The sequence below is a fragment of the Streptomyces sp. 1114.5 genome (genome assembly GCF_003635085.1).
Classification (GTDB): domain Bacteria; phylum Actinomycetota; class Actinomycetes; order Streptomycetales; family Streptomycetaceae; genus Kitasatospora.
In genome coordinates this window covers 171,357-226,999 of record NZ_RBXE01000004.1, presented here as the reverse complement: position 1 = coordinate 226,999, position 55,643 = coordinate 171,357, and the positions used below count along the sequence as shown (strand labels likewise).

At 74.2% G+C, this 55,643-nt stretch carries 54 protein-coding genes and 1 pseudogene (1 of these 55 only partly in view); 25 read left to right on the top strand and 30 right to left on the bottom strand.

The features are described from left to right. Positions 1 to 193: 193 nt before the first annotated feature. From BX285_RS36110 to BX285_RS36100, 3 genes are all read left to right on the top strand, one after another. On the top strand, positions 194 to 655 hold the full coding sequence (locus tag BX285_RS36110) for a hypothetical protein (RefSeq protein ID WP_097234693.1): 462 nt from the start codon (positions 194 to 196) through the stop codon (positions 653 to 655). A gap of 237 nt (positions 656 to 892) precedes the next feature. Continuing rightward, positions 893 to 1,237 (top strand): helix-turn-helix transcriptional regulator, encoded by a 345-nt coding sequence (locus BX285_RS36105; protein ID WP_097234692.1) that lies wholly within the window; start codon positions 893 to 895, stop codon positions 1,235 to 1,237. Between the two features lie 68 nt (positions 1,238 to 1,305). After that, positions 1,306 to 1,485 (top strand): DUF6126 family protein, encoded by a 180-nt coding sequence (locus tag BX285_RS36100; RefSeq protein ID WP_097234691.1) that lies wholly within the window; start codon positions 1,306 to 1,308, stop codon positions 1,483 to 1,485. 70 nt (positions 1,486 to 1,555) lie between these two features. On the opposite strand, the gene BX285_RS36095 is transcribed toward BX285_RS36100, so the two are convergent. Both BX285_RS36095 and BX285_RS39040 read right to left on the bottom strand, forming a co-directional pair. Beyond that, the gene (locus tag BX285_RS36095) at positions 1,556 to 3,091 is read right to left on the bottom strand and encodes a cytochrome P450 (protein WP_183107377.1); all 1,536 of its coding nucleotides are present in this window, start codon (positions 3,089 to 3,091) and stop codon (positions 1,556 to 1,558) included. Beyond that, on the bottom strand, positions 3,058 to 3,927 hold the full coding sequence (locus BX285_RS39040) for a cytochrome P450 (protein WP_183107369.1): 870 nt from the start codon (positions 3,925 to 3,927) through the stop codon (positions 3,058 to 3,060). Before BX285_RS39040 ends, BX285_RS36095 begins: the two co-directional genes overlap by 34 nt. Before the next feature lie 505 nt (positions 3,928 to 4,432). Between BX285_RS39040 and BX285_RS36085 the strand changes: the two genes are divergently transcribed. From BX285_RS36085 to galE, 4 genes are all read left to right on the top strand, one after another. Next, positions 4,433 to 4,645: a hypothetical protein gene (locus BX285_RS36085; protein WP_121179699.1), complete on the top strand. Its 213-nt coding sequence runs from the start codon at positions 4,433 to 4,435 to the stop codon at positions 4,643 to 4,645. Positions 4,646 to 5,064: 419 nt separating this feature from the next. Continuing rightward, a complete protein-coding gene (locus tag BX285_RS36080) occupies positions 5,065 to 7,287 on the top strand; it encodes an RICIN domain-containing protein (protein WP_259471020.1) in 2,223 nt (740 codons plus the stop codon). 170 nt (positions 7,288 to 7,457) lie between these two features. Next, positions 7,458 to 8,087 carry a hypothetical protein gene (locus tag BX285_RS36075; protein WP_121179698.1) on the top strand — a complete coding sequence of 210 codons (630 nt, stop codon included), beginning with the start codon at positions 7,458 to 7,460 and terminating at the stop codon, positions 8,085 to 8,087. A gap of 159 nt (positions 8,088 to 8,246) precedes the next feature. Beyond that, on the top strand, positions 8,247 to 9,260 hold the full coding sequence (gene galE, locus BX285_RS36070; protein WP_121179697.1) for a UDP-glucose 4-epimerase GalE: 1,014 nt from the start codon (positions 8,247 to 8,249) through the stop codon (positions 9,258 to 9,260). An 84-nt stretch (positions 9,261 to 9,344) separates the two neighbouring features. Here the strand turns inward: galE and BX285_RS36065 are convergent, their stop codons facing one another. After that, entirely contained in the window at positions 9,345 to 10,046 is a 702-nt protein-coding gene (locus BX285_RS36065) for a lytic transglycosylase domain-containing protein (RefSeq protein ID WP_259471018.1), read from the bottom strand. A 71-nt stretch (positions 10,047 to 10,117) separates the two neighbouring features. Further along, entirely contained in the window at positions 10,118 to 10,324 is a 207-nt protein-coding gene (locus BX285_RS36060) for an antitoxin (RefSeq protein ID WP_097234686.1), read from the bottom strand. Positions 10,325 to 10,804: 480 nt separating this feature from the next. Between BX285_RS36060 and BX285_RS36055 the strand changes: the two genes are divergently transcribed. Continuing rightward, the gene (locus tag BX285_RS36055; RefSeq protein ID WP_183107368.1) at positions 10,805 to 11,278 is read left to right on the top strand and encodes a DUF6542 domain-containing protein; all 474 of its coding nucleotides are present in this window, start codon (positions 10,805 to 10,807) and stop codon (positions 11,276 to 11,278) included. Then, positions 11,271 to 12,929 carry an LCP family protein gene (locus BX285_RS36050; protein WP_121179695.1) on the top strand — a complete coding sequence of 553 codons (1,659 nt, stop codon included), beginning with the start codon at positions 11,271 to 11,273 and terminating at the stop codon, positions 12,927 to 12,929. Before BX285_RS36055 ends, BX285_RS36050 begins: the two co-directional genes overlap by 8 nt. A 28-nt stretch (positions 12,930 to 12,957) precedes the next feature. On the opposite strand, the pseudogene BX285_RS36045 reads toward BX285_RS36050, so the two are convergent. Further along, positions 12,958 to 13,764: pseudogene (locus tag BX285_RS36045) on the bottom strand (nucleotidyltransferase). A gap of 134 nt (positions 13,765 to 13,898) precedes the next feature. Here BX285_RS36045 and BX285_RS36040 point away from each other — a divergent pair. Continuing rightward, entirely contained in the window at positions 13,899 to 14,384 is a 486-nt protein-coding gene (locus BX285_RS36040; protein ID WP_121179694.1) for a DUF4259 domain-containing protein, read from the top strand. On the opposite strand, the gene BX285_RS36035 is transcribed toward BX285_RS36040, so the two are convergent. Next, complete coding sequence (locus BX285_RS36035; protein WP_121179693.1) at positions 14,344 to 15,573, bottom strand: MFS transporter; 1,230 nt, start codon at positions 15,571 to 15,573, stop codon at positions 14,344 to 14,346. The genes BX285_RS36040 and BX285_RS36035 overlap by 41 nt on opposite strands. 200 nt (positions 15,574 to 15,773) lie before the next feature. Between BX285_RS36035 and BX285_RS36030 the strand changes: the two genes are divergently transcribed. Continuing rightward, positions 15,774 to 16,217 carry a helix-turn-helix domain-containing protein gene (locus BX285_RS36030; protein ID WP_097234683.1) on the top strand — a complete coding sequence of 148 codons (444 nt, stop codon included), beginning with the start codon at positions 15,774 to 15,776 and terminating at the stop codon, positions 16,215 to 16,217. Positions 16,218 to 16,285: 68 nt separating this feature from the next. Here the strand turns inward: BX285_RS36030 and BX285_RS39035 are convergent, their stop codons facing one another. Next, positions 16,286 to 17,566 (bottom strand): DUF6777 domain-containing protein, encoded by a 1,281-nt coding sequence (locus BX285_RS39035; protein WP_097234682.1) that lies wholly within the window; start codon positions 17,564 to 17,566, stop codon positions 16,286 to 16,288. A 405-nt stretch (positions 17,567 to 17,971) separates the two neighbouring features. On the opposite strand from BX285_RS39035, the gene BX285_RS36020 reads away from it, so the two are divergent. Further along, on the top strand, positions 17,972 to 19,321 hold the full coding sequence (locus BX285_RS36020) for a streptophobe family protein (protein WP_121179692.1): 1,350 nt from the start codon (positions 17,972 to 17,974) through the stop codon (positions 19,319 to 19,321). Positions 19,322 to 19,363: 42 nt separating this feature from the next. Here the strand turns inward: BX285_RS36020 and BX285_RS36015 are convergent, their stop codons facing one another. The 5 genes from BX285_RS36015 to BX285_RS36000 form a co-directional block, all read right to left on the bottom strand. Next, complete coding sequence (locus BX285_RS36015; protein ID WP_121179691.1) at positions 19,364 to 19,864, bottom strand: hypothetical protein; 501 nt, start codon at positions 19,862 to 19,864, stop codon at positions 19,364 to 19,366. A gap of 87 nt (positions 19,865 to 19,951) precedes the next feature. Further along, positions 19,952 to 20,326, bottom strand: a complete 375-nt coding sequence (locus tag BX285_RS36010) for a DUF1304 domain-containing protein (RefSeq protein ID WP_121179690.1) — start codon at positions 20,324 to 20,326, stop codon at positions 19,952 to 19,954. Beyond that, positions 20,314 to 21,474 carry a serine/threonine-protein kinase gene (locus BX285_RS36005; protein ID WP_259471015.1) on the bottom strand — a complete coding sequence of 387 codons (1,161 nt, stop codon included), beginning with the start codon at positions 21,472 to 21,474 and terminating at the stop codon, positions 20,314 to 20,316. Before BX285_RS36005 ends, BX285_RS36010 begins: the two co-directional genes overlap by 13 nt. Continuing rightward, complete coding sequence (locus BX285_RS37015; protein ID WP_147465304.1) at positions 21,471 to 22,109, bottom strand: hypothetical protein; 639 nt, start codon at positions 22,107 to 22,109, stop codon at positions 21,471 to 21,473. Before BX285_RS37015 ends, BX285_RS36005 begins: the two co-directional genes overlap by 4 nt. Positions 22,110 to 22,266: 157 nt before the next feature. Beyond that, positions 22,267 to 24,669, bottom strand: coding sequence for an FHA domain-containing protein (locus BX285_RS36000; RefSeq protein WP_121179689.1), 2,403 nt, complete (start codon positions 24,667 to 24,669; stop codon positions 22,267 to 22,269). A gap of 190 nt (positions 24,670 to 24,859) precedes the next feature. On the opposite strand from BX285_RS36000, the gene BX285_RS35995 reads away from it, so the two are divergent. Further along, positions 24,860 to 26,209, top strand: a complete 1,350-nt coding sequence (locus tag BX285_RS35995) for an acyltransferase (protein ID WP_183107367.1) — start codon at positions 24,860 to 24,862, stop codon at positions 26,207 to 26,209. Between the two features lie 25 nt (positions 26,210 to 26,234). On the opposite strand, the gene BX285_RS35990 is transcribed toward BX285_RS35995, so the two are convergent. From BX285_RS35990 to BX285_RS35935, 12 genes are all read right to left on the bottom strand, one after another. Further along, on the bottom strand, positions 26,235 to 27,038 hold the full coding sequence (locus tag BX285_RS35990) for a DUF3050 domain-containing protein (protein ID WP_097234676.1): 804 nt from the start codon (positions 27,036 to 27,038) through the stop codon (positions 26,235 to 26,237). Between the two features lie 90 nt (positions 27,039 to 27,128). Beyond that, positions 27,129 to 28,097: an alpha-ketoacid dehydrogenase subunit beta gene (locus tag BX285_RS35985; protein ID WP_121179687.1), complete on the bottom strand. Its 969-nt coding sequence runs from the start codon at positions 28,095 to 28,097 to the stop codon at positions 27,129 to 27,131. Next, positions 28,094 to 29,224: a thiamine pyrophosphate-dependent dehydrogenase E1 component subunit alpha gene (locus BX285_RS35980; RefSeq protein WP_259471014.1), complete on the bottom strand. Its 1,131-nt coding sequence runs from the start codon at positions 29,222 to 29,224 to the stop codon at positions 28,094 to 28,096. Before BX285_RS35980 ends, BX285_RS35985 begins: the two co-directional genes overlap by 4 nt. Next, entirely contained in the window at positions 29,221 to 30,135 is a 915-nt protein-coding gene (locus BX285_RS35975) for a phytanoyl-CoA dioxygenase family protein (protein WP_097234674.1), read from the bottom strand. Before BX285_RS35975 ends, BX285_RS35980 begins: the two co-directional genes overlap by 4 nt. Positions 30,136 to 30,175: 40 nt before the next feature. After that, positions 30,176 to 31,165: a 4-hydroxyphenylpyruvate dioxygenase gene (hppD, locus tag BX285_RS35970; protein WP_097234673.1), complete on the bottom strand. Its 990-nt coding sequence runs from the start codon at positions 31,163 to 31,165 to the stop codon at positions 30,176 to 30,178. A 55-nt stretch (positions 31,166 to 31,220) separates the two neighbouring features. Further along, complete coding sequence (locus tag BX285_RS35965; RefSeq protein WP_121179686.1) at positions 31,221 to 32,489, bottom strand: beta-ketoacyl synthase; 1,269 nt, start codon at positions 32,487 to 32,489, stop codon at positions 31,221 to 31,223. After that, positions 32,486 to 34,102 carry a class I adenylate-forming enzyme family protein gene (locus BX285_RS35960; protein ID WP_121179685.1) on the bottom strand — a complete coding sequence of 539 codons (1,617 nt, stop codon included), beginning with the start codon at positions 34,100 to 34,102 and terminating at the stop codon, positions 32,486 to 32,488. Before BX285_RS35960 ends, BX285_RS35965 begins: the two co-directional genes overlap by 4 nt. Before the next feature lie 268 nt (positions 34,103 to 34,370). Then, positions 34,371 to 34,922, bottom strand: a complete 552-nt coding sequence (locus BX285_RS35955) for a hypothetical protein (RefSeq protein WP_121179684.1) — start codon at positions 34,920 to 34,922, stop codon at positions 34,371 to 34,373. Positions 34,923 to 34,936: 14 nt separating this feature from the next. After that, complete coding sequence (locus BX285_RS35950) at positions 34,937 to 36,115, bottom strand: beta-ketoacyl synthase N-terminal-like domain-containing protein (protein WP_097234669.1); 1,179 nt, start codon at positions 36,113 to 36,115, stop codon at positions 34,937 to 34,939. After that, positions 36,112 to 36,399 carry a hypothetical protein gene (locus BX285_RS35945; RefSeq protein WP_097234668.1) on the bottom strand — a complete coding sequence of 96 codons (288 nt, stop codon included), beginning with the start codon at positions 36,397 to 36,399 and terminating at the stop codon, positions 36,112 to 36,114. The genes BX285_RS35950 and BX285_RS35945 overlap by 4 nt, the downstream gene beginning before the upstream one ends. Further along, positions 36,396 to 36,671 (bottom strand): phosphopantetheine-binding protein, encoded by a 276-nt coding sequence (locus BX285_RS35940; protein WP_097234667.1) that lies wholly within the window; start codon positions 36,669 to 36,671, stop codon positions 36,396 to 36,398. The genes BX285_RS35945 and BX285_RS35940 overlap by 4 nt, the downstream gene beginning before the upstream one ends. Positions 36,672 to 36,785: 114 nt before the next feature. Continuing rightward, positions 36,786 to 38,237, bottom strand: a complete 1,452-nt coding sequence (locus BX285_RS35935; RefSeq protein ID WP_220784030.1) for a class I adenylate-forming enzyme family protein — start codon at positions 38,235 to 38,237, stop codon at positions 36,786 to 36,788. A 180-nt stretch (positions 38,238 to 38,417) separates the two neighbouring features. Between BX285_RS35935 and BX285_RS35930 the strand changes: the two genes are divergently transcribed. The 4 genes from BX285_RS35930 to BX285_RS35915 all read left to right on the top strand — a co-directional run bounded on the left by BX285_RS35930 (position 38,418) and on the right by BX285_RS35915 (position 42,776). After that, positions 38,418 to 39,521 (top strand): alpha-hydroxy acid oxidase, encoded by a 1,104-nt coding sequence (locus BX285_RS35930; RefSeq protein WP_121179683.1) that lies wholly within the window; start codon positions 38,418 to 38,420, stop codon positions 39,519 to 39,521. Positions 39,522 to 39,564: 43 nt separating this feature from the next. Beyond that, on the top strand, positions 39,565 to 40,443 hold the full coding sequence (locus tag BX285_RS35925; protein WP_121179682.1) for a methyltransferase domain-containing protein: 879 nt from the start codon (positions 39,565 to 39,567) through the stop codon (positions 40,441 to 40,443). 72 nt (positions 40,444 to 40,515) lie between these two features. Continuing rightward, positions 40,516 to 41,490: an alpha/beta hydrolase gene (locus tag BX285_RS35920; protein WP_121179681.1), complete on the top strand. Its 975-nt coding sequence runs from the start codon at positions 40,516 to 40,518 to the stop codon at positions 41,488 to 41,490. Beyond that, a complete protein-coding gene (locus tag BX285_RS35915; RefSeq protein ID WP_259471012.1) occupies positions 41,487 to 42,776 on the top strand; it encodes a PLP-dependent aminotransferase family protein in 1,290 nt (429 codons plus the stop codon). Before BX285_RS35920 ends, BX285_RS35915 begins: the two co-directional genes overlap by 4 nt. A gap of 77 nt (positions 42,777 to 42,853) precedes the next feature. Here BX285_RS35915 and BX285_RS35910 read toward each other — a convergent pair whose 3' ends face one another. From BX285_RS35910 to BX285_RS35895, 4 genes are all read right to left on the bottom strand, one after another. Beyond that, positions 42,854 to 43,618, bottom strand: coding sequence for an ABC transporter permease (locus BX285_RS35910; RefSeq protein WP_121179680.1), 765 nt, complete (start codon positions 43,616 to 43,618; stop codon positions 42,854 to 42,856). 57 nt (positions 43,619 to 43,675) lie between these two features. Continuing rightward, the gene (locus tag BX285_RS35905) at positions 43,676 to 44,674 is read right to left on the bottom strand and encodes an ATP-binding cassette domain-containing protein (RefSeq protein WP_097234662.1); all 999 of its coding nucleotides are present in this window, start codon (positions 44,672 to 44,674) and stop codon (positions 43,676 to 43,678) included. A gap of 195 nt (positions 44,675 to 44,869) precedes the next feature. Continuing rightward, a complete protein-coding gene (locus tag BX285_RS35900) occupies positions 44,870 to 46,033 on the bottom strand; it encodes a glycosyltransferase (RefSeq protein ID WP_121179679.1) in 1,164 nt (387 codons plus the stop codon). Beyond that, entirely contained in the window at positions 46,030 to 46,329 is a 300-nt protein-coding gene (locus BX285_RS35895) for a hypothetical protein (RefSeq protein WP_143685604.1), read from the bottom strand. The genes BX285_RS35900 and BX285_RS35895 overlap by 4 nt, the downstream gene beginning before the upstream one ends. A 143-nt stretch (positions 46,330 to 46,472) precedes the next feature. On the opposite strand from BX285_RS35895, the gene BX285_RS35890 reads away from it, so the two are divergent. The 5 genes from BX285_RS35890 (at position 46,473) to BX285_RS35870 (ending at position 51,235) form a co-directional block, all read left to right on the top strand. Then, positions 46,473 to 47,405, top strand: coding sequence for a 3-oxoacyl-[acyl-carrier-protein] synthase III C-terminal domain-containing protein (locus BX285_RS35890; RefSeq protein ID WP_097234659.1), 933 nt, complete (start codon positions 46,473 to 46,475; stop codon positions 47,403 to 47,405). A gap of 66 nt (positions 47,406 to 47,471) precedes the next feature. Then, positions 47,472 to 47,762, top strand: a complete 291-nt coding sequence (locus BX285_RS35885; protein WP_097234658.1) for a phosphopantetheine-binding protein — start codon at positions 47,472 to 47,474, stop codon at positions 47,760 to 47,762. A gap of 4 nt (positions 47,763 to 47,766) precedes the next feature. Then, positions 47,767 to 48,567, top strand: coding sequence for a hypothetical protein (locus BX285_RS35880; protein ID WP_121179678.1), 801 nt, complete (start codon positions 47,767 to 47,769; stop codon positions 48,565 to 48,567). Then, complete coding sequence (locus BX285_RS35875; RefSeq protein ID WP_121179677.1) at positions 48,564 to 49,241, top strand: 4'-phosphopantetheinyl transferase superfamily protein; 678 nt, start codon at positions 48,564 to 48,566, stop codon at positions 49,239 to 49,241. The genes BX285_RS35880 and BX285_RS35875 overlap by 4 nt, the downstream gene beginning before the upstream one ends. A 125-nt stretch (positions 49,242 to 49,366) precedes the next feature. Next, positions 49,367 to 51,235, top strand: a complete 1,869-nt coding sequence (locus tag BX285_RS35870; protein WP_121179676.1) for a condensation domain-containing protein — start codon at positions 49,367 to 49,369, stop codon at positions 51,233 to 51,235. Between the two features lie 30 nt (positions 51,236 to 51,265). Here BX285_RS35870 and BX285_RS35865 read toward each other — a convergent pair whose 3' ends face one another. Together BX285_RS35865 and BX285_RS35860 are read right to left on the bottom strand one after the other, a co-directional pair. After that, a complete protein-coding gene (locus BX285_RS35865) occupies positions 51,266 to 51,976 on the bottom strand; it encodes a hypothetical protein (RefSeq protein ID WP_183107366.1) in 711 nt (236 codons plus the stop codon). A gap of 35 nt (positions 51,977 to 52,011) precedes the next feature. Further along, positions 52,012 to 52,644, bottom strand: coding sequence for an RNA polymerase sigma factor (locus BX285_RS35860; RefSeq protein WP_097234654.1), 633 nt, complete (start codon positions 52,642 to 52,644; stop codon positions 52,012 to 52,014). Between the two features lie 266 nt (positions 52,645 to 52,910). Between BX285_RS35860 and BX285_RS35855 the strand changes: the two genes are divergently transcribed. The 3 genes from BX285_RS35855 to BX285_RS35845 all read left to right on the top strand — a co-directional run. After that, positions 52,911 to 53,714 (top strand): SAM-dependent methyltransferase, encoded by an 804-nt coding sequence (locus BX285_RS35855; protein ID WP_121179675.1) that lies wholly within the window; start codon positions 52,911 to 52,913, stop codon positions 53,712 to 53,714. A 114-nt stretch (positions 53,715 to 53,828) separates the two neighbouring features. Beyond that, a complete protein-coding gene (bla, locus tag BX285_RS35850) occupies positions 53,829 to 54,746 on the top strand; it encodes a class A beta-lactamase (RefSeq protein WP_121179674.1) in 918 nt (305 codons plus the stop codon). 267 nt (positions 54,747 to 55,013) lie between these two features. Continuing rightward, on the top strand, positions 55,014 to 55,643 hold the 5' portion of the coding sequence (locus BX285_RS35845) for a hypothetical protein (protein WP_121179673.1). 258 nt of this gene lie beyond the right edge of the window; 630 of the gene's 888 nt are visible here — the first part of the coding sequence; its start codon is at positions 55,014 to 55,016; its stop codon lies off the right edge, out of view.

Below are 55,643 nucleotides of genomic sequence, written 5' to 3'. Positions count from 1 at the left end.
CGGGCGTTCGGCCGTCCTGGAGTGATTACGCCATCGAAGGTCTGCTTTCGGTCGCGGCACTATTTCGAAGGGCAAATCGGGAGCCTGGCATGGGAATCGCATGGCAAAGTTCCTGTCGTGGGCCTATGAAATGTCATATGTGCCACGCCACCTGTCCTTGATCGTTCCCCTCGCACCCTCCAAGGAGGAGCCCATGAACCGCATCGCCAGGATCGCGGCCGGTGCCGCCGGTGCCACCGCCCTGCTCGCTGCGCCCGTACCGGCCTTCGCCGCGACCCAGACGGCCGCCACCACCACCGTCACCACCTGCGGGTGGTCCGGACTGCAGGCCGGACTGTCCACCAAGGTCTGCGCCGACGTCACCGGTGACAGCGTCGTGCTCTACGGGCAGATCGGGCTGGCCGGCCCGCCGTCCCCGGGCACCCCGTGGCCGCCGGCGCCGCAGGAGCTGTTCACCCGGCTGTCGGCCGACGTGGCCGGCGGCGGTTCGCTCGGTGCGGTGAGCGGCCGCGCCGTGTTCACGGTCAGCACCGTGCGGGTCGACGGCGTCACCGCGACCGTGCCGTGCGGGTCGACCGTGCACGCATCCTTCTCGGTCGAGAGCTACTGGCGGGGACCGGCCCCGGTGACGGTCGATGTGCCGGTGGTCTGCTGACGTTTCATCACTGTCGCTGCCGAGCCCGGGAGTTGGCAGCTCCCCGGGCTCGGCTTCGGCCTGCCCCGACACGACCGCCGCAGGTGACGTCGGTCACTCCCGCGCGCTCGCCGGCCATCGCCACACCCCGGCGACTTGAAGAAGTCTTCATCTGTCCGCGATGATGCCTACCGGCCGCGGCACGGACCCCGCCCGGCCCGACGACCACCGAGCCGGACCAGAGGAGGGGCGCCGACCATGCCGGTCCCGCTGTACCAGGCCAAGGCGGAGTTCTTCCGCACCCTCGGCCACCCCGTGCGCATCCGCGTCCTGGAACTGCTCCAGGACGGACCCCGGCCGGTGCGCGAGCTGCTGGCGGAGATCGAGGTCGAGCCGTCCAACCTCTCCCAGCAGCTCGCGGTGCTGCGCCGCACCCAGCTGGTCACGGCCACCCGGGAGGGCAACACGGTGGTGTACGCGCTCAGCACCCCGGACGTCGCCGAGCTGCTGCGCGCGGCACGGCGGATCCTGACCGAACTGATCACCGACCAGGGCGCGCTGCTCACCGAGCTGCGCGCGTCCGGCGTCCGGCAGCCGCGCTGAGTCCCGCCGAGCCGGCCGTGCCGAGCGGCGTCCGGCCCGACCGCCCGATCCGAGGAGAACCACCCACCATGAGCAGCAGCGCGGGCGACAGCACCAGCACCAGCAACAGCACCAGTACGAGCGACAGCACGAGCGACGAGAAGAAGCGCCGCAAGGCGATGCTGATCCGTGCGGGCATCTACATCTTCGCCACGCACCTGTTCGCCGGCTTCGTGCTGCTGCTGTTCGCGCTCGGCGGCCGGAAGTAGCGGAACCGGGGCGGGCGGCTCCTCCGGTCGTCCGCTTGACGGGGTCGCGCCGCTCGACGGAGTCGTCCGGTCAGCGGCGCCGGCCGGCGTCCGGCACCAGGTAGCGGTCGCTGGTGCTGGACCAGGCCTGTACGCCCGCGACCAGTTCCCGGGTGCCGTCCAGGTACCAGCGCCCCTCCGGGTGGCGGCGCCGCAGGTCGCGGCGCAGCTCCTCGTTCTCCCGCCGCAGCCGTGCCACCCGGTCGCGCACCGCACGGAGGGCCCGGCTGCGGGTACAGCCGCGGGCCCGTTGGAGGGTGAGCACGGTGTTGAAGGCGGCCGCGGTCTGCCGCTCCTCCCGCTCCAGCGAGTAGAGGTCGTTGATCAGCGTGGCGGCGTCGGCGGTGTTGGCGCGCAGGCGGTGCAGTGCGGGCTCCGCGTGCAGGGCGGCGGGGGCGTCGGAGCCGTGGACCCGTTCCAGTATGTTCATGAACGGGTAGAGGCAGCTGCCGTGGCGGCGCAGCCGCATGGTGTCTGCGAGGCCGAGCCCGCGGGCGGGCACGGTGCCGCGGGCGCGGTGGTCGGCCTCGGCGGGGAAGGTGGCCAGGCAGGCCCGCCACTCGCGGGCCGCGCGGGCACGCCAGACGGGGGACATCGAGGCGGTCTGGCGCTCCCAGAGCTCCTGCCAGGAGCTCAGGAGCCGGTCGTCCGAGGGGAGTTGATCGCCGTCGAGGACCGCGATCAGCGGGTCGACCACGGCGCGAGCCTCGGCCGGGCGGCGGCCGGGCGGGCCGTCGAAGCGGTCGTCGAGGATGGTGAACCAGCCCAACATGTCCACCAGCAGGTCGAGTTCGGCGCCCCGGGCGCGGGGGAAGGCGTGGCCGATCAACTCGTGCAGGGCGTAGGCCCGGTAGCCGGGCAGTTCGGCGGGGGCGAGCAGGCCTTGGCGGACCGTCCAGTCGGCGTGCCGGTCCGCGGCGGCGCGCAGTTCGGTGGCCCGCAGTTCGGCGGCGCGCAGCGGGGCGGGGGTGGTGGCGGGGGCCGGGGTGTGCGGCACCGTGGGGGCCGCGGCGGTGAACGGGCACCGGGCCGGGGCCGCCGGCCCACCGGGCTTCGCCGGCGTGCCGCTCCCGCGGAGCGTCGGCTCGGCGCGGACCGTCCGGTCGCCACCGGGCGTCCGCTCCCCGCCCGAGGCCACGTCCTCGCCCGAGGCCACGTCCTCGCGCGGTGCCCGGTCCTCGCGCGGTGCCAGCCGGACGCGCAGCCCCTGCGCCTGGACGGTCGTCCAGACCACCTCCCGGGCCCGCGCCCCCGGCACGGCCACCGGTCGCCAGCGGCGCAGGATCGCAGCCGCCGCGACGGTCAGCTCCGCCCAGGCGAAGGCCTCCCCGATGCACTTGTGCTTGCCGGCTCCGAAGGGGAGGAACGAGGGTCGTCCGGCGCCGCCGCCGTCCTGCCAGCGCTCGGGCCGGAAGCCGAGCGGTTCGGGGTAGCGCACCGGGTCGCGGTGCAGCGCGGTGAGGCTGTACAGCAGCTCGGTGCCGGCCGGGATCCGGTACGGGCCGAGCTCGACCGGCACCTTGGCGGTGCGCATCAGGAAGGCGTTGGGCGCGTGCAGCCGCACCACCTCCTGGGTGACGTCGCGGGTGTACGTGAGCCGGGCGAGCGCTTCGGGGTGGGCGCGGTACCGGCGGGCAGGTGCTCGTCCAGTTCGGCGAGGACCCGGGCCTCCACCTCGGGGTGGCGCAGCAGTTCGTCGAGCAGCCAGGTCAGCGTGGTGGAGACGGTCTCGGTGCCCGCGCCGAACATGGTGATGGCCTCGGAGCGGACGTCGGCCTCGGTGAGCGGCCGGCCGGTGGCCGGGTCGGTCGCGGCACGCAGCAGGGCCGGCAGGGAGCCCCGGCCGGTGTTCCAACGCGCGCTCGCGGCAGGGGCGTTGACGGCCTGGTCGACCACCCGGTTGAGCACCCGTACGGCGGCGTCGAAGCGCCGGTTGACGGGCAGCGGCAGGCGGCCGAGCGCCGGGTGCGGGTAGAGGGACTGGACGATCTGGCCCTTCACCAGGTCCGGCAGCGCCCGGTGGAAGGCGACGGTGGCGTCCTCGCTGAGCCGGGCATCGAAGAGCGAGCGGGTGACGATCTCCAGCGCGAGGTGGTTCATCTCCTTGGCCACGTCGAGGACCTGACCCGGGCGCCAGCGGCCGGCCCGCTCCTCGGCGACCTGGTGCATCACGGCCAGGTACTCGGCCATCCGGTCCGGGGCGAAGGCGGGTTGGATGATCCGGCGGCGGTCGCGGTGGGCCTGCCCCTCGGACATCAGCAGGCCGTCGCCGAAGGCCGTCTTGAGCGTGTCCTGGACGGCGCCGCGCGGGCAGTCGTAGGCGAGCGCGACGAGCAGGGTGTGGACCAGCCGGGCGTCGGTGACCACGCAGACGGTGCGGGGTCCGAGCCGGATCCGGACCACGCCGCCGTGGCGGGCCAGGGAGCCGAGGAAGCCGAGCGGGTCGCGCAGCAGGGCGGCGGTGTGCCCGAGGCCGGGCAGGGCGCCGGGGGCGAGCGGGGGACGGCGGCGCGGGCCACGGGGGAGGGGCCCGGGGCGGTTCTCGGAGCGGTTCTCGGGGAGACGATCCGTTTCTGCGTCTCGGTCAGGGTCATGACATTTCCTCTCATCAGCGGGACCGGTGCGGGTGGTACCGGGAGGCACCGGCGGGCCGGCCGGGAGGCGGGAACCGGTCGGCGCGGACCCGCGCGCACCCCTGCTGGAGGGCGCACGCCATGGGAAACGCGCCGGGTCCAGGAGCGTTGCGCCGAACGCGGGTGGATCACTCCAACGGCCGATCGGTCCGTTCCCGCCGCTCCCGGCCGGCGAAACCGGGCTGACCTGCGCCGATGCCCTGGGCCGGAAGACCCGCGCAGGGCCCGGGCGCAGGGTCTTCGGACCCTCGCCGCACGGCTGCGCGAGGGCCGGCATGGCCAGTGCGGCGCACTCCGCCGCCCTGCGGCTCCGGCGCGCCGGGGACCGCGTCGCCTTCGCGGGCACCCTGGCACGGCAGCACGGCAGCACGGCAGCACGGCAGCACGGCAGCACGGCAGCACGGCAGCGCGGCAGCGCGGCGGCTGCGGTGCCGCGGCTGCTGGTCGGTGGCGGGGCTGCCGCGGTCGGTGCCGCGGTTGCCGCCTGACCGTCGGTCCGAGCTGACTGCTCGTCACCTGCAGGATGGCGATGGCATGTCCGGGGCGGAAAATCTCCTGGTCAGGGCTCTGGCCAGTGGCCCCGTGGCAGGTCTAGCATTCCGTCACGGCCGCCGGGGTCGCAGCCCTCGGGGCTCCGGACGGGTGGCCGCCACCACCCCTGCCGGGGAGCGCACACCCCCCGAGTGCGCTCCCCGGCTTTCTCGTGCCCGCCCCGTGCCGTGAAACCGCTTGCTCGCCCTGCCGCGAGGCGGTTGCTCGCCGTGCCGCGACCGCCCCGATCGAACGGGTCGAAGAATTTCGCAAGATGTTTCTGTTATTCCCGGCCGTCCCGTCCGCTCTCCGGAGTGTCGGAAGGTCCGAGCCCCTCACCTCAGGGCGCGGGCCGTCGCACGAGGAAAGGAACGCGATGGGACACCGGAGCAGCGAGCTTCGCCGCCGCAGGCGCCGCAGGCTCACCCGCAGGAGCGCCCTGGTCGCCGCCGTGGTTGCGGCAGGGCTGGTGGCGGGGACGCTCGGCATCCGCACCGCGCTGGAGTCGACGGCCGTGAACAGCGCCGTCACGGCCGCGGAGGGCGCGGCCGACCACTCCGGGTCGCAGGCCGGGCTGGTGAGCGACGACGGGTCGGGGGAGACCGGCACCGCCGAGGGAGGAACCCAGGCGCCCGCCCCGAAGCGGGACGAGAAGGCCACCCCGCTCAAGTCCATACCCAAGGACCAGCCCGAACGCGGCCTGGTGTACGCGGGGTTGAGCCTGCCGAGCAGCGACCGCTGCGGCGGCACCCTGGAGGTCACCGGCAGCGCCCAGTGCAGCCACGGGCCGGACGTGCCGCCGAAGGGCGTGGACATCCACCAGGACGTCCCGCCGGTCGCGGCCCCGGCCGGCCAGGCCCCCACGCTCACCCCGCCCGCGGGTGCTCAGCCGCCCGCCGCCGCCGATCTGCTGAAGGGTGCTGCGCCCGTCCTGGACGCCACCCAGAAGGCTCTGCTCGGCGGGTCGGGCAGCGCCGCCGCGGACGCCGCTCCGGCGGCTCCGGCCGCGCCCGCCGCCTCGAAGCTGGTCTGCGAGGGCGACGGCACCAGCGGCAACCGCGTCCAGGCGGTGTACGTGCACACCCCGGGCAACGACCGCTTCGCCCAGTACCTGGCCTCGTTCAAGAAGTGGGCCGCCGACGTCGACGTCATCTACAACGCCAGCGCCGCGGAGACCGGCGGCGAGCGGCACGTCCGCTTCGTCACCGAATCCGACTGCACCGCCTCGGTGTTGAACGTGCAGATCTCCGACGCCGAGATCCAGGACTTCAACGCGAGCAACCGCGCCCTCGCCGCGCAGGGGTTCAACCGCAAGGACCGCAAGTACATGATGTTCACCGATGCCAAGGTGTACTGCGGCATCGGCACCTTCGCCGGCGACGAGCGTCCCGGCCAGGACAACCTCAGCAACTTCGGCCCCTCGTACGGCCGGACCGACTCCGGCTGCTGGAGCGGCAGCACCGCCGCGCACGAACTCGGCCACAACCTCGGCGCGGTGAACAACAGCGCGCCCAACTCCAGCAAGGCCGGGCACTGCACCGACGAGTGGGACATCATGTGCTACTCGGACGCCCCCAACTACCCGCAGATGCGGACCGTCTGCCCGGATCGCGCCCATGACGACCGGCTCGACTGCAACCACGACGACTACTACAACACCTCTCCCGCGCCCGGGAGTTACCTGGCCACGCACTGGAACGTCGCCAACAACCGCTTCCTGGTCTCCGGCGGCGGCACCGGCCCGAACCCGACGCCCACGCCGACCCCGACGCCCACGCCGACCCGTACTCCCTCGCCCTCCCCGACGCCCACCGGCGGCCCCACCACCACCCCGACGCCCACGGCTACGCCTTCGCCGACCGGAACCACGACTCCGACTCCGACTCCGACTCCGACCCCGACGCAGGGGAACACCGGACCGGACATGACGGTCAGTCAGGTCACCCAGAACTCGGCCATGTTGAGCTGGCCGGCAGTGCCGGCGGCCGCCGGGTACGACGTCCTGCTGAACGGTCAGACGATCGGCACCGTCCGCTCGACCGTGGTCGGCGTGGTCCGCCTCGCTCCGGGCACCTCGTACACCGTGGCCGTCGCCGTCCGCGACGCCGCGGGGGCGGTCGGCAAGCCCGGTCGCGCCGTGACCTTCCGCACCGTCGCCGACGCCGGGCGCCCGCAGCCGGGTACGCGGTACACCATGGTCAACGGCCTCACCGGCCAGGCCGCCGACCTGTGGGGCAGCTCGATGAACGACGGCACCGTGGCCATCGCCTACCAGCGCACCGGCTACGCCAACCAGAAGTGGCAGTTCGAGGACGCCGGGAACGGCGCGGTGCGGATCAAGTCCGTGCGCTCCGGCAAGTGCCTGCAGCTCGGCGGCACTCCGGTCGCCGGCCAGTACGTCGCGCAGCAGCCCTGCTCCGATGCGGCCGCGCAGAAGTGGCAACTCACCGCCGGTGACGGCGGGTTCACCGTCACGGCGGACGGCAGTTCGCTGGTGCTCGGGCTCAGCGAGCGGTGGTACTACGGTGGTTGGCTGCTGGAGCTGCAGCAGCCGAACGGCCGGCCGTACCAGAGCTGGTCGCTGCTGAAGACCTCGTAACACCCGCAGGCCCGTAAGCCCGCAGGCCCGCAGGCCCGCCGGCAGCGTAAGCCTGCAAGCCGTTCCGTCCGTGTGCCGGGCGCGGCCGCCATCCACCCGAGGCGGCCGCGCCCGGCCTCACCGCTTCCGAGCCCCGCCCGCACACCACACCGCCACGAGGAATGCCCGTCATGCGAACCCGCCCGCTCCTCGCCGTCCTCGCCCTCGCCACCGCCGCCGTCCTGCCCGCTGCCGTGCCCGCCGCCGCTCACGGCGACAGCGTCCACCTCGATGTCACCGGCCAGCAGAACGGCCACGTCAGCACCGTCGCCACCTGGGAGAACGACCACGACCCGGTCACCGAGGACTTCGCCGGCACGCTCTCCGCCACCGCTGCGGACGGCCGTGCGGTCGGACCCTGGCGCCTGGTCACCGTCCCGGGCCACGCGGGGACCTACACCACCCGGGAGATCCTGCCCGCCGGGCACTGGCGGGTGACGGTGGACTGCGCCTTCCCCTCGCTGGGCCACACCGAGCGCGAACTCGACGTCGACGCGGCCGTGATCAACGACCCGGTGCCCGCGGGCACGGCGGCCTCACCGCTGCCGGGCGAGGCCACCGCCGGTCCGGCCAGGGACACGAGCACCGGGGCGGGGCCGGCCACCGGGCAGGCGGCCACCGCCGGGCCGGTCCGCGGGACCGCGGCCGCCCCGGCCTCCGAGACCACATCCGACTCCGCCACCTGGGCCGCCATCGGTACCGCCGCCGCGGCCGTGCTGCTGGTCGGCGCCGGCCTCTGGCTCCGCCGCCGCCGGGCCTGAGACGCCGGGCCTGGGATGCCGGGCCTGGGACGCCGGGCCTGGGACGCCGGGCCGGGGCGCCTTGCCCGGGCCCAGGGAACCAGCCGGGTGCGAACCGACGTCCTTCCCGGTCATCGGGCGCCACCGGGTGTCCGGCCGACCGCGAGGGAGCGTCCGCGTATGAAGAAGGTCCTGATCACCGGCGGAGCGGGGTTCATCGGTAGCACGGTGGCGTCCGCCCTGCTCGACCGGGGGATCACCCCGGTCGTGCTGGACGACCTCTCCAAGGGCCGGGCCGAGTTCGTCGAGGACCGGATCTTCTACCGGGGCGACATCGCCGACGCCGCACTGCTGGACCGGATCTTCGCCGAGCACCCGGACATCGAGGCCACCGTGCACTGCGCCGCGAAGATCGTCGTACCGGAGTCAGTGGCCAAGCCGCTGTACTACTACCGGGAGAACGTCGCCAAGACCGTCGACCTGCTGGACTCCCTCCAGCGCCTCGGCTGCACCCGCGTCGTCTTCAGCAGCTCCGCCTCCATCTACGCGCCCACCCCCGACGCCCGGGTCGACGAGAGCTGCCCGGTCGACGCCAACAGCCCCTACGCGCGCACCAAGCAGATGATGGAGCAGGTCCTCCAGGACTGGACGCGCGGCGAGGGCGCCGAGCAGCAACGCGTCATCGCCCTGCGGTACTTCAACCCGATCGGCGCCGACCCGCAGCTGCGCACCGGCCTGCAGGACCTCAACCCCACCCACGCCCTCGGCAAGCTGATCGAGGCGCACACCACGGGTGCCCCCTTCACCGTGACCGGCGTGGACTGGGCGACCCGCGACGGTTCCGGCATCCGCGACTACGTCCACGTCCAGGACCTCGCCGAGGCGCACGTCGCGGCGCTGCTCCGGTTCGACGCAGTGATCGCCCCGGGTGCGGCGGAACGCTACCGGGTGATCAACGTCGGGACCGGTGACGGCACCACGGTCCGCGAGCTGATCGCCGCCTTCGAACGGGCCGTCGGCGCCCGGCTCGACGTCCGGGAGGCGGGCCCGCGCCCCGGCGACGTGATCGGCTGCTACGCCGCCGTCGACACGGCCCGCGAGCTCCTCGACTGGCAGCCCCGGCGCGGCATCGCCGAGGGCGTCGCCGACGCACTGGCCTGGCGCGCCAAGTGGGCTGCACAGCTGGGCGTCTGACGACAAGCCGGGAGTTTGCCTTCGGGCCGCCGGCGCGCCAGGCGTCCGGCGGTCCGAGGGCGGGCGCGACGTCCACTCCTGCTACTACTTCACGGCCTCGCCGGACTTCGCCCAGTTGTCGCGCAGGCGGTCGAGGTAGGACTGCGCCTGGGAGCCGATCTTGACGCCCCGGGCGAAGGCCAGCATGTTGCCCGCGCCCGCGTTGTAGCCGAGGGCCATCAGCTCGTTGCGGGTCAGCGGCGCGCTCGGGTGGGCGGGCAGCTGCGCGGCGAGGTCGTGCAGGTGCCAGGCGGCCGCCTGGACGGCGAGGTTGCGGTCGTCCGGCAGTTCCTCCCACTGGCGGGAGGCGAAGGGGCGGCCGGGTTTGGTGTCGTCGAAGGCGGCCCGGTGCATGTTGGCGATTCCGAAGGCGGCGTCGGGCTTGCTGCGCTGCCACGCCCGTTCGAGCTCGGGGTCGTGCGGCTTGTACGACTCGTTGTAGAGGATGGCCATCAGCAGCTGCGGGTCGACCCCCGCCTCGGCGGCGTACTGGCAGACCGGCGCCGCGTAGTCGGCCGGGTCGTACCGCCCCGAGGGCTTCGACGGCGCGCCGCCCCCCGACGGGTCGGATGGGTCGGACGGGGCCGACGGGATGGACGCGGCCGACGGTGCGGCGGCGGAGGGGGAGGGGTCGGCGGAGGTCGCGCCGTCGTGGCCGTTGCCGCGGACGAGGCCGAGCCCGATCACGACCGCGACGATGATCGCCAGCCAGCCCCCTCGGCCCGGCCCCTTCTTGCCCTCGCTCACCGCTGTCGGCCCTCCCCGTTCGCCCGTACGCTCGTTCGGCCGCCGTACGGGCGGTCGCGTCCTGCGGCAGGTTACTCGGCGGGCTTCCGGTCGCCGTCGAGGTTGCGCAGGAAGTCCTTCGCCTTCTCGACACCGGTGTCGATCTGCCCGCTGTACTTGCCGTCCGTGCGGTCGTCGATCGCGTCGCCGACCTTCTCCAGACCCTGCCCGATCACGTCGCCGTGCTCGCGGGCGAGGTCGGTGGCCTTGTCCGCGAGGTTCTTCAGACTCTCAAACATGGTGACGCTCTGCTCCTCTGAGGCGTTCCTGATGGTGTGTCGACGTGGCGGGGATCATGACCATCCTAACGACGGCGCGTCGGATGGTTCGCCTGCTGCCGGAGGGAGGCGGATGACTTTGCCGACACGGGTTTGTATGCTCCAGCCCGTCTTCTACAGGCGTGTAGAGGGCGGGATCGCCACCAGGACCGAGGACGTCCGGGCATCCACGGCGGTGCGAACGCGCCGTCGCAGCCGCAACGATCGAGGGAAGTGCGCATGGCCGGCCAGCGGGCGAGAACGCCGTACCAGGACGCGGGACCGCGCACCGAGGACCGCCCCCTTCCCGCCCAGCGCAGCCGCGTGGCCGACGGCGGGTCAGGCGGAGGGGCAGGCAGTGGAGCAGGCGCGGGAGGGGGCGCAGGCGCGGGAGCCGGGGCGGAGGCCGTGGGAGTGCGCGCGGGCGCGTCGCGGCAAGGCAGGGCGCAGCGGGCGGGGGCGGTGCGCCGTAGGCAGCAGGTGCGCCGGCGCGGCGGGCTGCTGGCGGCGCTCGCGGCGGTCGGCCTGCCCGTCCTGGGCGGCGTCGCGGACGAGTTGGGCGGGCCCGGCGTCGGCCTCCTGTTCGCGGCGGGCTCGGTGCTCGGCACGGCGGTCGCGGCGGCGCTGTGCAGCCGGCCGGGCCGCTGGTGGGTGGTGACGGCGGCTCCGGTGGTGGTGCTGCTCGCCGCGTCCGGCGTCGAGTACGCGGCGCGCCCGGCGGAGTACCAGGGCAGGAACCTCGGCACCGGGGCGCTGCGCTGGGTGGTCGGTGCGTTCCCGGTGATGGCCGCCGCGGTGGGAGTGGCGCTGGCGGTGGTCGTGGGCCGGGCGGTGGCCGACCGTCGACGGGCCGGGGCCGAGCGACGGCGGGCCGGCTGCGGGCGGCGACGGTCCGGCGGTGCGGACGCCCCGAGCGGAAGGGGGCGCCGTGGCTGAGCGCAGCCGGAGCCACGGCGGGGCTCGCGGTGGCGTTCGTGGTGGCGGTGCGCGCGGCCGTGCCCCGCGGCGTGGCACCGCGCCGCTGACGGTCGCCGGCCGGACCCTGGCCTGCACCGTCTCCGTCGCCGTGCTCGGCGCCAGCGGCTTCACCTGGTACGAGTACCGCAGCCTGGACGACGGCATGATCAAGTCCACTGCGCTGAGCGAGGCCAAGAAGAACGCCCCGCCGCACCTGGACAAGTCCGTCAACCTGCTGCTGATCGGCCTGGACAGCCGGAAGGACATGGACGGCAACGACCTGCCCAAGCAGTTCGTGGAGGACGAACTGCACGCCGGCTCCAGCGAGATCGGCGGCTACAACACCAACGCCCTGATCGTGCTGCACATCCCGGCCAACGGCGGCAAGGTCACCGCGCTGTCCGTACCGCGCGACGACTACGTGCAGACCGTCGGAGCCGACGGCAAGATGCACAAGATCAAGGAGGCGTACGGCATCGCCAAGGGGGCCGCCGAACAGAAACTCGCCGGCAAGGGGCTCTCCAAGTCGGAGCTGGAGCGGCAGAGCCGGGAGGCCGGCCGCTCAGCCACCATCCAGACCGTGCAGAGCTTCCTGGACGTCCCGATCGACCACTTCGCGGAGGTGAACCTGATCGGCTTCTACGACATCGCCAAGGCTGTCGAGCCGATCCAGGTCTGCCTCAACCACCCGGTGGACGATCCGATCATCGCCCGGACCGCCACCCACGAGGGCGGCGGCACCGGGCTCAAGCTCCCGGCCGGGATCAGCTCCCTCGACGCCGCCCAGGCGCTCTCCTTCGTCCGCCAGCGCCACCACCTCACCAACGGCGACCTCGACCGCACCCACCGGCAGCAGGCGTTCATCTCCTCCGTCGAGTACCGGCTCAAGCAGCAGGGGATCCTGAACGACTTCGGGCAGATGCAGAAGCTGTTCGCGGTGGTGAAGAAGGACGTGGTGATCGACAACGAGTGGAACATCCTCGACTTCGCCCGGCAGGCACCCAACCTGACGGGCGGCAACGTCGAGTTCAACACCCTGCCGATCACCGGCTTCAAGTCGGTCGGCGGGCAGGAGGTCAACACCGTCAACCCGGACCTGATCAAGAAGATCGTCCAGCAGCTGTTCAACCACGAGCCGGCTCCGCCCGCTCCGCCCGCTCCGGCCGCGACCCCCGGCGACGCTCCGGACGACCCGGCCGCCGCGCCCGCCGCCTCAGCCGCGGCCTCCACCGCCGCGGGTGGGCCGGCGAAGGCGGTGGTCGACGTCAATGCGGCGGCCGGCGCCGGAGCGGCGTCCAACGAGTCCAAGGCGCTGGCCGAACTCGGCTACCAGGCGGGCCGGATCGGCGACGCCCCGGCCAGGACCCGGGCCACCACCGTGGCCTACGGCGCCGGGGCCAAGAGCGACGCCCAGCAGCTCGCCACCCGCTACGGCGTCACGGCCACGCCCTCCGGCACCGTCCCGGCGGGCCACATCCTGCTGACCCTTGCCGTCACCCGCACCCCGAGCCCCACCCCGGCGGCTCCGTCGGGCACGGCGGCGCCGGGCGACCCGTCCGCCGACCCGGTGGCGGGGCTGCCGATGCAGGGGCCCGCGGTGAAGGCGGGTGGGATCCCCTGCGTGGACTGAGCCGCGCGGCCCGGTGACTCCCGGGCGTTCAGGGGCGCGGAGCCTTCTCGCCGTGGACGGTGGTGTACTCCGCGGCGAGCCAGGGCCCGAGGTCGTCGATCAGCAGGGCGAGGCCGGCCCGATCCGCGGTGGGGGTACGGGCGGTGGCGGCGGCGCGGCGCATCTGCGCGGCGCGCTCGGGGTAGTGGGCGGCGAAGGCCTCGGTGGAGGTGGTGAGGTCGCTGGTCCAGCCGCCCCAGCGGGGCATCACCAGGGTGAATCAGGTGCGGACGATCCGACGGGCCACCACGCGGGCGAGGGCGCGCAGTTCGGCGTCCGAGCCGGCGGCCGCTTGCTCGCGCCAGCCGGGGAGCGCGAGCGCCAGGTCGCCATTGGTCTCCCGGGCGAGCAGGGTGGTCGGGCGGTAGCGGGGGAGCTGCTCGGCGAGGTCGGGCCCCAGCAGCGGGGTGCAGAGGCAGGCCACGAACCAGCCCAGGTCGTGCCGTTCGAGCTCGCTGAGCAGGGTGCCGGTGTCGAAGAGCAGCACACCGACCTCGTTCACCTGCGCGAACTCGGCGTCGAGCGCGGCCTCCAGGGCGTCGGCCTCCTCCCGGTCGGCCGCGGTGGGCGGGTGGTGCAGGGCGAGGAGCAGGTCGAGGTCGGAGACGGCCGGGACCGCGGTGCCGCGCGGGACGCTGCCGTAGAGGTAGGCGCTGTGCAGCCGGGCGGGGCCGAAGGCCGCGGCGATCCGGGCGCGGGCGGCGTCGACCACGGGGGCGAACGGCGCCGGCACGCGGTCCAGGGCGCCCTCGCGTGCGATGCATCCGTCGTCGTCCAGCCCTCGCGTGGTGGTCATGGGGGAACTGTGCACAGTCGTCCGCCCTTTGACCAGCGAATATCCGTCCGTCCGGCCGATTGTCAGTGGTGTGTGCAAGCATCCGTCGCATACGAACACGAGGGTCGTGTGAGGGATCGGCAGAAGGAGTCGGCATGGGCGCCTGGGGCATTGGGCACTTCGGCAACGACACCGCGGCGGACTTCTCGGGAGGGCTCGACGAGGCCGCTCCAAGCGAGCGCGAGGCGATCCTCCGGGCGGCGCTGGAGGGCGCCGCACGGGCGAGTGACTACCTGGACCGCGACGAGGGCGCCGAGGCCGTCGCCGCTGCTGCGCTGCTGGCGGCGCAGTGCCCGGGTGGTGCGGCGGTGGTGAGCAGTTACGCCCCCGAGGAGGAGATACCGGCCCTGGCCGCCGAGTTGCGGGCGCTCGCGGTGGAGGCGCTGGACCGCGTGGTGGCCGAGGAGTCGGAGCTCGCGGAGCTGTGGGAGGAGACGGGGCAGGGCCCGGTGTGGCGGCAGGGCATACGGGCGCTGCGGGGCGTCCTGGAGCCGGTGCCGTCGGCGGTCGACGGGCCGATGTTCCAGCTCTGGACGGCCGTCAACGACGCGCCGCCGCCCACCAGTAGCCGAGCGCGGTGAGGCTGGTGGCGGCGCCCAGGAGGCAGACGGCCGTCCAGCCGCCGTGGCCGTAGACGACGGTGGACAGGATCGCGCCTGCAGCGCAACCGGCGGAGTAGAGCAGCATGTAGCCGGCGGTGAGCCGGCTCTGGGCCTCGGGGCGGACTTGGTAGAGGAGGTGCTGGTTGGCGACGTGGACGGACTGCAGGCCGTAGTCGATCACCACCATGGCGAGCACCAGCCACCACACCGAGTACGACAGCAGGGCCGCCGGGAGCCAGCCGACGGACATGGCCAGCAGGCCGAGGCCGGCGGTGCGTTCGGCCCGGCCGCGGTCGGCCTGGCGGCCCGCAAATCCGGCGCCGAGGGCACCGGCGGCGCCGGCCAGGCCGAAGAGACCGATCTCGGTGTGGCTGAGGCTGAACGGAGGAGCGGCGAGCGGGAGGACCATCGGGGTGAGCAGGACGGTGACGGAGGTGAAGGTGAGCAGGGCGAGGACGGCGCGCACCCGGAGCACCCGCTCCCGGGCGAAGAGCGTGAACACCGAGCCGACCAGCCGCGGATAGCCGATCCGGCCGGCCGTGTGGCGCCGCTCGGGCGGGACGGCGGCGGCGACCGCGAGGGCCATGGCGGCGGTCGCGACGGCGGAGGTGACGTAGACGGCGCGCCAGCCGGCAAGGTCGCCGATCGTTCCGGCGACGGTGCGTGCGAGCAGGATGCCGACCACGATGCCGCTGGTCACGGTGCCGACCACGCGGCCCTGGTCGCCCGGGGCGGCGAGCGAGGCGGCGTAGGCGACGACGACCTGGGCGAGGACCGCGAGGACGCCGACGGCGGCCATCGCGACGAACATCAGCGGCGCGGAAGGGGCGAGGGCGACGGCGGTGAGGGCCAGTACGGAGAGGCCGAGTTGGGAGGTGATCAGAGTGCGACGGTTGACGTGGTCGCCGAGCGGGACGAGCAGCAGCAGTCCGAGCGCGTAGCCGACTTGGGTGAGGGTGCCGACCAGGCCGATGGTCGCCGGGGCGATGCCGAAGTCCTGGGCGATCAGGTCGAGCAGCGGCTGCGAGTAGTAGACGTTGGCCACGGCGAGGCCGCAGGCGACGGAGAACAGCCAGGCGACGGCCGGTGGCAGGCCGGGCGGCGGCGCCTCGGTGGCGGTGGCGGCTGTGGCTTCGGCGGCTGGGGGCGTGCCGGTGGGCGCGGTCATGGACGGGACTCCCTCGGGCGGTGGTCGACGGCCTGGAGCAGACTGGTTTCAAAGTGCTACCAGTCCACCCTGGCATATCCTGGTTTTAATAAGCAACCACCGCTGCTCGGTAGGCTGGGCGCCGACCGGCGAGGGTTGAGAACCGAGCACCGAGCACCGAGCACCGACAACCCGGAGCCGACGTCCGAGAGGTGGGAGAAGTGCCGAAACGCACCACGCACGAGGAGTCGAGCTGCCCGGTCGCCCGGCCGCTCGACGTCGTCGGCGACGGCTGGACGCTGCTGATCGTCCGTGACGCCTTCGACGGCCTGCGCCGCTTCGGGCAGTTCCAGAAGAGCCTCGGGCTGGCCAAGAACATCCTCTCGGCCCGCCTGGCCAACCTGGTCGCCAACGGCGTGTTCGAACTCGCCCCGGCCACCGACGGCAGTCCGTACCAGGAGTACGTGCTGACCGAGAAGGGCCGCGCGCTGTTCCCCGTGATCACGGCGTTGCGCCAGTGGGGTGACCGGTGGTTCTTCGAGGAGGGTGAGCTCCGGGCCCGGCTGGTGGACCGTCGGTCCGGTGCGGCGATCGCGCCGATGGAGGTGCGGGCGGCGGATGGCCGGGTGCTCGGCCCCGAGGACGCGACCGTGCTGCTGCCCTGAGACGGTGACGTGCCGCTGCCACCGGCCGGGGAGCGGACGGTGGCAGCGGGGTGCGGGCGTACGCCGGATCAGGTCGGCGTGGCGACTGCCGTGGTCGGGCAGGGCGGCAGGGTCGAGGGTGCCGTGCTCGCGCAGGTCGCGGTCGGCGTCTTCGGGGCAGTGGTGGTGGCCGGTGCCGAGACGGTGGTCGTCGGCTTGCTGGTGGTCGTGGTGCTGCCGGCGCTCGTGGTCGTCCCCGTGGTGGTCGAGGTCGCCGATGTCGAGGACGGCCCGCCCGAGGTGGTGGTCGAGCCCGACGTGGTCGACCCCGAGGTCGTGGAACCGGAGGTGGTTGACCCGGAGGTGGTGGAACCGGAGGTGGTTGACCCGGAGGTGGTCGAACCGGACGTCGTGGACCCGGAGGTGGTCGAACCGGACGTCGTGGAACCGGAGGTGGTCGACCCCGAAGTCGTGGAGCCCGACGTGGTCGAACCCGACGTCGTCGCCGACGTGGACCCCTTGGTCGTGGTGGTCGCCGGCCCCGAGGGCGTGGACGGCTTCCACGGCGACGGCGGCGGGATGCCGGGTACCAGCGGACCCTTCGGCGGTTCGACGTGCTTGTCCACGATCTCGGCCCGACCGGTCAGCCGGGCGAAGAAGTCACCGGTCTCGACGTTCACCAGGATGATCTGGGTCACCGGCTGCGGCGCCGGCACCACCACGATCAGCGTGCTCGGCTGGAAGCCCGTCCACGCCTTACCGGTGTACTTGGCGTTGCTCACCAGCACCGGCGGCTTCAGCGGGTTGCCGCAGGAGCAGCGCACCCGGGGCACGCCCTGGGCGTCCACCAGCACGGCGGTGCCCGCCTGCAGCGCCGACTGGTACTCGACCACGGCACCGCTCTTGTAGTTGTGGTTGGTCACCCGGGTGTCCACCCGCAGGTACGCCGGGGTCAGCGAGCGCAGGTACCCGGGGATGTCGGCCTGTGCCACGCCGGCGCCCGAGGCCCAGGCGCGCCCCTTGTCCCCGGCGGAGACCATGCCGATCAGCCGCTCGGTGTCGCAGCTGGACTTGCCCATCGCCCCGCCGTACAGCCCGGCGGAGCTGCCCTCGACGCTGTGGAGGACGGCCGGGGAGCTGGGCTTGGAGGTCGCGCCGCCGCCCGGCTGGGCCGGTGAGGTGACGGGGGCGGGAGCGGGGGCGGTCATCCCCTGGGTTTCCACCGAAGGGGTGAACGGGTCCGGTCCGGGGTCCGGCGGGGCCTGCAGGGCGATCTCGTTCGCGGCCGGGACGGCCTCGTTGTGGCTGCCCTGGTTGTTGACGATCAGCACGGTGGCCACGACGGCCGCCGCCACCGCGCCCGCGGCCACGGCCAGCCCCTTCTTGGAGCGCCACCACGGCGTGCGCGGCCTGCCGCCGGAGCCTCTCGATCCGCCGGGGGACCCGGGCGGGCCCGAGGGTGGCGGGGGTACGGACGGCGGCCCCGCTGCACCGCCGCCGGCCAGCGGGCCGGACGGGGGCCCGGACGGGGGGCCGGACGGGGGACCGGAGGGAGGCGGTTGGGAGGTCATCGAGGCTCCGTTTCGCAGGCGGCCGGCGATCGGGGCCGGCACGGGAATCTCCTGCCGTGGGGTTCCATTTCTCCCCCGGTGTCCCGTTCGCCGCAACAGCAGGTCCCGCGGTCGTCGCCGAGCGTGCCCGCCGGCCGTCGGCCACCCTGGAAACCGACCGAGCCGGAGCCCCGGCCGGACCGGAGGCCCAGACCAGGAGGCGGCATGCAGCAGCCCACGACCCGCGCCGCGGGCCCGCCCGGGGCCGTCCGGGGCTGGTTGGACGCGCTCGCCGTCGTACTGGCCGGGCTGGTCGCGATGGCGGCGGTGGCCGCGCTCGGCCTCTGGCTGGCCGGCGCGGACTCCCTTCCGGACGGCGGTTTCCCCGCCGTGCTGGCCGCGACGCTCGCGCTCGCCGTCGGCGGATCCGTCCAACTCGACGGCGGTGCGGGCGGCTTCGCCGCGCTGGACGCCGGGATCAGCGCGATGCCGCTGTCCGTCTCGGTGGCGGGCGCGGTCGCGATGGCCGAGGTGTTCCTGCGTCAGCTGCGCTTCCGGGCGGTGGCCGGCGGCGGTGAACTGCTCGGTCGGATCGCCCGGACGGCCGTGGTCTGGCTGCTCGCCCTCGTCCTGCTGGCGGTGGTCGCCCGGCACACCTTCGTGGTCCGACTCGGCGGCGACCTGGTGCAGTCGCTGGGCGGCGCGCTCGGCCTCACCCCCGAGGTCGGCTTCCACGCGGAGGTCCCGACCACGGTCGGCATCGGCTTCGCCTGGCTCCTGCTGGTACTCGCGGCCGCTTTCGCGGTGTCCCGGCGCGCGCCGTTGCCGTCCGCCCTGGTGCGCTACCAACTGGCGGTCCGCCCGGCCGCGTTCGCGCTCTGGATGGTGCTGCTCGGGTACCTGCTGATCGGTGCGGTGGCGGGGGTGGTGACCGCGATCGCGCACGGCAACGCCCGGCAGACCATGGCCGTCGTGCTGCTGGCGCTGCCCAACCTGGTCTGGCTGGCCTTCGGCGTCGGGCTCGGCGCCGAGTGGCACGGACGGTTGGTCGGCGGTCTCGGCCTGCCCGTCCCCAAGCCGCTCGCCGAGGCGCTGCGCGCACCGCAGGGGCAGCAGGCGACGATCGACCTCGGCACCCTGGCCGAGCACGACGCGCGCAGCTGGTGGCTGCTGCCGCTGGCCGCCGTCCTGCTGCTCGCGGCGGCCTTCCTCGCGGCGCGCCGCTCGCCCCGCAGTGTCCGGCTCTGGCAGCACGCCGTGCGGTTCGCGCTCGCCACCGCCGTCACCGTGCTGCTGGTGGGCCTGTGGACCCGGGTGGACGCCGACTACGGGCTCTCCGTGCTCGGCGTCGGCCTGGGCCAGGGCGGCCTCGGCGACCTGATCGGCGCCGTCCTCGGCAGCTCCAACCCGCTGGCGAGCCTGGGCAGTGGCAGCCTCACGCTGCACCCGTCACTGTGGACGGCCGTGCCGCTCGCGGCGGGCTGGGGCCTGCTCACCGGTGTGCTCGGTGCGCTGCTCGCGACCCGGGTCCAGCACCGGGGAGAGGTCACCGAGGAGGACCCGCGGGGCAGATGAGCGGCCGCGTCCGGCGCAGGACGGGGCTGCCGGAACGGCGGCTCAGAACAGCCGGTGGCCCTGTACCCACACGCTCTTGCGGCCGTCGTCCCCGAGGTGCCGGAGCTTCTTGACCCCGTGGTGCAGGCCCGCCGTGGCCAACAGCGAGGGGCCCACGATGGCGCCGACGGCGGCCAGGGTGAGCAGCAGGCCGATGTCGGCCACGGCCGCCTGGTCGTGGCCCTCCTCGACGGTCTGGCCGCCCTGCTGGATCAGCAGCGGGACGGTGACCAGCAGCGAGAGCAACAGCAGCCAGCCGAGCACCCGTTGGACCCGCTGCTTGACCCGAGCCTTGGTGGCGGTCTCCACCCGAACCGAGAACGCCCGTCTGCAGCGCGGACAGATGATGCCCACGTCCCGGTCCCCGGCGGCGGGCCGGGGAGAGCCGCCCTTCGGCAGGTGCGCGACGCTCCACTCGACCTTGGTCCCGGTGGGGCCGTGCTCGATGCTCACCCGGCAACCGAGGCTGACGACGTACCGGTCGTCGATCGGGAACTTGCCCACTGCCGCCACCCCCTGGCGCCGCCGCGACCCTCGCGGGGCAGGCGGATTGTAGCCCCGTCGGTTGGCGGTGAAACACGTGATGTGCCGTCAGAAGGCCTCGGCCAGGAGGATCACCGCCGCCGGGACGGCCTGGCCGAGCGCGCCGCGCCACAGCTTGGGCTCCGAGACGACCAGGGTGGTCCCGCCCGCGACCATGAACGCGGCGATGTAGAGGATCACCGGTCGGCCCGCGCTGCTGTGCCCGGTGTGCAGCAGGACCAGGCCCGTGACCAGGCCGAGCGCCAGGAACAGGTTGTAGAAGCCCACGTTGAAGCGCCACAGCCGGACCTCCGGGGCGTCCGCCGTGTTGCCGGTGAGCAGGTAGCGCACCCGGGGGTGTCCGTACAGGAAGCTCTCCAGCGGCCACACGATGAGGTGGATCGCGGCGGCGACCATGGCGAAGACCTGGCTCACGGCGTCCATGTGGGGCGGCTCCCTGCTGAGCGGTTCCCGCCCGGTTCGGCGGGCGCGGACGGTGCGCCGGGTGCGGCGGGTCCGTACGGGCCGTAGGGCGGGTACGGGGCGGCCGGTGCGAACGACGCGGACGGTACGGGTGACCAGGACGGCGGGTGGACGACGGGTACGGCCCAGGCCGGCGGCTCCGGCACCGCCCGGGGGCCGCCCGGGGAGGCCACCGGGACGACCTGGGTGGGCGGCCCGCCGCCGCCCCACCGTCCCCCGGCCGGGGCGTCCTCGGCGGCGGTCGCGGCGCGCAGCTCGGCGACGAACTGCAGGCAGCTCGCGTACCGCTCGTCGGGCGTCTTGGCGAGGGCCCGGGCGACCACCGCAGCCAGGGCGTCCGACAGGTCGGGCCGGTGCTCGCGCAGGGCGGGCGGCGGGTCGTTGAGGTGCGCCCAGAGCAGGGCGAGGTCGCTCTCCCGCCGGAACGGCGGGGTGCCCGCGAGCATCTCGAAGACCACGCAGCCGAGGCTGTACTGGTCGCAGCGCCCGTCCAGGGGCTTGCCGGAGATCTGCTCGGGCGCCGCGTAGTCGAGCGTCCCGACGATCTGGCCGACGCTGGTCAGCCCGCTCAGCGAGAGGGACTTCTTGGTCAGCCCGAAGTCCGCCAGGTACAGGTGCTCGGGGTGCTCGCTGTCCGTCCCGGCGGCGACCAGCACGTTGCCCGGTTTGACGTCCCGGTGCACCAGGTCGTGGTCGTGTGCGGCGTCCAGGGCGGAGGCGATCTGCAGGGCCAGTCGGGTGGCCCGCGGGGCGGGCAGCGGGCCGCTGCGGCTGAGCAGGGCGCGCAGGTCGCCTCCCTCGACGTAGCGCATGGCGATGAACAGGATGCCGTCGTGCTCGCCCGCCTGGAACACCGGGATGATGTGCGGGTGGTCGATGGCGGCGGCGGCCTCGGACTCGTGCATGAAGCGCTGCCGGAACACCTCGTTGCGGGCCAGTTCGGGGGCCAGCAGCTTGACCGCGACGGTTCGGCCGAGCCGCAGGTCCTTGGCCCGGTAGACCACGGCCATCCCGCCGCGCCCGATCTCGCTCTCCAGTCGGTAGCCCGCGACCTTCCGCCCGACCAGGCCGGCGGGCAGGCTGGGCGCGGACGGCCGCTCGGAGGTCACGGCTCACTCGTCCGGGTGGGGGCGTACGGGCTGTGCACCGGAGCCGGGGCCGCTGCGGGAGCCGGTCCCGGAGCCGGCGAGGCGCCGGGCGCGGGGGTCGGCGCGGGCGCGGGCGCAGGGGTGGAGGCCGGCCGCGGTGCGGCGGACGGCGGCGGCCGGTCGGTGGCCGCGTAGGTCTGGAGCTGCAGCCCGTCGCAGTAGCACCAGCGGTCGTGCACCGGGTCGAAGACCCACAGCTCCTCGCCGTCCACCACCAGGCCGATCCGCAGGCCGCGCGAGCGCTCCCGGAAGCTCTCCAGGTCGAGCGTGCCCGCCGCCAGGTCCTCCAGCAGGGTGCGGTAGCGGGCCAGCGTGCTCTCGGCCTCGGCGAGGGCGGGCCGCGGGTCCGCGGTCCGGGCCGGCGGGCCCCCGGCCGCGGGCGGCGGCTGCGGGAGGGCGACCAGCAGTCGGCCGTCCACCCAGGTGGTCCAGCCGTTGGAGCACAGCACCTGCGCCCAGTCGCCCTGGCGGCCGAGCAGTTGCAGCGGGAGCAGGGCATCCAGCCGGGCGGAGGGGCGTCCCGGGTCGGGGGCGGCCCAGGAGGCCATCCCGCCCGGCGGGGCGACGTGGGTCGGGCGCAACGCGAACTCGTCCATGGGCGGCTACATTTCCTCCGCCGCGCGACCCCCGCCGCGCGCGGCACGACTCGCTCCACAGGTCCTCTCCCACTCTACCGGGGGAGGCCGGGGCCGACCCGGCGTCGCCGACGGTGCACGATCGGTGGGGTACCCGGCTCCGGAGAGGTCGGGCAGGCTACTTGCGCATGATCGTGGGCTCGTGCCGCCGCAGCAGGGCCAGGACCAGCACCCCGTACGCGGCCGACAGCAGCGGCAGCAGGACGATGCTGAACAGCCAGCCGGAGCGCTCGTGCCGGAACATCGGGTCCGCGGTGATGTCGTTCGGGAACAGCGTGTGCAGCTGGACGGTACGGGCCATCGCCGACATGCCCCAGCGGGACGGGATCAGCCAGGCGAACTGCTCCAGCCCGGGGACACCGTGGAGTTTGAGCATCAGGCCGCTGAAGACGATCTGCACGACGGACAGGAGGACCAGCAGCGGCATGGTGGCCTCCTCCTTGTCCACGAGCGCGGAGACCACCAGGCCGAGCATCATCGCCGAGAACGCGAGCAGCGCGACCGCGATGATCAGTTCGGGCAGCTGGGGCATCACGACGCCGGTCGGCACCGCCGAGGAGAGGTTCACCCCGGCCAGGCCGACCACGGTGAGCACCGCGGCCTGACCCACCGTGACGATGCCGAGGACCATCACCTTCGAGACCAGGTAGGCCGATCTGGACAGCCCCACCACGCGTTCCCGCTGGTAGATCGCGCGCTCCTTGACCAGCTCACGCACCGAGTTGGCGGCGCCGGTCAGCAACCCGCCGATGCAGAGCGTGAGCAGGCAGTTGACGGCGTTGACCGGGGTGAGGCGGGAGCCGGCCATCACCCGGCACATCAGGCCGATGACGAACGGCAGCACCACCATGATGGTGAGGAACAGCCGGTCGGCGGCCAGTACCGAGGCGTACCGGCGCACCAGGGTGCCCAGCTGGGCGAACCAGCCCTGCGGCTTCTCCCGGCCGATCTCCGGTCCGATCGCCGCTGCCCTGCCGGGTGCCTGCTCCGGTGCCCGCGCGCGGCCGGCGGCAGCAGGGACGGGCGCCGGGGCGTAGGGCACCGAGGGCACGGCCTCCGCCGCCACGTACCGCAGGTACTGGGGCGAGGCGCGGAAGCGGCTCTGCCACTCGGCGTGCTCCTCGTTCTCGAAGGCCTCGAAGGCCTCCGGCCACTCCTGGTAGCCGAAGTAGTCGAGCGCCTCGCCGGGCGGCCCGTAGTACGCCGTCCGCCCGCCAGGGGCCAGCACCAGCAGCCGGTCGCAGACGTTCAGGCTCAGCACGCTGTGCGTCACCACGACCACCGTGCGGCCGTCGTCGGCCAGCCCGCGCAGCATGTGCATCACCGAGCGCTCCATGCCCGGGTCCAGGCCGGAGGTCGGTTCGTCGAGGAAGAGCAGGGACGGCTTGGTGAGCAGTTCCAGGGCCACGCTGACCCGCTTGCGCTGGCCGCCGGAGAGGCTGGCGATCACCTGGTCGGACCGGGCGTCCAGGCCCAGCTCGTGGATCACCTCCCGGACCCTGGCCTCCCGCTCGTGCGGGTCGGTGTCGCCGGGGAAGCGCAGCTCGGCGGCGTAGGACAGGGCTCGGCGGACGGTGAGCTGGGTGTGCAGGATGTCGTCCTGCGGCACCAGGCCGATCCGGCGGCGCAGTTCGGCGTAGTCGCGGTAGAGGTCGCGCCCGTCGTACAGCACCGTGCCCTCGTCGGCGGGGCGCAGCCCGGTGAGCGCGTTGAGCAGGGTGGACTTGCCCGCGCCGCTCGGGCCGGCTACCGCGAGCAGCGCCTTCTCGGCGAGCGGGAAGCCGACGTCGTCCAGCAGCACCCGGTGGTCGGGGCCGACCCGGACCACCAGGTGCTGGACGTCCAGGGAGATCTCGCCGGTGTCGGTGTACTCGACCAGGTGGCCGTCGGAGAGGCAGAGCGCGGAGTGGCCGATGCCGACGATGTCGGCCGGGCCGACCGGGGCCTGGTGGACCGGGCGGCCGTTGAGGTAGGTGCCGTTGTGGCTGTCCAGGTCGACGATCTCGTGGCTGCCGTCGGGCAGTTCGCGCAGCTCGGCGTGGTGCCGGGAGACCACCAGGTCGTCCAGCACCAGGTCGTTGTCGTGCGAGCGGCCGATCCGCACGGTGTGGCCCGGCAGTTGGAGGACCGCGCTGGGGCTGCGGAAGGTGCCGGAGCTCTGCGGGGCGACCAGCGACGGGCGCTCCTGCGCGGCGGCGGCGGGCAGGCCGGCGAAGGTCGCCGAGGGGCCGTCGGCCGGGTCGCCGAAACGCAGCCGGGTGCCGGGGCCGACGTCCTCGCGGGTGACCCGGTGGCCCTGGTCGTAGGTGCCGTTCGTACTGCCGACGTCCTCCAGCAGCCAGTGGTCCTCGGTGGCGCGCAGGATCGCGTGGTGCCAGGAGACCCGGGGGTCGTCCAGCACGATCTCGCTGGTCGGGTCGCGGCCGAGGTGGTAGGCCCGGGCCGGGTCGATCAGCTGCGACTCGGAGTCGGTGACCAGGACGAGGGGCGGCGCGGTGAGTGCGCCTGGGCGCTCTCCCATGGTCGGCATTCTATCGCCCGGTGGTCCGCGGGGCCTTTCCGGAGGACTTCCCGAACTGCGGGATTGGACTGGACCACTGGGGCGCGCGGCACTATCGTTCGGCGTGCCCGCGCACGGGGTGCGGCCGGGTGCGCGCAGCCGAACGTCCGAGTCCTGCCGAGTGTCGTCGAGTGCTTCGGAAACGGAACCCATGAGCATCTGGCCCCGGTTGCAGCGCTCCCGGACGGTTCGAGCCGGGCACGCCACCGGGCGGGTGCTGCGCTGCGGGCTGATGGACACCATGCTCGCCGACCTCGCCGTCTCGGTCGTGCTCTGCTTCGAGCAGCCCCTGGACGACGACCGGCTCGCCACCGGCCTCGCCCGGGCGCTGGGCCGGGTGCCGGTCTTCGCCGGACGCCTGCGCACCGTCGACGGCGCACTGGAGGCGGTCTGCGACGACAGCGGCGTGCCGTTCGAGGTCCACGCCGTGGACGGCACGCTCGCCGAGGCGATGGGCCGCGTGGCGGCGCCCGGTTCCGAGCTGGTCGACCCGGTGGACGCCCCGGCCGCCCGCACCGGCGGCGCCCCGCTGCTCACCGTGCGCGTCACCCGTACCGCCGACGGCGGGACGGTGCTCGGCTGCTCCTGGCACCATGCGATCGGCGACCTGCACAGCTTCATGCTGCTGCTGCGGATCTGGTCGGCGGCGGTCGAGGGCGACCCGCTGCCGGCGGCCGAACTCGTCGCCGACCAGGATGCGTTGCTCGCCCAGGTGCTCCCCGCCGAGGACTGCGGGCGGCCCGGCTTCCGGGTGCCCTCACCGGAGGAGGCGGAGCTGCTGGCCCGCACGGTGGCGGCCGGTCCGCTGGCCAACCGGACCGTCCAAATCGCCTTCACTGACGAGGAAGTGGCCCGGATACGCGGGCAGTTCGGCGCCGCGGCCGGGCGCCGGCTCTCCTCCGGGGACGTGCTCTGCGCCCATCTCCTCACCACCCTGCGGGAGTTGGACGGCGACGACGCCGAGCGAATGCTGACCGTGCCGGTCAACGCCCGCCACTGGCTGGGCCTCTCGCCGGCCCTGGTCGGCAACCTGCTCAGCGAGATCCATCTGCCGCACCGGCCCCAGGACGGCCCGGCGGCGCTCGCGGGCGCGCTGCGGGCGGCGGTCGAGGAGTTCCCGACCGCGCACCTCAACCTCCGTGCCAACCTGGGCTTCCTGGCCGCGATCGGCCGCTCCCGGCTGCGCGCGTGCGTGCCGCTGGGCTTCGACCCGGCGGCGCGCCGGTTCAGCTTCTCCAACTGGAGCCGCTTCGGCGCCTACCGGGTCCGGTTCCAGGGGCAGCACCCGGTGTTCTTCAGCCCCGCTGCCAACTACCCTCTGCCGTGGGTCAGTTGGACGGTCGAAGGCTTCCGCGGCGAGGGGTACCTGACCACGGTGGTGCTGCCGGCCCGGCTCGCCGCCCGGGTCCGCGGGGCGGACGGCCGGGCGGCGCTGCACCGCTACCGGTCGGTGGCCGACGAGCCGCCCACGTCCTCGGCCGTCCTGCCCAAGGTGCTCTGAGGCCCAGAGTGCTCCGAGGCGGACGTCACCCGGCCGAGGCGGCCGGGAAGGAGCGCTCGATCGCACTCCAGAGCCGGGACCTGGCCTGCAGCGCGGTTCGGACGGTCTCGGCGCAGGAGTCCCACTTGGCCTGGTCGTCCCCGCACAGGTCGATCAGCATCTGCATCGCCATCGGCGTGTGCTGCTCGCCGTCGACCTCGATGTGCCGGGCCAGGTAGTCCTTGAAGACGGTGAGCACGCCGTCCGGGTCGTCGATCGCGATCACCTGGGCGAACATCTCCGGGATCAGGTCCTCGCGGCCGAAGGCGAAGGCCGCGGCCCGGCAGTGCACCGGGGCGTTCTCGATGACGGACCAGGTGGTGCCGGTGAAGTCGACGGCGGCCTGCGGGACTTCGGCCGTCTTGAGGGCGTCCGGCACGGCGGTGCCGGCACCCAGCAGGTCCAGGAACTCCTCCACTGGGCGGGGGTTCGCGCCGGCCTGGCGCATGCCCTCCAGGTACAGCTCGAAGTGGCTGGTGTAGCCCTCGCCCAGTTCGTCGCTCTCCTCGACCAGCACGATCTCGTTGATCAGCCGGCGGCTCGCGGTCGGGCCGTTCGGCACCCACGGGACGTCCACGCAGGTCAGGTCGCGCTGCAGGCTCTTCAGCAGCGACATGAAGTCCCAGACGGCGAAGACGTGGCTGTTCAGGAAGGTGCGGACGCGCTCGATGCTGTCGAGCCCGCGGTACACGGAGTGGCCGACCACCTCGCGGCGCAGCGGGTCGATGGCCCGTTGCAGGCTGGTCAGTCCGGGGTGGGAGCGGTCCCAGTGGTAGCGGTTGGCGGACATGCGGACTCCTTGTCGGTCGGTGGCGCATCGGTCGGTGGCGCATCGGTCGGCGGTGCCTGATTCGGTGGTGACTATTCGGTGGTGCCTGTGTCAGTGGTGCTTCATGACGCCGTACAGTGCGTGCCGCAGTTGCTCGCGGCCCGGCTGGACGGCCCGGTCGAGGGCCGGGGCGAAGGGCAGGACAGCGCCGTCGGGGCGGGTGATCCGGCGGGGCGGGGCGATCAGGCGCAGCTCCTCGGCGGCGGTGGCCAGCACCTCCGCACCGAAGCCGCAGCTGCGGTTGGAGTCGTCGAACACGACCAGTCGGCCGGTGCGCTCCAGCGAGGTGGCGAGCGCGGCCCGGTCGAGCGGGTGGAGCGTGCGCGGGTCGAGCACCTCGACGGAGAGGTCCGCGGCGACCTCCTCCGCCACCGCGAGCGCGTCGTGCACCAGGTGGCCGACCGCGACCACGGTGACGTCGGTGCCCGGCCGGTGGACCCGGGCGCGGCCGAGTGGGACGGGCGCGAGGTCCCGGGTGACGGTCTCGCGCACCGGCAGGGCGGCGGCGGGGGCGAACACCATGACCGGGTCCGGATCCCGGATCGCCGAGCGCAGCAGCCCGTAGGCGTCCGTCGGGGTGGCGGGCACCACGGTCTTGATGCCGGCGTGCGCGAACAGGCTGTACGGATGGTCGGAGTGCTGCCCCGCCCGGCCGTCCCGGGAGCCCGACCCCGGCACCAGGCAGGTCAGCGGGACGGCCGCCTGGCCGCCGGTCATCAGCGAGAACTTGTGGGCCTGGTTGACGAGTTGCTCGAAGACCAGGAACAGCAGCGAGGGGATCTGGAACTCCAGCACGGGCCGCCGGCCGGCGAGCGCCGCGCCGACCGCCATCGCGGTGAAGGCCTGCTCGGACAGCGGGGTGTCGACGATCCGCCCCGGGCCGAAGCGCTCCAGCAGGCCGAGCGTGGGCCCGGCCAGACCGGCGCCGATGTCCTCGCCGAAGACGCAGACCGCCGGGTCGGCGGCGAGTTCGTCGGCCAGCGCCCGGTTGAGCGCCTTGGTGTAGGAGAGCCTGGTCACGGTGTCGCTCCCGCCCGGGGTCGCAGCCCGTCGGCGTACAGGTGGTCCAACGCGCCCGCCGGGTCCGGGTGTTCGGAGCCGAGCGCGAACTCCTCGGCGGCGGCGAGCTGTTCGGCCACCGCGCGGTCCAGGGCAGCGGCCGCGCCGGGGTCGAGCAGGGCGGCGGCCCGGGGGAGCGGGTCGCGTGCGCGCCAGGCCTCGACCTCCTCGGGGGCGCGGTAGCGCAGCTTCATCCGGCGCTCCATGGTGTGGTGGCCCTCGTAGCGGTAGGTGCGGCACTCCAGGAAGCCGGGGCCGTGGCCGTCGCGGGCCCGCCGGACGGCGCGCAGGGCGGCGGCGCGGACGGCCTCGGTGTCCATGCCGTCCACCTCCTCGGCGGGGATGCCGAACGCGGCCGCCCGCCCGGTGGCGCTGCCCGCGACGGCGGTGGCAGCGGGCAGGGTGGTGGCGTAGCCGTTGTTCTCGCAGACGAACAGCACCGGCAGTCGCCACATCGCGGCGAGGTTGAACGACTCCAGCAGGACGCCCTGGTTGAGCGCGCCGTCGCCGAAGAAGGCCACCGCGACGGGGAGTTGTCCACGCGGCTCGCACTCGTTCCGAGCGTGGTCGTTCCGAGCGTGGTCGTTCTGCGCCTGCTCGTTCTGCGCCTGCCGGGCCGCCCAGGCGGCGCCGACGGCGATCGGGGCGCCCGCGCCGACGATGCCGTTGGCGCCGAGGATGCCCAGCGAGAGGTCGGCGGCGTGCATGGAACCGCCCCGGCCGCCGTTCAACCCGTCGACCCGGCCCAGGAGTTCGGCGAGCAGCCGGTGCGGCGCGGCGCCCCGGGCGAGCACGTGGCCGTGCCCGCGGTGGGTGCTGGTGAGCCGGTCGGCCGGGCCCAGGGCCGAGCAGACGCCGACCGCGACGGCCTCCTGCCCGATGTACGGGTGGATGCCGCCGGGGATCGCGCCGGACTTCACCAGGGTGAGCGCCAGCTCCTCGAAGCCGCGGATCAGCCGCAGCATCCGGTAGCGCTCAACGGGCGTGCCGAGCGGGGCGGGGTCGCTCGCGGCGGGGGCACTCGGGGAGGTAGTGATCGGCGCTGCGGGACTGCGGGGCCCGGCCGTTGACATCAGGGGAGCGGTCACGGCCGTCCCCGCCAGATCGCCGGGCAGAAGTCCGGGTCGGCGTAGTCCGGCCGGCCGTCGGCGGTGCGGCGCACCAGCACGTCGTGGTTGTACACCACCGGGCTGCCGTCGCCCCGGTCGTGCCGGCGGTACTCGTTGGCGCCGTCCTGCAGGTGCAGCGAGACGGCCCGGCGCGGGTGGGAGGCCAGGTTGGGGCCGCTGCCGTGGTAGGTGCGGCAGTGGTGGAAGGAGACGTGGCCGCGCGGGATCGGCATCGGGACCTTGCGTACCTGCTGCCCGTTGTGAGCGGCGTTGGCGGCCAGGATGCCGTCCAGCTCGGCGCGATCGCGGTCGGCGAAGTGCCGGGTGGAGTCCTCGCCGGAGGGCAGTTCCTGCCAGCGGTGGCTGCCGTCGACCATGGTGATGGTGCCGTTCTCCTCGCGGCAGTCGTGGAACGGGATGAAGGCGGTGAGCATGTCGGGCGAGGTGCTGGTCTGCCAGTAGTGCTTGTCGAAGTGCCACGGCACCTGGTTGCTGGGCTCGCCGGGCACCGGCGGTTTGTAGATCAGGGTGGCCTGGAAGATCCGGATCTCCTGCGCCCCGGCGAGCAGCGCGGCCACCGCGCCGACCAGCGGCTTGCGCAGGATCGCGCCGATGGCGTCGCTCTCGTAGTGGACGTAGTCGTTGTGCCGCTGGACGGGCCCGTCCGAGGGCTGCCAGGAGGCCAACCTGGGTGGCCGGACGGGCAGTTCGCGGTCGCGGTGGCCCGCGTAGTACAGCTCGGTGGCGGCCTGCAGGGCGTCCAGCTCCTCGTCGCTGAACAGCCGGCGGGACAGGTACCAGCCGTGCTCGCGGTAGTGGGCCACCTCCTCGGCGGTGGGCAGCAGGGCGCGCTCGGCCTCGGTGAGCCGGAACTCGGCGGTCTCGGTCATCGTGCGGGCCTCCTTCGGGGGTGGGGGCGGGGGCGGGGGATCAGAGGGCGGAGGCGGCCGAGCTGTGCCGCCTGATGGCCTCGTACAGGGCCTTGATGTTCGCGGTGCCGAAGGTACCCGCCCCCTGACGCTCGATCAGTTCGAGGAAGAAGGTGCGCCTGGGGTGTGTCGAGCGGGCGAAGATCTGGAACAGCTGGCCGCCGTGGTCCTGGTCGACCAGGACGTGCAGGTCGCGCAGGGTCTCCACCGGAATGGCCGTCTCGCCGAAGCGCTCGGCCAGCACGTCGAAGTAGGCCCCCGGGGTGGTCAGGAACTCCACCCCGCGGGCCCGGACGGTCCGTACGGCGGTGGTGATGTCGCGGGTGCTGAAGGCGAGGTGCTGGACGCCGGCGCCGCCGTGGGCGGAGAGGAAGTCGTCGATCTGGCCGGGGCGGCGGCCGGTGTCGGGCTCGATCAGGGTGAAGGTGACGGCGCCGGACGGGCTCTGCACGACCTTGGAGTCCATCGCCTGCTCGCCGACCTCGATGTACTCCTCGAAGATCGTGTGGAAGCCGAGCGCGGCCTCGCAGAACCGGACGGCTTCGGCGAGCCGGCCGGCCGGGAGGCAGATCGCGACGTGGTCGAGGTGGTCCAGCAGCCGGGGCTCCGGGCCCGGTTCGGCGGTGCGCAGCGGGACGAGGCGCAGTGCGGTGTCGCCGAAGCCGGCGATCAGGGCGCCGGCCCGGTCCAGCACCCGGGCGCCGTGCCGCTCGGCCCGCTCCAGCGCGGCCTGCGGGTCGGTGCAGCCGAGGGCGAGTACGGCGACGCCGTCCCCGTGGCGGGCGACGAAGTCGGCCACCGGGTGCTCGGGGGCGGCGGCGGAGGTCAGGTGCAGCCGGATCGTGCCCTGGCGCAGTTCGATGCTGCGGGTGCCGCCCGGGCCGATCGACGGGGTGTCGGCGGTGAAGCCGTAGTCGGCGCAGAGTTCGGTCGCGGTCTTGTCCGCGTCCGCGCAGTGGAACTCGGCGTGGGTGATGGTCTGGATGGACAACGGGATCTCCCCCCGGAGGGATGGGCGGGTCGAGGATCGGGCCGGCTGTCGTGAGCTACCGGGCGGTGCGGGTGGAGGCCGGGCCGAGGATGAGGCTGAGGTTGTGGCCGCCGAAGGCGAAGGCGTTGCTCAGTGCGGCGCGCACCGGGGTGCTCCGGGCGGCGCCCCGGACGTGGTCCAGCTCGCAGGCCGGGTCGGGGTCGGTCAGGTTGAGCGTGGGCGGCAGCGTCCCCCTCGCCACCGCCAGGGCGGTCACCGCCGCCTCCAACGCGCCTGCGGCGCCCAGGAGATGGCCGGTGGCGCCCTTGGTGGAGCTGACCGCGGGCGGCTGCCCGCCGAAGACGGCGCGCAGCGCTGCGGTCTCGGCCACGTCACCGAGCCGGGTGCCGGTGCCGTGGGCGTTCACGTAGTCGATGTCGCCCGGGGTCAGGCCCGCGTTGGCGAGCGCGGTGCGCATCGCGTCGGCGGCGCCGCTGCCGTCGGGGCGGGGCATGGTCGGGTGGTGGGCGTCGGTGGAGGCGCCCCAGCCGAGGACGTCCGCGTAGCCGGCGGCGCCGCGCGCGTCGGCGTGCTCGGCGCGTTCCAGGACCAGGACGGCGCTGCCCTCGCCCAGCACGAAGCCGTTGCGGCGGCTGTCGAACGGCCGGCTCGCCTGCTCCGGGTCCGCCCAACCCTGGGCCAGGGCACGGGCGTTGGTGAAGGCGGCGGCGATGGTGGGGTGCAGCGAGGACTCGGTGCCGCCGCACACCACCACGTCGGCGTCGCCGGCCCGGATCAGCCGCAGTCCCTCGGCGATCGCCTGGGCGCCGGCCGCGCAGGCCGTCACCACGGCGGAGCTGTAGCCCCGGATGCCGTGCTTGATGGCGACCCGGGCGGCGGCCATGTTGGAGAGCATGCCGGGCAGCAGGTACGGGCTGACGCCGGGGCGCCCGCGCTCCAGGCGGCGGTGCGACTGCTGCTCGAAGGTCTCCAGTCCGCCGCCGCCGGTGGCCAGCACCACGGCGGTGCGGTGCGGGTCGGCGTCCCGGCCGACCACCAGGCCGGCGTCGGCGAGCGCGTCGTCGGCGGCGGCCAGGCCGAGCAGCACGAAGCGGTCCACGCCGCGGGTCTCGGTGGGCGGCAGCACCTCCCGGCCGTCCACGGCGGGGGCGATCCCGGCGGCGGGCAGCCAGCCGTGCGCGGCGTGGCCCTCGGGTACGGCCCGGAGGCCGGAGCGGCTGGCGGTCAGCGCCTCGAACACCTCGGCGGGCTTGCGGCCGAGCGGGGAGACCAGGCCGATGCCGGTGACGACGACGCCGGTGCGGGCACGTGTGCCGGCGCTCACGCGTCCACCGCCGCGAGGTGGCGCTCGCGCAGCAGGACCTTGCGGACCTTTCCGGTCGGGCCGAGCGGGATGTCGTCCGGGGAGACCACCAGCACCCGCCGGACGGTCGCGGCGGCGGCCTCGTCCAGGGCCGCGACGACCGCCTCGGTGTGGTCCGCGGACGGGTCGGCGCCCTCGGCGAGGAGCAGCAGCACGTCGGTGACCACCTGCTCGCCGTCCCGGACGGCCACCACCGTGCAGTCCAGCACCTCCGGGCAGGCGGCCAGCACCCGCTCCTCCGACATCGCGGTGAAGAGCCGCTTGCCGCCGTCGAGTTCGACCGAGTCGACGGCGCGGTCGACGTGGTAGTAGTAGCCCTCCTCGTCCCGGTACATCAGGTCCCCGGTGAGGAAGCGGCCGCGGATCCGGGTGCGGAAGGTGGTGGCCGAGTCGTTCCAGTAGCCGAGGGCCAAGGTCGGTGAGGCGGTGGCGAGTTCGCCGACCTCGCCGGGGCCGAGGGGTTCGCCGTCCGGACCGACCACCTCGCAGTCGACGAAGGCGTGCGGGCGCCCGACGCAGCGGCCGTAGCGTTCGGTGCCGGGCCCGTGGGTGATGAAGAAGTGCGAGTGGCCCATCTCGGTGGAGCCGAGGCCGTCCACGAACTGGGAGCCGGGTACCCGGGAGCGGCCCGCGCGGGTGACGGTCTCCCGGCTGCCGGTGGCGATCAGCCGGCGGATGTGCACCTCGTGGGCGCAGTCGCCGGTGTTCCACCAGAGCGCGACGGAGGTCAGGTCCCGGGCGGCGAGGTCGTGGCGGGCGAGGTCGGCCCAGGTGGCGGCGAAGCCGATCACCCCGGTGGGTCGCCACTGCTCGATCGCCGCCAGTACGCCGTCGCCGGACTGCCGTGACAGGAAGGCCAGTCGGGTGTGCGAGCTGAGGGCGAGGTTGAGCGCGATCACGGTCGCGGCGTGCGGGGCGGGCAGGGCGCTGAGCATCCGGTCCTGGCCCTGCGGGCGGGGCAGCCGCAGCCGGTGGCGGATCGCCGCGTACAGGCTCGCGTGCGAGTGGACCACGGCCTTGGGCATCCCGGTGGTGCCGGAGGAGTGGGTGATCGCCACCGGGTCGCCGGACCAGTGCCGGTACGGGGCCGGTGCGGCGTCCGGGTCGCCCGCGCCGAGGGTGGCGATCTCGGGTAGCAGCGGCGCGCCCGGGTCGTGGCCGGCCAGTGCGGCCAGGTGGGCCGGGTCGGCGAGGACGCCGGCCGCGCCGAGCCGGGCGGTGTAGCGGGCGGCGCGCTCGCCGTCCAGGTTGGGGTTGAGCAGTGCGGGGATGGCGCCGAGCCGGGCCAGTGCGAGGAAGGCGAGGACGTGGTCGGCGGCGTCACTCGCGTAGACCACGACCGGGTCGCGCGGGGTGATGCCGAGCGCGTGCAGGGCGGCGGCGCGGGCCCGTACGGCGCGGTCGAGCTCGCGCAGCGTGAACGGCTGCCAGGCGGAGTGGTCGTCCACCGGGGTGTCGAAGGTGAGCAGCGGCTCGTCGACGTCCAGGCCGAGCGCGATCCGGGCGGTCAGGACGTTGCCGGCGCCGACGTCGGGGTCGTCCGCGAGCAGGGTGCGGAGACTGCGGATGGTCACGGGGGGTCCCTCCAACGGGGCCGGTGGACGGCCCGGGCGGCTGATCAGGTGGTGGCGGGGTCGGTCGGCCGCGTTCGGGCGGCGGGCGATCCGAGGTGGTGCCGGACGGCGGGTTGCGGGGCGGCGTCGGGGCGCACGGCGGTTGGTCTGCCGGGTGCGGCTGCGTCAGGCGCCGGGCCTCGGCGAACTCGGTGGGACTCGGTGGGCCTCCGGGCCTCTGACCTCTATGGGCCTCGCTGGTGGCTACGGCCGGGGGTGATCGGCGGGTTCAGCTCGGCGACTCCGGGTCCTCGGGTGTCCGGGGACAGGAGAGCAGTACGGCGGCGGCGCGGTCCCCGTCCGGCGTCTGCTCGACGGCCAGCACGAGGACCCGGTCGGCGTCCCCGTCGGCGAGCAGCAGCGCGGCGAGCTCGTAGGCCTCCGCCGGTACGCGGCCTGGTTCGGCCTCGGCCGGGCAGATCGCCACGACGGGGCCGGTCAGGCCCCAGCGCGCCGCGATGTGCCCGAGGACGGCGTTGGGGTTGGACTGGAAGAACAGCAGCGGGCCGGTCCGGTGACCGGGTTCGGCGCTCTGCTCGATCGCCCGCGCGGTGTCGAGGTCGCCGCTCGCGCTGGCCAGCAGCAGGGCGGTCCGTCCGGGGGCGGGCGGCTCGCCGTGGACGGCGCGCAGACAGCGCTCGGCGGCGTCGGCGACCAGCGGATTGAAGCCGGAGGCGGCGAAGCCGGGCAGCGGTGGCGGCGGCCCGTCCGGGCCGGGTGCGGAGCGGCGGGCCTCGGCGAGGACCCGCAGGCCGTGGGCGTGGTCGGCAGGGGAGGTCATGGTGGTGGTGGGTGTCATCCGGGGGCCAGCAGCAGGGCGGTGTTGGCGCCGCCGAAGGCGGAGTTGAGGCTGAGGGCGTAGCGGGGGCGGGCGGCGCGCGGACCGTCCAGGACGAGATCCAGGCCGACGTCCGGGTCCGGGCCGAGCCACCCCGCGTTGACCGGGAGCAGACCGGTCTCCAACGCCCCGACGGTGACGGCGAGTTCGAGCAGGGCGGAGGCCTCCAGGGCGTGGCCGTGCACCGACTTGCTGGAGCTGACCGGCAGTTCGTCGGTGTGCCGGCCGAACACCCGTCGCAGGGCCCGGGCTTCGGCCCGGTCGGCGAGGGTGGACCCGGTGCCGTTGGCGTTGACGTAGCCGACCTCGGCCGGGGCGGCGCCGGCCCGGCCGATCGCGGCCTCGATCGCCCGGGCCACCCCGGTGCCGTCCGGTTCGGGACGGCAGACGTGGTGGGCGTCCCCGGCGCGGCCCCAGCCGGCCAGCCGGGCGAACACCGGCGCGGCCCGGCGCTCGGCCGCCGGGGCGGCCTCGACCAGGACGGCGGCGGCCGCGTCGCCGAGCAGGGTGCCGGTGCGGCCGGCGCTGAACGGGCGCAGCTCGCCGTCGCGGGCCAGCGCGCGCCCGGCGTCGAAGACGGCGAACACACCCGGTCCGACCAGGTGGACGGCGGCGACCAGGATCCGCTCGTGCCGTCCGGCGGCGACCAGGGCGGCGGCGTCGGCCACGGCGGTCGAGGCGGCCACACAGGCGCCGGTGTACACCCGGGTGACACCCGGGGCTCCCCAGCCCGCGCGGACCCCGGCCGCTACCGCCTCGGCGGTGGCCCGGGTGTGCTCGTCGCTGTGCAGCGCGAGCAGGACGGGCAGCGTGGCGCCCTCGGCGGCGGTCAGGCCGGCCTGCCGGCAGGCCTGGTCGATCGCATCGAGCGCCGCCCCGGCCGGAGCCGGCGAGGTGGGAAGCAGCGCGGCCCGAGTGGTCCGGCGGGCGGCCACGTCGAAGCGGGTGACCGGGCCGAATGCGGCTTTGCCGTGCGTGACGGCCTCGGTCAGCGCGGCGAGCCCGTGCCCGGCGGCGCTGAGCACGCCGATCCCGGTGACGACGGGGCGGACCGGGCGGACCGGGCGGACCGGGCCGGACGGCGGAAGAGGGCCGGAGGGGCCGGGCGGGCCGGCGCCCGGGGCGAGGCCGCTCACGGCCGTCCGCCCGCGCGCTCGGCCAGGACGGCCGCCCGCAGCAGCTCGGTCGCGTCGTCGACCGTCCGCACGGCGCCGAAGCGCTCGTCGTCCAGGTCCAGCTGCAGCCCGTAGCGCTGCTCGAACTCGGCGACGAGCCAGGTGAGTTCGAGCGATCCAAGCTCCTCGGGCACGGTGTCGGCGGCGCGCTGCCCGAACGCCGCCAGCATCGTCAGGACCTCGTCCCGTCCCGGCAGGGCCTCGCGGCCGTCCGGCCGGGCCTCGGCACGCTCACCGCCGGTCATGCGGCGCTGCCGGAGGCGGCGGCGAGGGCGTCGATCCGGCGGGCGACGTCTGCGGTGAACTCGTCCAGCGTCATCAGCGCGGTGGTCTCCATCTCGTCCAGGTCGAACTTGATCCCGAACTCGTCCTCGACCTGTACCGAGAGGTCGGCCAGCGCGAGCGATTCGAGGTCAAGCCCGGCCGGGCCGAGGTCGGTGTCCCCGGTGACCTCGGAGACGTCGTACTGCATCTCGGTCAGGGCGGCGAGGACGAACGCGCGGATGCGGTCCTGCATGGTGTGGCTCCTTGTCGGGGGTCTGGCGCTTGGGTGCGTGACGTGCGTGACGTGCGTGAGGCGCGTGACGTGCATGCGGTGCACGAGTGCGCGGGAGTACGTGGCGGCCGGCGGTCAGTGCGTGGTGGCTGCGCCGGCCGTGCCGGCCGAGGCGGTGTCGCGCAGGGCGGCCGGGTCGCGCAGCAGCTTGCCGGTGGCGGTGCGGGGGAGGCGGGGGAGGAGGGCGAGCCGGCGCGGCCGCTTGTAGGCGGCGAGGCGCCGGGCCAGCCCGTCCCGGACGAGGGCGAGGTCGGCGTCGGGTTCGGTGGCCAGGTAGGCCTCGATCGCGCCGCAGTCGAAGACGACCACGGCCTCGCGGACCTCGGGCAGTGCGGTCAGGGTCTGTTCGACTTCGGTGAGGTCGACCTTCAGGCCGCCGATCGAGACCTGGGAGTCGAGCCGGCCGAGCACGGTGACCAGGCCGTTGTCCGCGTCCAGTTCGGCGGCGTCCCGGGTGTGCAGCCAGCCGTCCGACCAGCGGGTCGGGTCGTCCAGCCCGGGGTACGGCGAGGAGATGGCGCCGAGCTGCAACTCGCCCTTCACCAGGCGCAGTCGCATTCCGTGGACGGGGCGCTTGGCCGGGTGGAGGGTGCCGTCGAGGTCGGTGGCGATGACCCCGGTCTCGGTCATGCCGTACATGGTGCCGAGCGGGACGCCGTAGCGCTCGGTGAACAGCGCGGGCAGGCCCGGGCGGACCAGTTCGCCCGCGACGATCATCCGGCGCAGTCGGGGCAGCGCCGGGGGAGCGACCGCCCCCGCCAGCAGCTCGGCGTGGAAGGGCACCCCGATGACGGTGGTCGGCCGGTCGGAGTCGGCGACGGCGGCGAGGATGCCGGCCGCCGTCATCCGCTCCGGCACGGTGAGCGCGGCGCGGGCGTAGAGGGCGTTGAGCAGCCCGCCGACCAGGCCGAGCACGTGGACCACCGAGGACAGCAGCACCACCCGCTCGCCCTCACCGGGGAACGCCACCAGCCTGCGGTAGCAGTCGAGTTCGCGCAGCAGGTCGGCGGCGGTACGGGCGATGACCTTGGCCGGGCCGGTGGATCCGGAGCTGAGCTGGATCAGGGCGTGCCCGGTGCGGGCCGGCTGTCCGTCCGGCAACGGCACGGCCACCGGTTCCACGTCGGAGAAGCCGCGCAGGGCCGCCGCGGGTCGGTGGGCGGAGCCTACCAGCACCTGCGGGGCCAGTCGGGCCACCGCCGCGTCGATCTCGTGGTCGGTCAACCGGTGGTCGAGCAGGGCGACTTGGGCACCGAGCCGCCAGCAGGCCAGCAGCACCGCGACGAACGCCACCGAGGGCGGCAGCCGCAGCGCCGCCGTACCGCCGGGGCCGAGCCCGGCGGCCGTGAGCCGTACGGACTGCTCCTCGACCAGGGTGCGCAGCGCGTCCCGGTCGAGCGGCGCGCCGAGGTGCAGGCACTCCTCGCCGCCGGGGCCGGCCAGCAACAGCCGGTCGACCCAGTCGTGCGGGGCATCGGAGTGCGGCGGTGCGAACGGCGGAGGCGAAAAGGGGGAAAAGCCGGTCAACGCGGCTCCACACAAGTCAGGGGATTTGTCATGAACGCAGTTCACGACCAGAAAACGGCCAATTCCGTTGCCAGACCTTGGCACAGACGTTTGGTCAAATCAAGGTCTATACCAATGTGTCCGTTGCTCCTACGCTGCCGAACCGGGACTGGCCCGCGCGTGGCCGTCCGGGAACGAGGAATGCCCGTGGGAGCACTCACGCTGGCCGGGATCGAGCGCGCAGCGCGCGAACAACTCCCCCCGGAAATCTGGGATTTCATCGAAGGCGGCAGCGGCACCGAACGCACCCTGGCCGCGAACCGGGAGATGTTCGGGCGCTACGCCCTGCGCCCGCGCACCCTGGTCGACGTCTCCGCCTGCGACCCGGCCCTGACCCTGCTCGGCGCACCGCTCGCCCTCCCGCTCGGCATCGCCCCGATGGCCTACCACCGCCTGGTCGACCCGGAGGGCGAGACCGCCACCGCCCGCGCCGCCGGCCGGGCCGGGGCGCTGCTGGTCGCAGGGATGTTCGCCAGTCGCACCCTGGAGGAGATCGCCGAGGCCGCCACCGGCCCGCTCTGGCTCCAGCTGTACTGGCTGCGCGAACGGGCCGCCCTCGCCGCCCTGGTGGAGCGCGCCGAGGCGGCCGGCTTCCGGGCCCTGGTGCTGACCGTCGACGCCCCCAGGATCGGCCGCCGCCTGCGAGACCTGCGCAACGGCTTCGCCATCCCGCCCGCCGTCCGCGCGGTCAACCTGGACCCGGCCCTGATGTCGGCCAGCCACCGTGCAGCGGGCGGCAGTTCGGGCATCGCCGAGCACGCCCGCGAGCAGTTCGACCCCACCCTGAGCTGGGCCGACCTCGCCTGGCTGCGCCGCCGCACCCGGCTGCCGCTGGTCCTCAAGGGCATCCTGACCGCAGAGGACGCCCGGCTGGCCGTCGAACACGGCGCCGACGCCGTCCTGGTCTCCAACCACGGCGGCCGACAACTGGAGGGCTCGATAGCGGCGTTGGCGGCCCTGCCCGAGGTGGTCCAGGCCGTTCCGCACGAGCTGCCGGTGCTGCTCGACGGCGGCGTGCGCACCGGCACCGACATCGCCGTCGCCCTCGCCCTCGGCGCCCGCGCCGTCCTGATCGGCCGCCCCGCGTTCTGGGGCCTCGCCACCGACGGGGAGTCCGGCGTGCACCGGGTGCTCGACCTGCTGCGCGAGGAACTGGAGCACACCATGGCCCTGTTGGGCCGCCCCCGGCTCGCCGACCTGGACCGTACGGCCCTCGCCCCCTGGCCCTGCTGCCCGGCCGGCTGAACCACGCGGGGCCCGCACCACGTTCTCCGAGGAAGAGACCGAGATGACCGAAAAGACCCGAAGAACCGAACAGACCCGACGAACCGCACAGACCGAACGGACCGAACGGACCGAACGAGCCGAACGGACGAAACCGGCCGAACGGGCCGCCCGCAGCGCCCGGTTCCCCGGCTGGGACTGGGACGACCCCGACGGCCTGGCCACCCGCCTGGACGAGTTCAGCGCACAGGTCGCCACCTGCGACACGCTCGAACCGCACCCCGGCGGGCTCCCGCACGACCACGCCGACTTCCGCGAACTCGGCCTCACCGGCATCGAGTTCGCCGCCTTCCGGACCGCCCACCCGGACGGCCTCGGCACCGACCTGACCGCCCTGCGCGGCGGCGCCGGGCCGGCCACCGAGCCCGGCACCCTCTACCGGGTCGACGGCGACCGCTGGTTCACCCAGCTGGACATCGCCGAGCCGCTGCCCTTCGCCGACGCCAGCATCGACTGGGTGTACGCCGAGCACCTGATCGAGCACGTCACCCTGCCCGTCGCGGTCGGCTGGCTGCGCGAAGCCCGCCGGGTGCTGCGCCCCGGCGGCGTCCTGCGCCTGACCACCCCCGACCTCGCCCGCTACCTGGTCGGCTACGCCACCGGCGACGGCTTCCTCGCCAAGCACCGCCGCCGCCTGACCACCCTCGGCTTCGGCCCGCCGATGCCCGCCCGCCCGGCCTTCCTGGTCAACCAGGTCTTCCGGTACTACGGCCACCAGTGGATCTACGACCTGGACGAACTCCGGCACGTCCTCACCCTGGCCGGCTTCACGCCCGGGCAGGTCCGCCACTGCGCCTACCGGCAGGGCACCCGTTCGGACGTCGCCGACCTCGACACGGCGTTCCGCACCGACGAGACCATCTACGTCGAGGCCGACCGCTGAGCGCCGACCTTTGACTGCCCGGCAATGACGCGGCCCGACCGCCGACCCAGCCGCACGAGAACGGGACCACCCATGCCCCTGCACCCCCAGGCCGAGGCCCTGCGCGCCCGGCGCGCGAGCACCGGCGCACCGCCGCTCTACACCCTCACCCTGGCCGAGGCCCGCGCCGCCGACCTCGCCGACATCCGCGCGGCGGCCGGCACCCCCGAACCGGTCGCCGCCGTCGAGGAGCACCGCTTCCCCGGTCCCGGCGGCGACCTCACCCTGCGGCTCTACCGCCCGGAACCGCCCACCCTCGAACAGCGAAGCACCGAACTCCCCGCCCTGCTCTACCTGTTCGGCGGCGGCTGGACCCTCGGCTCGCCCGACACCAGCGACGCGATCTGCCGCCGACTCACCAACGCCGTCGGCTGCGTCACCGCCTCCGTCGGCTACCGGCTCGCCCCCGAACACCCCTTCCCCGCCGCCCTCCAGGACTGCCGCGCCGCCCTCCTCCACCTGGTGGAACGGGCCGGCGAGTTCGGCATCGACCCCGGCCGCCTCGCGGTCGGCGGCGAGAGCGCCGGCGGCAACCTCAGCGCCGCCCTGACCCTGCTGCTGCGCGCCGAAGGCGGCCCGGCCCTGCGCCACCAGCTGCTGGTCTACCCCAACACCGACCACGCCGCCGACACCCCCTCGCTGCGCGAACACGACGACCCGCTGCTCTTCAACCGCCGCTCGGTGGCCTGGTACTGGGGTCACTACCTGGCCGACCGGGCCGACGCCGCCAGCCCGTACGCCTCCCCGCTGCGCGCCGCCACCCTGGCCGGCCTGCCGCCCGCGACCGTCCTCACCGCCGAGTACGACCCGCTGCGGGACGAGGGCGAACAGTACGCCGAGGCGCTGCGCGCGGCCGGAGTCCCGGTGGAGCTGCGCCGGTACGAGGGAATGCCGCACGGCTTCTTCGCCATGACCGCCACCCTGGACGCCGCCGCCGAGGCCCAGGCGTACGCCGCCGGGCGGCTGCGGGAGGCACTGTGGGAGGCCGGGCGGGAGGTGCCGCGGTGAACCTCCGCCTGGAGGACCTGCACGCCTCCCTCGCCGATCCGCTGCTGGACGCGATGACCTTCCTCAACGAGGTCACCTCCCGCTACCCGCAGGCCGTCTCCTTCGCCCCCGGCCGCCCCTACGAGGGCTTCTTCGAGCCCGAGGACGTCCCCCGCTACCTGGACACCTACCTCGCCCACCTGGCCGAGCGCGGCCTCGACCGGGACGCCGTGCGCACCGCGCTGTTCCAGTACGGGCCCACCAAGGGCATCATCGCCGACCTGGTCGCCCGCACCCTCGCCAACGACGAGGGACTGACCGTCGCCCCCGAGGCCCTGGTGCTCACCGTCGGCGCCCAGGAGGGCATGCTGCTCGTGCTGCGCGCGCTCTGCGCGGGCCCGGACGACGTGCTGCTGGTCAGCGCGCCCTGCTACGTCGGCGTCACCGGCGCCGCCCGGCTGCTCGACCTGACCACCCGGCCGGTCCCCGAGGGGCCCGACGGCGGGCCGGACCCGGCGGCCGTGCGCGCCGCGGCCCGGGCTGTGCGGGCCGAGGGGCGCCGCCCGCGCGCCCTCTACGTCGTCCCCGACTTCGCCAACCCGTCCGGCACCAGCATGCCGATCGCCGCCCGCACCCGGCTGCTGGACGTGGCCGCGGAGGAGGGCGTCCTGGTCGTCGAGGACAACCCGTACGGCTTCTTCGCCCGCACGCCCGGGCCGCGGCCCACCCTCAAGGCGCTGGACCGCCGCCGCCAGGTCGTCCACCTGGGCTCCTTCGCCAAGACCTGCTTCCCCGGTGCCCGGCTCGGCTACGCCGTCGCCGACCAGGAGGTGACCGGCCCCGACGGGCGGCGCAGCCTCCTCGCGGACGAGCTGGCCAAGCTGAAGAGCATGACGACGGTCAACACCCCCGCGCTCAGTCAGGCCGTCATCGGCGGCATGCTGCTGACGCACGACTGCCGGCTGCGCGCCGCCAACGCCCGCGCCACGGCCCACTACGCGGCCGGCATGGACACCCTGCTGCGGGAGCTGGACCAGCACTTCCCGGCCTCCGAGCGGCGTCGGCTGGGCGTCTCCTGGAACCGCCCCGACGGCGGCTTCTTCGCCGTCCTCACGGTGCCCTTCGCCGCCGACGAGGCGGCGATGGAGCGCTGCGCCCGCGCGTACGGGGTGCTGTGGACGCCGATGGCGCCGTTCTACCCGGCGGGCGGCGGGGAGCGCCGGCTGCGGCTCTCCATCAGCTCACTGACGCAGGCTCAGATCATCGACGGAGTGGCGAAGTTGGCTGCCTTCATCGGCTCCTGCTGACCGTGCGAGGACGCCGATGGGCCCGGCTCGAAACACGAGCCGGGCCCCCCTTTTTGGCCCGGGCGTCCGGGCGTCGGTCAGCGCACCCGGGTGGAGAACAGCCGGGCCGACCAGTACACCGCCAGGACGGTCATCACCGCGACCACCAGCAGCCCCTGCCAGACCGCGCTGTCCCCGGCGTGCCCGGAGAACAGGGCGCGCATGCCCTCCACCGCCCAGTAGAAGGGGTTCCACCGGGCGAGCTGCTGCAGCCAGTCCGGAGCCAGGGTGAGCGGCAGCAGCACCCCGGACAGCAGCGCGATCGGCTGCGCGAGGGTGTTCACCACGGGCGCCATCGCCGCGTCGGCCGGCACCATCAGTGCGATGCCGTAGGAGATCGCCGAGGTCATCAGCGCCAGGAGTCCGAGCAGCAGGTAGGCGAGCAGCAGGTTGAGCGGGCTCACCCGCAGCCCGAACGGCAGCGCGATCAGCGTGATCAGGACGGCCTGCACCAGCAGCGCCACCATCTCCCGCAGCGCCCGTCCGAGCAGCAGCGCCAGCCGGCTCACCGGCGTCACCCGGGAGCGCTCGATGATCCCGGCCTTGAGCTCGCCCAGCAGGCTGAAGCCGGTGAACAGCCCGCCGAAGATGCACAGCACCGCCAACAGGCCCGGTACGTACACCTGGTAGGCGTCGGCGTAGCTGCTCGCGCCGTCCGGGGCGAGCACCTTCTTCAGCAGCGGGGCGAACAGCAGGAGGTAGAACACGGGCTGGATGATGCCGACGGCGATCCAGACCGGGGTGCGGATCATCAGCAGCAGCTGGCGTTGGAAGACCAGCCAGGTGTCGCGGGCGAGCTTCACGGTCTCCCCAGGGAGTTGTGCCGGTCCACGCGGTGGGGCCGCGGGGGTGGGATCGGGTCAGGACTGCCGCAGCGAGCGGCCGGTGCGGGCCAGGAACACGTCGTCCAGGCTGGGCCGTTGGAGCTGTACGGTGCCGGGTGTCAGGCCGGCCGCGTCCAGGGCGCGCAGCAGCCGGGGGATGGCCGCGGCGCCGTCCTCCAGGTACAGCCGCAGGCCGCCGTCCCCGTCGGGTTCCAGCCGGTGCAGGTACGGCTGGGGTCGCAGCACCTCGGCCGCCCGCTCGGCGGCGCTCCCGTCCGCGCCCGTGCCGCCGCCGTCGGCGGTGTCCAGGCCGACCAGGACGACGTCGCCGGAGATCTCGCGCTTCAGCGCCCCGGGCGTGCCCTCGGCGACGACCTGGCCGTGGTCGACGATGGCGACCCGGTCGCAGAGCGCATCGGCCTCGTCCAGGTAGTGGGTGGTGACGACGACGGTCATCCCCTCGGTGCGCAGCCGGCGGATCTCCTCCCAGACGTGCGCCCGGCTGGCCGGGTCCAGCCCGACCGTCGGCTCGTCCAGGAACAGCACCCGGGGCTGGTGGATCACCCCGAGTGCGATGTCCACCCGGCGGCGCTGGCCGCCGGAATAGGTGGCGCACGGCCGGTTGCCGAACTCGCCCAGGTCGAAGGCCTTGAGCGCGTCCTCGGCGGCCCGGACGGCCTGGGGCTTGCCCGCGCCGTACATCCGGGCCTGCAGCACCAGTTCCTCGCGGGCGCTGACGTTGTCGGTGGTGCCGCCGCCCTGGGCGACGTAACCGATCCGGCGGCGGACCCCGGCCGGGTCGGTGAACAGGTCGGCCCCGGCGATGCGGGCCTGTCCGCCGTCCGGGCGGATCAGGGTGGCCAGCATGCGCAGGGTGGTGGTCTTCCCGGCGCCGTTGGGGCCGAGGAAGCCGTAGATCTCGCCGGCGGCGACCGACAGGTCGATGCCGCGCACGGCGTCGACGGTCGGGTCACCGCCACCGCGGCGGGAGGTCTTCTTGCGGTAGGACTTGCGCAGTCCCGTGGTCTCGATCAACCGGAACTCCCGTACGGGGATGGGCTGCCACGGCACCTGGGAAGCCGGTGCTCGGCACCTGCGGAGGGCGGTGCTGCTGCGACACCCTAGGGCGAACCCCGGCCCGGAGACAATGGCCTAGACCAATGGACGTGTGCTCGCCCGCTCTGCTAAGGGGATGCCCGGGGCGTCGGCCCGGCCCGGCGCGTCCAGAGCTCAGCCGAGTGCCTCCAATCGGTCCGCCGCAGCCACCGCACCGCCGCCGGCCAGCAGTTCCCTGCCGACCTGAACCGCCCTGTCCCGGTACGCCGTTGTCTCCAGTACGGTCCGCAGCCCTGCCGCCAGCCGCTCCGGCGTCACGCGGGCGAACGGCACCTGCAGCCCGACCCCGGCCGCCGCCACCTGGGCGGCCACGAAGGGCTGATCGTGCCGGATCGGCGCGGTGACCAGCGGCAGGCCGTGCGCCAGCGCCTCGCCCACGGTGTTCATCCCGCCGTGGCAGAGCACCGCGTCCAACTCCCCGCGCGCCATCAGCTCCAGCACCGGCACCCGGTCCACCGCGACCGCGTGCGGTGGGAGTTCGGGCAGCAGTGCGCGCGGTGCCGCGAACACCGGCTGGACCTCCTCGCCGCACAGCTCCGGCGCCCGTACGGCCCGGGCGAGGAAGTCCGCGCCCAACTCGCCCGCCAGCGTCCCCATCGTGACCAGCACCCGCTGCCGGCCCGGCAGCAGCCGCTCCCACGGGAACGCCGGATCGGGCGGCCGCGCCGCGATCACCGGCCCGACCATCGCATGGTGCACCGGCGGTGCGCCGCCGTCCGTCAGCACCGGGCCGGTCAGCGCCGGCCCGGTGGTCGCCAGCACCAGGGCGGGGGAGAAGCGCGGGTCGACGTACTCCGCCTCGGGCAGCCGGGCGCGCTCCCACAGCCCGCGCAGCAGCCCGGTCATCCACGCCTCGACCTGCGGCAACGCCCGGTAGGGCCGGCCCAGTTCCATCGCACCGGGCGCGAAGCTCGCCCACGGCAACCCGTGCCGGTGCGCGACCAGCGCGCCCGCCGGGGTGTGCTGGTCCACCAGCAGCACCTCCGGCCGGTACTCCCGCACGGCCGTGTCCAGCGGCTTCGCGGTGAACCGCGCGTACGGGACGATGAAGCCCTCCCAGAGCGAGCGCAGCGCGGCCAGCCCGTGCCCGCCCTGGGCGCGAAAGGCCCGGGTGCCGGTGCCGAACACCCGCGCTCCGGGGCCGAGCAGCGGCCGCAGCACCGACTCCGTACCGGTCCAGGCGACCTCGTGGCCGCGCGCGGCCAGTTCGGCGGCGATGCCCGCGGCCGGATTGACGTGTCCGGTCAACGGCGGCACCACCACCAGGAACCGGGTCATCGGGCACCCTCCTCGGGGAGCAGTCGCTGCAGGTCGGCGACGGTCAACGCCTCCAGCGCGGCCAGGCCGAGACCGGCACGCAGCCCGGCCAGGTCCACGGCCGGACCGAAGCGCTCGCGCAGGCGCTCGGCCAACACGGCGAGTTCGACCTCGTCCAGCAGCAGGTCGCCGTCCAGCCGGGCGTCCGGAGTGACATGGCGCGCCCAGCCGGGCGGCGCACCGGCCACCTCGACCACGATCGCGACCAGCGCGGGATCCAACGGCGGGGCGGAGTCCGGAGGTTCAGGATTCGGCATGAGAGATCTCCCACCCGCTCGACGGCACGGTGGTGAACACGACCGGACCGGAGCGGAATTGACGGATGCCGGGGCACGGCCCGCGACAGCGCGGGGTCCGAGATCACTTGTGCGACCCGGCGGGCGTCGGAATACTAGCCCGCGTGACCGCACTGGAGGCAGTGGCCGTTCACCTCCCCCCACACGCCGTTCCCATCGAGGCGGTGGGCGAACGCATCGGCCTGACCCCACGTCAACTCCGTCTCTTCCGCCGCTTCCACGGCCTGGACCAGCTGCGCCTGGACCCTGCCGGGAGGCTGCCCGACCTGCTCGACGCCGCGCTGGACAACCTGTCGGAGCTGCGCGGACGCGAACGCGACATCCGCTTCGTGATCCACGCCCGCAGCATGCCGGTGGCGGTGCCCCACCCGCTCAACCCGCTGCACGACCTGCTCGCCGCGCGCGGCCTCGGCCACGCCGGTGCCTTCACGGTGACCCACCACGCCTGCGCGGTGGGCCTGCTGGCGATCGACCTGGCCGGCCGGCTGCTCGCGGCCGACCCCGACCCGGCGGCCCTCGCACTGGTCCTGGCCGGGGAGAAGACCTTCACCAAGGACGCCCAGGTGGTGCCCGAGACCGGCATCTTCGCCGAGGGCGCGGCCGCCTGCCTGGTCAGCGCCGCGGGCGAGCGACACCGGGTGCTCTCCTACGAGGTGCGCCAGCGCCCGGAGTTCGACGGCCGACTGGCCGAGGACCCGGACCTGCTCGCCCGCTACCAGCGCGAGTACCCGAACGTGATGGTCGAGGCGATCGAGGCCGCCCTGGACCGGGCCGGTCTGGACCTCTCCGACCTGGCCGCAATCCTCCCGCACAACGTCAACCAGGCCTCCTGGCGGATGATCGCGCGCCGCATCGGCTACCCGATCGAGAAAGTCGTGCTGGACAACGTGCGGTCGGTCGGGCACAGTTTCGCTGCAGACAGCCTCATCAATCTTCACACCGCCACCACGCGGGGGCTGCTCCGCCGCGGCGACCACTACCTGATCGCCGCCGCCGGCATCGGAGCCACCTTCTCCGCGATGGCCGTGCAGAGCTGACGGCCCATCGGCTTCCATCCGTCAGCCTCGATCACCACTTCCCACGTACGACGGGACGGGACACCCATGTCAGAACCCGCGGTCCAGACCACCGACCCCGCGCTGCGCGAACGCGTCCTGCACGGCATCGGCGCACTCCTGCCGCGCGTGCTCAAGCGCGAACTGCCCGAAATCCCGGAGAACGCCTGCCTCTTCGACGACCTCGGCCTCACCTCCGCCGGCACCATCGAGCTCATCCTGGAGCTGGAGGAATCGCTGGACATCCAGGTGGACGTCGAGCAGATCACCGAGGACGACCTGCGATCGGTCACCAAGCTGGCCGACTACGTCGCCGGGCACGTCATCCCCGAGGACTGACCGGGTGCCCCCCGGCTCCTCCGGCCTGCGGATCACCCGGGCCCTCGCCCGCCGCTTCGACGGCCGTTCGGAGACCTCGCTCGACCCGGACCTGCGGGTGTTCGTCTCGGATCTCGTCCGCCCCTACGGCCTGCCGCTGCGCGAGGAGCTGCTGAAGGAGGGCGTCGGCCACTCATACGAGGAACTGGCCGCCGGACTGCTGGGCGAAGTGCTCACCGAGGACGAGCCGGTGGACCTGCTGGTCCTCGCCTTCGACACCCCCGACGTCCGCCCCGGCGCGCCCTCGTCGCTCGCACTCGGCCGGTCCGTCCCCGGCAACCCGCTGGCCTTCGCCGTCTGCGACCAGGGCACCGCCGCCGCCTTCACCGCCCTGCGCCTGGCCGCCGAGCACCACCGCACCGGCGGCTGTCGCCGAGCCGTGGTGGTGCTCGCGGAACAGACCGCGCTGCACTACGAACCGCCCGTGCCGGTACCGATGCCGGAGCGGCACGCGGTGGTGGTGCTGGTCTGCGAGGAGGCTCCGGGGGCGGGCCTGGCCGTCCGGCAGGTCACGGGCGCCACGGCGCCGGAGGAGGCCGTACGGGCCGCGACCGATCGGCGGGAGCCCGGGACGGAGGTCCTGCTCGACGGCCTCGGGGGCTCCGGTGATGGCGTCGCTCCGGAGGACTCACCCGTCCAGCCGTTCACCGGCTTGTGGGCGCAGCTGGCCGAACACCTGCCGCGGTGGCGCGAGGAGCAGCGCCCCGCCCTGATCGTCGGGTACGACCGGCGGCTCGGGGTGCTCAGCACGCTCACCCTGCCGTGACCGAAGTCGACTTCTGGCTCATCGACACCGACCAACCCGCCGGGGTGGCAGACGGTTTGTGGCAGCTGCTCGACCCGGCCGAGCGCGCCCGGACGTCCGGCGCCGGCCCCGAGCGGCGCCGCCGCTTCACCGTGGCGCACGGCGCCGTCCGGCAGGTGGTCGGGGCGCGGCTCGGCGTGTCCCCGGCCGAGGTCGCCTGGGAGTGCGGGCCGAATGGCAAACCCGAGGCCGCAGGCGCCGCCGGACTGAGGGTGAGCTGGTCGGCCTCGGACGGACTGGCGGTGCTGGCCCTCGCCGGGGGCCGGCCCGTCGGCGTCGACGTCGAGCGGATCCACGCACCCCGGACGGCCGAGCGGATGGCCGCGCGCTGGTTCCCCTTCGAGGAGGCCCGTTCGGTCGCCGAGCCCGCCGAGCCGGCGGAACGGGCGGCCCGCTTCACCGCGCTGTGGTGTCGCCGCGAGGCCTTGGTGAAGGCCTACGGCGGACGGCTGACCCAGGCCTTCGGGGTGTCCGTGGCGGGCTCGCCCCCGGTGTCGGTGGCCGACCCCGGTGGTCTCGGCCGGGGATCGGCCACGCTCTGCGACGTCCCCGTGCCGGGCCCGTTCCGGGCTGCCGTCGCCGCCCTCGGTGATTCGCCGATACATGTCAATTCCGGTGTCTGGCAAGCACATTGACGAACAGTCGGCACGTTGTGACTTTGGTCTGGACCAGCTCGCAGTGCCGCTGATAGCGTCCCGATCACCCCCCTCTGACACACCCCTGCGAGCCCTTCCCCGGCGAGCCGAAAGGCGCGTACGACGTGACTGCGCACGACCTGATTCCGCCCGAGACGGCCCTGCCCGGGACGGTCCCGCCCGGGACGGTCCCGCCCGAGGATGCCCCGTACGAGGAGGCCCCGCTCGCCGGGCGCCCGCCCGCCCGACGGGTCACCGTCCGCTTCGCCGCCGCGAGCAGCGGCGTGGGCCCGCTCACCCGCGGCCAGGACAACATGCTCCGCTGCATCCGGGGCGAAGCCCCCGAGCAGATCAACCGGGAGGCCTCCTGGCCGGTCCCGGCCGGCACCTCGGTCCCGGCCGGCCTGGTCGCACTGCGACTGCTGGTCGAGCGGCACGAGTCGCTGCGCACTTCCTTCCCCGCCGGCCCCGGCCCGGACGGCTTCCCGGACCGCCAAGTGGTGCACGCGGACGGCCGGTTCGCGGTGACGGTGGTCGAGGCCGGCGAGCCCGGCGAGGTCAGCTCGGAAGGCGAGCCCGGAAGTCCCGATGGGCCCGACGAGCGCGAGCTCGACGCGCTCGCCGCCGAGCTGGGCCGCAGCGACGTCGCCGTGCCGGTCGATCCGGCCGCGCCGCCACGGATCCGGTTCACCATGGTGGCCCGGGGCGAGCGGCTGCTGCGGCTGGTCGCCGTGGTCTGCCACGCGGGCGCCGACGGCGCAGCCACCGCCGTGCTGATCCAGGAGTGGCACGCCCTCGCCGCCGGGAAGGAGCTGCCGCCGGTCACCGCGCCGACCCCGCTGCTGATCGCCGCCGCCGAGCAGAGCGCGCAGGGGCGGCGCAAGGCGACCGCCGCGCTGCGGCACTGGGCGAAGATCCTCGACACCGGCCCGCAGACCGTCTTCGCCGACTCGCGGATCACCGGCCCGGCGCGCGACCACGCGGCCCTGCTGGTGCGCTCGCGCGGGGCGGCCGACCACCTCGCCGCCGTCTGCCGCCGCACCGGCGCCGGCCCGTCCGTGGTCCTGCTCGCCGCCTTCGCCGCACTGGTCGCGCACCGGGCCGACCGCGGTGAGCTGGTGATCTCGGCGCTCTCCGCCAACCGCCAGCGCACCGCCCTGGCCGACCACGTCGGCACCCTGGCGCAGGACGCACTGATCCTGCTCGACACGCGAACGGCCGATTTCGACCAGCTGATCGGCCGGGCCAAGTCGGCCTCGCTGAGCGCCTACTGGCACAGCACCCTGGACGCCGGGGACGTCTGGCAGCTGATCGAGGACGTCGCCCACCGGCGGGGCACCCGCTTCGCCCGGCAGGTGGTGGTCAACGACCTCAGCCTGACCATCCCGCCCGCCGTCGCCGACGCCCAGCCGCCCCCGGCCGCCGACCCGGAACTGACCCCGCTGCCCGCCCCGCCGCTGGCGGTCCGGCTGATGTTCACCATCCTGCGGATCACCGGCAGCCTGGGCTTCGTCCTGATCGCCTGCCCGCAGGTGCTCGACCCCGAGGAGAACGAGCACTTCGCCCGGACCCTGCTGGCACTCCTCGCGGACGCCGCCGAGGGGCCGGTGCCGCTCGCCGGCCTTCCCGCCGTCCTCGGCCTCGCGAAAGCCGTGCCCGACGGCGGACATGCGGACGGGCGGACCGGCCAGTGGCGGCTGATCGACGGTTCCCGGGTCGACCTGGCCGCCGTCCACGAGCTCCTGGAGGGCACGCTCGGCCCGCACCGACTGTCGCTGGTCGACGGAAGCCTGGTGGCCGACCTCACCACCGCGGACCCGGAGTTCGACCCGGCCGCCGCCCACCGCGCGGTGGTCGCCGCCCTCCCCGGCCGGGACACCGCGATGGCCCCGCACCGGTACGTCGTCCGCCAGGTGACCCCGGACGGCGTACGGACGGTGGCCGGGAGCGGACGCGACCCGGAGATCGTCGCCCGGCTGTCCGCACTCACCTGAACGAATGACCGCGGGCGGGTCGCCGCCGCCTCACCCCAACGGATGGTCCCCGCCGCCCCACCCCGACGGCTCCTCGTCGGCGGCGAGCCCCCACGCGAGGTCCCACGAGCACGCGGAGGTCGCCCCCGAGGTGAGCCCCCACGGGCTCGGGACCTCCTCCGCCTCGTCGTCTCCCTGCACCGGCAGTCGGTCGATCACCGCGACCAGCGCGGGCGGCAGCTGCGGGGCCAGTCCGTGGTGCACCCGGGAGAGGATGTCGCGCCGCACGTCCTCCGGCAGCAGCGGCCGGTTCATCCGCAACGTCCTTGGCCCGGGCGGGCGTTCGGCCGTGGCGAGCTGGTCCGACCAGGCCCGCCAGTAGTCGGCGTCGTCGGTCTCGCCGAGCATCAGGTGGTGCAGGTGCAGGCAGTACGCGGCCGTCCCGCTGCCCGAGCCGGCCGCGAAGCGCCACCAGAACTCGGCGCCCTCCTCCTTGCCGGTGGCGTACAGCAGCGCGCCGAACACCTCCGCGCCCTCCGGCTGGATCCGGCGCGCGTTCACCAGCAGGTCCAGCCCCCGGGAGGCATCCGGCGCGCCCAGCACCAGGGCGACCACCAGGCCGAGTTCGAAGGCGGCCTGCTCGTGCTCCGAGGACAGATGGGTCGGCGCGGCCGTCAGCCGGGCCCGCCGCACCGCCGCGATCCGCTCGGCGTTGGCCCGTTCCGGCCGGGGCACGTGGATCACCGCAGGCGCGGTACGCACCGCACGCTCCCCGCCCCCACGGTCCGGTCCGTCCATCACAGTTCGCCGCCGCGGTCCGGGAGTTCGCCCACCCCGAGCCGGCGGGCCAGCCGCTCGCGGGCGTGCCGCAGGTTGGAGTGCACCGTGGCCACCGGCCGTCCCAGGTAGGCGGCGATCACCTTGACGTGCAGGCCCAGCAGGTACCGCAGGATCACCACGTCCCGTTGCCGGTCCGGCAGTTCGAGGATCGCGGCGTACAGCCGCACCTCGTCCGCCTCGCTGTGCAGCAGTCCGTTCGCGACCTGTTTGAACGCGCCGATCACCGCCGCGAAGGTGACGGCCTCCACCGCCACCGGCTCCTCGGCGGCGACCCAGTCCGACACGTGGCGGTTGGCCAACCGCCAGGCGTAGGCGGCCGGTTCCTCGAATCGCAGCACCTGCGGCCAGCAGCGGGCCAGGTCCGCCTTGACCGTCTCGACCACCAGGACGGCGTCGGCCTGGTTGCCTATCCGGGTCAACGCGAGGGCGTGCCACGCCGGTTCGTGCGTCTCGCAGAACGCGGCGTAGGTGAGGTCCAGGCGGAGCGCGGGGTCGGCCCCGGCCACGCGCTCGGGCCCGGCCCCGCCGGCACACTCCACCGCCGCCCCGCCCCGGTACCCGCGCGCGGGGGCACCCCTGTCGATCGTCATCGAGCCTGCTTTCCGTGGCCGTCGGCTGCACACCGGGCCACCCGCGGTTCGGGCTGTCCGTGACCATCCTCATTCCAGCAGGCCTGTCACTCCAGGCTGCACAGTGAATACCGATTGTCATCTCATGGGATCTGGTGACTGTTTGAGGCGGCTGTTTGAACCGATCAGGCCACGATTGACCCCCGCGAACCCTGGGCAGCAACCGTGGGCAGCAATCGACCGGGCGCGAGCGACCAGTGCGAGCGACAAGCCGAGGGGAAGACGCCATGGGCCTCTACGACGGGGTGGACCTGCGGCTGAACGTGCCGCACTCGGCCCGGATGTACGACTACTACCTCGGCGGCTTCACCAACTTCGCCGCCGACCGCGAGGCCGCCGGACACGCCCTCTCCGTCGCCCCCTGGCTGCGCGCCGCCGCCCGCGTCAACCGCTCCTTCATGCACCGCTCCACCCGCGCCCTCGCCGAGGCCGGCTTCGACCAGTTCCTCGACATCGGCACCGGCATCCCCACCTCGCCCAACCTCCACGAGATCGCCCAGAGCATCCGGCCGCACGCCCGCGTCGTCTACGCCGACAACGACCCGATCGTGCTCTCGCACGCCCAGGCCCTGCTCACCGGCACCACCGAGGGCCGCACCGCCTACGTCGAGGCCGACGCCACCGACCCCGCGAGCGTCCTCGACGCCCCCGGACTGCGCGACACCATCGACCTCGGCCGCCCCGTCGCGCTCTCGCTCAACGCGCTGCTCCACTTCGTCCCCGACGCCCACGGCGCGTACGAGCTCGTCGACCACCTCAAGTCCGTCCTCGCCCCGGGCAGCGCGCTGGTGATGAGCCACGTCACCCCCGACTTCGCGCCCGGGGACATCGCCGACCTGGTCCGCATCTACGAGGCCGCCGGCACCGCCGCCCAGGCCCGCACCCTGCCCGAGTTCACCCGCTTCTTCGACGGCTGGACTCTTCTCGCCCCCGGCGTCGTCCCGACCCCGCACTGGCGCCCCTCGACGGACGAGCCCCCCGTCGCGGCCGCAGAGGCCGCGGCGTACGCGGCGGTGGCCATCCGGCCCTGAGTCGCCTTGCCCATCACCCCGCTGATTCGCATGGTTGACGAACCAGCGGTACGCCTGTTGCGTCCTGTGACTCAGGAAGCGGCTCGTGCCGCGACATCCGTTCAGAGGGGGACCATGCACACTCGACCTTCGGCAACCCGTCACAGCCGCCGCGCCGTCCTGGGCCTCGGCCTCGGAGCGGCCGTCGCCGTCACGGCCGCGACCGGCGGATCGGCACACGCGGCGACTGGCCCCGACACCCACCGCCGACTCTCCGCCCTGGAACAGCAACACGGCGCGCGCCTCGGCGTCTTCGCCAGGAACCTGTCCACCGGGCGCACGGTCCGCTACCGCGCGGGCGAACTCTTCCCGATCTGCTCGGTCTTCAAGACCGTCGCCGTCGCCGCCGTCCTGCGCGACCTCGACCGCGACGGCAAGTTCCTCGCCAAGCGAATCCACTACACCGAGGCCGACATCAAGCGGTCCGGCGGCGCCCCCGTCACCGGCGAGGCCAGGAACCTGGCGAACGGCATGACCGTCGCCGAACTCTGCAAGGCGGCCATCGACCACAGCGACAACACCGCGGGCAACCTGCTGCTCCGCGAACTGGGCGGACCGACGGCCGTCACCGATTTCTGCCGCTCGATCGGCGACCACGTCACCCGTCTGGACCGCTGGGAGCCCGAACTCAACACGGCAGAACCGGACCGGACCACCGACACCACCAGCCCGCAGGCCATCGCCCGCACGTACCGCCGCCTCACGCTCGGCCACGCCCTCCCGCCCGCCAAGCGCGACCAGCTCACCACCTGGCTGCGGGGCAACACCACCAGCATCCACCGCTTCCGCGAAGGCCTCCCGCAGGACTGGGCCCTCGCGGACAAGACCGGCTCCGGTCAGTACGGCACGGCCAACGACGTCGGCATCGCCTGGACCCCGTCCGGCGCGCCCGTCGTCCTCGCCGTCCTGACCACCAAGCCCGACGAGGCCGCACCGAAGGACGAGCCCCTCGTCGCCGAGACCGCGGCGCTGCTCGCCTCCGTACTCGGCTAGAGCCGGTCCGCAGGCGTAGGGACGGCGACGGCCCACAGGCCGTCGCCGCCCCCGGCGACACGGGCCCGGCCTCACCGCCGTCCCCCGGACCGCTCCCACACGCCCGTCCTCCCCACCCGTGCGCCCCCGCCACCCCGGGCCCTCACCCCCCTCCGCCCCCTCACTCCCCTCCGCCCCCGCGCCCTCAGCCTCCCCACCCGTGCGCCCCCGCCACCCCGGGCTGAGACTGGTGGTGGACCGATGCTGTCCCGTAAAGCGGGGAGACGCATGCTGCTGGGACTCACCACCGCACTGGTCGCGACCGTCTGCTTCGGCTTCGGGGCGGTGTTCCAGGCGCGCGGGGCGCGGTCGGCCCCACGCGCGGACCGGGTGCGGGCGGGGCTGCTGGCCGCCCTGGCACGGTCCTGGCAGTTCGTGCTCGGCACGCTGGTGGACATCCTCGGTTTCGTGCTGAGCATCGTCGCCCTGCGCACCCTCCCACTCTTCCTCGTGCAGGCCGTCACCAACGCCAGTCTGGCCGTCACCGCCCTGGCCGCCGTCTGGCTGCTGGGCGCGCGCCTGCACCGGGTGGACATCGCGGGCATCCTCGCCGTGGTGGTCGGCCTGACCCTGCTCGCGCTGGGCTCCGGCACGGAGGGCCGGAACGTCGCCCCGGCCGCGTTCCACTGGTCGCTGCTGGCCACCACCGCCGTCATGCTGCTCGCCACCCTCGTCCTGGTGCGCCGGGACGGCACGGTGGCTGCCGCCGGGCTGGGCCTGCTGGCCGGGGTCGGTTTCGGGGTGACCAGTCTCGCCGTGCGCGTCCTGGACGCCGCCAGCCTGCCGGCGATCCTCGCCGACCCTGCCGCCTATGCCCTGGCGGTCGGCGGCCTCGGCGGCTACCTCGCCTATGCGCTG

What these genes read in the sequence shown, in the direction of transcription:
- BX285_RS36110 (WP_097234693.1), top strand. Translation starts at nt 194, where the DNA reads ATGAACCGCATCGCCAGGATCGCGGCCGGTGCCGCCGGTGCCACCGCC.
- BX285_RS36105 (WP_097234692.1), top strand. Translation starts at nt 893, where the DNA reads ATGCCGGTCCCGCTGTACCAGGCCAAGGCGGAGTTCTTCCGCACCCTC.
- BX285_RS36100 (WP_097234691.1), top strand. Translation starts at nt 1,306, where the DNA reads ATGAGCAGCAGCGCGGGCGACAGCACCAGCACCAGCAACAGCACCAGT.
- BX285_RS36085 (WP_121179699.1), top strand. Translation starts at nt 4,433, where the DNA reads ATGGCCAGTGCGGCGCACTCCGCCGCCCTGCGGCTCCGGCGCGCCGGG.
- BX285_RS36080 (WP_259471020.1), top strand. Translation starts at nt 5,065, where the DNA reads ATGGGACACCGGAGCAGCGAGCTTCGCCGCCGCAGGCGCCGCAGGCTC.
- BX285_RS36075 (WP_121179698.1), top strand. Translation starts at nt 7,458, where the DNA reads ATGCGAACCCGCCCGCTCCTCGCCGTCCTCGCCCTCGCCACCGCCGCC.
- galE (WP_121179697.1), top strand. Translation starts at nt 8,247, where the DNA reads ATGAAGAAGGTCCTGATCACCGGCGGAGCGGGGTTCATCGGTAGCACG.
- BX285_RS36060 (WP_097234686.1), bottom strand. Translation starts at nt 10,324, where the DNA reads ATGTTTGAGAGTCTGAAGAACCTCGCGGACAAGGCCACCGACCTCGCC.
- BX285_RS36040 (WP_121179694.1), top strand. Translation starts at nt 13,899, where the DNA reads ATGGGCGCCTGGGGCATTGGGCACTTCGGCAACGACACCGCGGCGGAC.
- BX285_RS36035 (WP_121179693.1), bottom strand. Translation starts at nt 15,573, where the DNA reads ATGACCGCGCCCACCGGCACGCCCCCAGCCGCCGAAGCCACAGCCGCC.
- BX285_RS36020 (WP_121179692.1), top strand. Translation starts at nt 17,972, where the DNA reads ATGCAGCAGCCCACGACCCGCGCCGCGGGCCCGCCCGGGGCCGTCCGG.
- BX285_RS36010 (WP_121179690.1), bottom strand. Translation starts at nt 20,326, where the DNA reads ATGGACGCCGTGAGCCAGGTCTTCGCCATGGTCGCCGCCGCGATCCAC.
- BX285_RS37015 (WP_147465304.1), bottom strand. Translation starts at nt 22,109, where the DNA reads ATGGACGAGTTCGCGTTGCGCCCGACCCACGTCGCCCCGCCGGGCGGG.
- BX285_RS36000 (WP_121179689.1), bottom strand. Translation starts at nt 24,669, where the DNA reads ATGGGAGAGCGCCCAGGCGCACTCACCGCGCCGCCCCTCGTCCTGGTC.
- BX285_RS35995 (WP_183107367.1), top strand. Translation starts at nt 24,860, where the DNA reads ATGAGCATCTGGCCCCGGTTGCAGCGCTCCCGGACGGTTCGAGCCGGG.
- BX285_RS35990 (WP_097234676.1), bottom strand. Translation starts at nt 27,038, where the DNA reads ATGTCCGCCAACCGCTACCACTGGGACCGCTCCCACCCCGGACTGACC.
- BX285_RS35975 (WP_097234674.1), bottom strand. Translation starts at nt 30,135, where the DNA reads ATGACCGAGACCGCCGAGTTCCGGCTCACCGAGGCCGAGCGCGCCCTG.
- BX285_RS35955 (WP_121179684.1), bottom strand. Translation starts at nt 34,922, where the DNA reads ATGACCTCCCCTGCCGACCACGCCCACGGCCTGCGGGTCCTCGCCGAG.
- BX285_RS35945 (WP_097234668.1), bottom strand. Translation starts at nt 36,399, where the DNA reads ATGACCGGCGGTGAGCGTGCCGAGGCCCGGCCGGACGGCCGCGAGGCC.
- BX285_RS35940 (WP_097234667.1), bottom strand. Translation starts at nt 36,671, where the DNA reads ATGCAGGACCGCATCCGCGCGTTCGTCCTCGCCGCCCTGACCGAGATG.
- BX285_RS35930 (WP_121179683.1), top strand. Translation starts at nt 38,418, where the DNA reads ATGCCCGTGGGAGCACTCACGCTGGCCGGGATCGAGCGCGCAGCGCGC.
- BX285_RS35925 (WP_121179682.1), top strand. Translation starts at nt 39,565, where the DNA reads ATGACCGAAAAGACCCGAAGAACCGAACAGACCCGACGAACCGCACAG.
- BX285_RS35920 (WP_121179681.1), top strand. Translation starts at nt 40,516, where the DNA reads ATGCCCCTGCACCCCCAGGCCGAGGCCCTGCGCGCCCGGCGCGCGAGC.
- BX285_RS35900 (WP_121179679.1), bottom strand. Translation starts at nt 46,033, where the DNA reads ATGACCCGGTTCCTGGTGGTGGTGCCGCCGTTGACCGGACACGTCAAT.
- BX285_RS35895 (WP_143685604.1), bottom strand. Translation starts at nt 46,329, where the DNA reads ATGCCGAATCCTGAACCTCCGGACTCCGCCCCGCCGTTGGATCCCGCG.
- BX285_RS35885 (WP_097234658.1), top strand. Translation starts at nt 47,472, where the DNA reads ATGTCAGAACCCGCGGTCCAGACCACCGACCCCGCGCTGCGCGAACGC.
- BX285_RS35860 (WP_097234654.1), bottom strand. Translation starts at nt 52,644, where the DNA reads ATGACGATCGACAGGGGTGCCCCCGCGCGCGGGTACCGGGGCGGGGCG.
- BX285_RS35855 (WP_121179675.1), top strand. Translation starts at nt 52,911, where the DNA reads ATGGGCCTCTACGACGGGGTGGACCTGCGGCTGAACGTGCCGCACTCG.
- bla (WP_121179674.1), top strand. Translation starts at nt 53,829, where the DNA reads ATGCACACTCGACCTTCGGCAACCCGTCACAGCCGCCGCGCCGTCCTG.